The 56401-nt window shown below is 64.4% G+C and carries 52 protein-coding genes and 2 pseudogenes (1 of these 54 cut by a window edge); 22 read left to right on the top strand and 32 right to left on the bottom strand.

The features are described from left to right. Window positions 1–132 (bottom strand): annotated as a pseudogene (locus OB916_RS13250) (IS5/IS1182 family transposase); the annotation flags it as partial. Window positions 133–263: 131 nt separating this feature from the next. Between OB916_RS13250 and OB916_RS13255 the strand changes: the two are divergent. Both OB916_RS13255 and OB916_RS13260 read left to right on the top strand, forming a co-directional pair. Continuing rightward, window positions 264–1016 (top strand): DUF5518 domain-containing protein, encoded by a 753-nt coding sequence (locus OB916_RS13255; RefSeq protein WP_315909772.1) that lies wholly within the window; start codon window positions 264–266, stop codon window positions 1014–1016. 335 nt (window positions 1017–1351) lie between these two features. Further along, window positions 1352–2212: a DUF6920 family protein gene (locus tag OB916_RS13260; RefSeq protein ID WP_315909773.1), complete on the top strand. Its 861-nt coding sequence runs from the start codon at window positions 1352–1354 to the stop codon at window positions 2210–2212. Between the two features lie 83 nt (window positions 2213–2295). Here the strand turns inward: OB916_RS13260 and OB916_RS13265 are convergent, their stop codons facing one another. Continuing rightward, window positions 2296–2553 carry a hypothetical protein gene (locus tag OB916_RS13265; protein WP_315909774.1) on the bottom strand — a complete coding sequence of 86 codons (258 nt, stop codon included), beginning with the start codon at window positions 2551–2553 and terminating at the stop codon, window positions 2296–2298. A gap of 151 nt (window positions 2554–2704) precedes the next feature. Here OB916_RS13265 and OB916_RS13270 point away from each other — a divergent pair, with 151 nt between their 5' ends. Further along, window positions 2705–3403 carry a hypothetical protein gene (locus OB916_RS13270; protein ID WP_315909775.1) on the top strand — a complete coding sequence of 233 codons (699 nt, stop codon included), beginning with the start codon at window positions 2705–2707 and terminating at the stop codon, window positions 3401–3403. Window positions 3404–3443: 40 nt separating this feature from the next. Here the strand turns inward: OB916_RS13270 and OB916_RS13275 are convergent, their stop codons facing one another. The 3 genes from OB916_RS13275 to OB916_RS13285 form a co-directional block, all read right to left on the bottom strand. Then, window positions 3444–5114: a hypothetical protein gene (locus tag OB916_RS13275; RefSeq protein ID WP_315909776.1), complete on the bottom strand. Its 1671-nt coding sequence runs from the start codon at window positions 5112–5114 to the stop codon at window positions 3444–3446. Between the two features lie 2 nt (window positions 5115–5116). Then, window positions 5117–5908 (bottom strand): ABC transporter ATP-binding protein, encoded by a 792-nt coding sequence (locus OB916_RS13280; protein ID WP_390884088.1) that lies wholly within the window; start codon window positions 5906–5908, stop codon window positions 5117–5119. Between the two features lie 126 nt (window positions 5909–6034). Then, window positions 6035–7954, bottom strand: a complete 1920-nt coding sequence (locus tag OB916_RS13285) for a beta-CASP ribonuclease aCPSF1 (RefSeq protein ID WP_315909778.1) — start codon at window positions 7952–7954, stop codon at window positions 6035–6037. A gap of 296 nt (window positions 7955–8250) precedes the next feature. Here OB916_RS13285 and OB916_RS13290 point away from each other — a divergent pair, with 296 nt between their 5' ends. Next, window positions 8251–8736 (top strand): hypothetical protein, encoded by a 486-nt coding sequence (locus tag OB916_RS13290; RefSeq protein ID WP_315909779.1) that lies wholly within the window; start codon window positions 8251–8253, stop codon window positions 8734–8736. 96 nt (window positions 8737–8832) lie between these two features. Then, complete coding sequence (locus tag OB916_RS13295) at window positions 8833–10854, top strand: helicase HerA domain-containing protein (protein ID WP_315909780.1); 2022 nt, start codon at window positions 8833–8835, stop codon at window positions 10852–10854. A 14-nt stretch (window positions 10855–10868) separates the two neighbouring features. Here the strand turns inward: OB916_RS13295 and OB916_RS13300 are convergent, their stop codons facing one another. After that, complete coding sequence (locus OB916_RS13300; protein ID WP_315909781.1) at window positions 10869–11432, bottom strand: DUF2391 family protein; 564 nt, start codon at window positions 11430–11432, stop codon at window positions 10869–10871. A 278-nt stretch (window positions 11433–11710) separates the two neighbouring features. Between OB916_RS13300 and OB916_RS13305 the strand changes: the two genes are divergently transcribed. Next, window positions 11711–12670 carry a transcription initiation factor IIB gene (locus tag OB916_RS13305; RefSeq protein ID WP_315909782.1) on the top strand — a complete coding sequence of 320 codons (960 nt, stop codon included), beginning with the start codon at window positions 11711–11713 and terminating at the stop codon, window positions 12668–12670. Between the two features lie 45 nt (window positions 12671–12715). On the opposite strand, the gene OB916_RS13310 is transcribed toward OB916_RS13305, so the two are convergent. Then, window positions 12716–13996: a ribonuclease R gene (locus tag OB916_RS13310; protein WP_315909783.1), complete on the bottom strand. Its 1281-nt coding sequence runs from the start codon at window positions 13994–13996 to the stop codon at window positions 12716–12718. Window positions 13997–14129: 133 nt separating this feature from the next. Here OB916_RS13310 and OB916_RS13315 point away from each other — a divergent pair, with 133 nt between their 5' ends. The 3 genes from OB916_RS13315 (at window position 14130) to OB916_RS13325 (ending at window position 15482) form a co-directional block, all read left to right on the top strand. Beyond that, window positions 14130–14654, top strand: a complete 525-nt coding sequence (locus tag OB916_RS13315) for an RNA-binding protein (RefSeq protein WP_315909784.1) — start codon at window positions 14130–14132, stop codon at window positions 14652–14654. A 147-nt stretch (window positions 14655–14801) separates the two neighbouring features. Beyond that, window positions 14802–15047 (top strand): AbrB/MazE/SpoVT family DNA-binding domain-containing protein, encoded by a 246-nt coding sequence (locus OB916_RS13320; RefSeq protein ID WP_315909785.1) that lies wholly within the window; start codon window positions 14802–14804, stop codon window positions 15045–15047. Then, window positions 15048–15482 carry a PIN domain-containing protein gene (locus OB916_RS13325; protein WP_315909786.1) on the top strand — a complete coding sequence of 145 codons (435 nt, stop codon included), beginning with the start codon at window positions 15048–15050 and terminating at the stop codon, window positions 15480–15482. Between the two features lie 185 nt (window positions 15483–15667). Here OB916_RS13325 and gcvPB read toward each other — a convergent pair whose 3' ends face one another. The 4 genes from gcvPB to OB916_RS13345 form a co-directional block, all read right to left on the bottom strand. Then, window positions 15668–17092, bottom strand: a complete 1425-nt coding sequence (gcvPB, locus tag OB916_RS13330; RefSeq protein WP_315909787.1) for an aminomethyl-transferring glycine dehydrogenase subunit GcvPB — start codon at window positions 17090–17092, stop codon at window positions 15668–15670. 1 nt (window position 17093) lies between these two features. Then, the gene (gene gcvPA, locus OB916_RS13335) at window positions 17094–18425 is read right to left on the bottom strand and encodes an aminomethyl-transferring glycine dehydrogenase subunit GcvPA (protein ID WP_315909788.1); all 1332 of its coding nucleotides are present in this window, start codon (window positions 18423–18425) and stop codon (window positions 17094–17096) included. A 92-nt stretch (window positions 18426–18517) separates the two neighbouring features. Then, window positions 18518–19915: a small ribosomal subunit Rsm22 family protein gene (locus OB916_RS13340; RefSeq protein ID WP_315909789.1), complete on the bottom strand. Its 1398-nt coding sequence runs from the start codon at window positions 19913–19915 to the stop codon at window positions 18518–18520. Beyond that, entirely contained in the window at window positions 19912–20658 is a 747-nt protein-coding gene (locus OB916_RS13345; RefSeq protein WP_315909790.1) for a prephenate dehydrogenase/arogenate dehydrogenase family protein, read from the bottom strand. The genes OB916_RS13340 and OB916_RS13345 overlap by 4 nt, the downstream gene beginning before the upstream one ends. Before the next feature lie 121 nt (window positions 20659–20779). Between OB916_RS13345 and OB916_RS13350 the strand changes: the two genes are divergently transcribed. Beyond that, entirely contained in the window at window positions 20780–21025 is a 246-nt protein-coding gene (locus OB916_RS13350) for a hypothetical protein (protein ID WP_315909791.1), read from the top strand. Window positions 21026–21045: 20 nt separating this feature from the next. Here OB916_RS13350 and OB916_RS13355 read toward each other — a convergent pair whose 3' ends face one another. From OB916_RS13355 to OB916_RS13365, 3 genes are all read right to left on the bottom strand, one after another. After that, entirely contained in the window at window positions 21046–21888 is an 843-nt protein-coding gene (locus OB916_RS13355) for a COX15/CtaA family protein (protein ID WP_315909792.1), read from the bottom strand. Window positions 21889–22042: 154 nt separating this feature from the next. Beyond that, a complete protein-coding gene (hisB, locus tag OB916_RS13360) occupies window positions 22043–22630 on the bottom strand; it encodes an imidazoleglycerol-phosphate dehydratase HisB (protein ID WP_315909793.1) in 588 nt (195 codons plus the stop codon). A gap of 45 nt (window positions 22631–22675) precedes the next feature. Next, on the bottom strand, window positions 22676–23863 hold the full coding sequence (locus OB916_RS13365; protein WP_315909794.1) for an MFS transporter: 1188 nt from the start codon (window positions 23861–23863) through the stop codon (window positions 22676–22678). A gap of 61 nt (window positions 23864–23924) precedes the next feature. Between OB916_RS13365 and OB916_RS13370 the strand changes: the two genes are divergently transcribed. Continuing rightward, window positions 23925–24995 carry a TrmB family transcriptional regulator gene (locus tag OB916_RS13370; RefSeq protein WP_315909795.1) on the top strand — a complete coding sequence of 357 codons (1071 nt, stop codon included), beginning with the start codon at window positions 23925–23927 and terminating at the stop codon, window positions 24993–24995. A 42-nt stretch (window positions 24996–25037) separates the two neighbouring features. On the opposite strand, the gene OB916_RS13375 is transcribed toward OB916_RS13370, so the two are convergent. From OB916_RS13375 to OB916_RS13385, 3 genes are all read right to left on the bottom strand, one after another. Then, window positions 25038–26297, bottom strand: a complete 1260-nt coding sequence (locus OB916_RS13375; RefSeq protein WP_315909796.1) for an MgtC/SapB family protein — start codon at window positions 26295–26297, stop codon at window positions 25038–25040. Window positions 26298–26353: 56 nt separating this feature from the next. Then, window positions 26354–27091, bottom strand: a complete 738-nt coding sequence (gene hisA / locus OB916_RS13380) for a 1-(5-phosphoribosyl)-5-[(5-phosphoribosylamino)methylideneamino]imidazole-4-carboxamide isomerase (protein ID WP_315909797.1) — start codon at window positions 27089–27091, stop codon at window positions 26354–26356. A 77-nt stretch (window positions 27092–27168) separates the two neighbouring features. Then, complete coding sequence (locus tag OB916_RS13385) at window positions 27169–27618, bottom strand: hypothetical protein (protein WP_315909798.1); 450 nt, start codon at window positions 27616–27618, stop codon at window positions 27169–27171. Between the two features lie 130 nt (window positions 27619–27748). Between OB916_RS13385 and truA the strand changes: the two genes are divergently transcribed. Next, entirely contained in the window at window positions 27749–28573 is an 825-nt protein-coding gene (gene truA / locus OB916_RS13390) for a tRNA pseudouridine(38-40) synthase TruA (protein WP_315909799.1), read from the top strand. Here the strand turns inward: truA and OB916_RS13395 are convergent. Next, on the bottom strand, window positions 28567–29430 hold the full coding sequence (locus tag OB916_RS13395; RefSeq protein WP_315909800.1) for a 2-oxoacid:ferredoxin oxidoreductase subunit beta: 864 nt from the start codon (window positions 29428–29430) through the stop codon (window positions 28567–28569). The genes truA and OB916_RS13395 overlap by 7 nt on opposite strands. After that, window positions 29427–31181 (bottom strand): 2-oxoacid:acceptor oxidoreductase subunit alpha, encoded by a 1755-nt coding sequence (locus tag OB916_RS13400; protein WP_315909801.1) that lies wholly within the window; start codon window positions 31179–31181, stop codon window positions 29427–29429. The genes OB916_RS13395 and OB916_RS13400 overlap by 4 nt, the downstream gene beginning before the upstream one ends. 133 nt (window positions 31182–31314) lie before the next feature. Between OB916_RS13400 and OB916_RS13405 the strand changes: the two genes are divergently transcribed. The 3 genes from OB916_RS13405 to OB916_RS13415 all read left to right on the top strand — a co-directional run bounded on the left by OB916_RS13405 (window position 31315) and on the right by OB916_RS13415 (window position 33773). Then, entirely contained in the window at window positions 31315–31959 is a 645-nt protein-coding gene (locus OB916_RS13405) for an FAD-dependent oxidoreductase (RefSeq protein WP_315909802.1), read from the top strand. A gap of 398 nt (window positions 31960–32357) precedes the next feature. Then, window positions 32358–32888, top strand: coding sequence for a DUF21 domain-containing protein (locus tag OB916_RS13410; RefSeq protein ID WP_315909803.1), 531 nt, complete (start codon window positions 32358–32360; stop codon window positions 32886–32888). A gap of 57 nt (window positions 32889–32945) precedes the next feature. Further along, window positions 32946–33773, top strand: a complete 828-nt coding sequence (locus OB916_RS13415) for an MBL fold metallo-hydrolase (protein ID WP_315909804.1) — start codon at window positions 32946–32948, stop codon at window positions 33771–33773. Window positions 33774–33824: 51 nt separating this feature from the next. Here the strand turns inward: OB916_RS13415 and porB are convergent, their stop codons facing one another. The 4 genes from porB to OB916_RS13435 are packed head-to-tail and all read right to left on the bottom strand — an operon-like array spanning window position 33825 to window position 36847. Then, window positions 33825–34784, bottom strand: coding sequence for a pyruvate synthase subunit PorB (gene porB / locus OB916_RS13420; protein WP_315909805.1), 960 nt, complete (start codon window positions 34782–34784; stop codon window positions 33825–33827). Next, entirely contained in the window at window positions 34784–36016 is a 1233-nt protein-coding gene (locus OB916_RS13425; RefSeq protein WP_315909806.1) for a pyruvate ferredoxin oxidoreductase, read from the bottom strand. Before OB916_RS13425 ends, porB begins: the two co-directional genes overlap by 1 nt. A gap of 1 nt (window position 36017) precedes the next feature. After that, entirely contained in the window at window positions 36018–36311 is a 294-nt protein-coding gene (locus OB916_RS13430) for a 4Fe-4S binding protein (protein WP_315909807.1), read from the bottom strand. Further along, complete coding sequence (locus OB916_RS13435) at window positions 36308–36847, bottom strand: pyruvate ferredoxin oxidoreductase subunit gamma (RefSeq protein WP_315909808.1); 540 nt, start codon at window positions 36845–36847, stop codon at window positions 36308–36310. The genes OB916_RS13430 and OB916_RS13435 overlap by 4 nt, the downstream gene beginning before the upstream one ends. Window positions 36848–37399: 552 nt before the next feature. On the opposite strand from OB916_RS13435, the gene ppc reads away from it, so the two are divergent. Next, window positions 37400–40099 (top strand): phosphoenolpyruvate carboxylase, encoded by a 2700-nt coding sequence (gene ppc, locus OB916_RS13440; RefSeq protein ID WP_315909809.1) that lies wholly within the window; start codon window positions 37400–37402, stop codon window positions 40097–40099. Between the two features lie 179 nt (window positions 40100–40278). Further along, a complete protein-coding gene (locus OB916_RS13445; RefSeq protein ID WP_315909810.1) occupies window positions 40279–40734 on the top strand; it encodes a universal stress protein in 456 nt (151 codons plus the stop codon). 51 nt (window positions 40735–40785) lie between these two features. Here the strand turns inward: OB916_RS13445 and OB916_RS13450 are convergent, their stop codons facing one another. Genes OB916_RS13450 through glpA form a run of 3 tightly spaced genes read right to left on the bottom strand, consistent with a single transcriptional unit; the run spans window position 40786 to window position 45120 of the window. Next, window positions 40786–42111: an anaerobic glycerol-3-phosphate dehydrogenase subunit C gene (locus OB916_RS13450; protein WP_315909811.1), complete on the bottom strand. Its 1326-nt coding sequence runs from the start codon at window positions 42109–42111 to the stop codon at window positions 40786–40788. Then, window positions 42108–43382: a glycerol-3-phosphate dehydrogenase subunit GlpB gene (glpB, locus tag OB916_RS13455; RefSeq protein WP_315909812.1), complete on the bottom strand. Its 1275-nt coding sequence runs from the start codon at window positions 43380–43382 to the stop codon at window positions 42108–42110. The genes OB916_RS13450 and glpB overlap by 4 nt, the downstream gene beginning before the upstream one ends. Further along, window positions 43372–45120 (bottom strand): anaerobic glycerol-3-phosphate dehydrogenase subunit GlpA, encoded by a 1749-nt coding sequence (gene glpA, locus OB916_RS13460; protein WP_315909813.1) that lies wholly within the window; start codon window positions 45118–45120, stop codon window positions 43372–43374. The genes glpB and glpA overlap by 11 nt, the downstream gene beginning before the upstream one ends. Before the next feature lie 248 nt (window positions 45121–45368). Between glpA and glpK the strand changes: the two are divergent. After that, a pseudogene (gene glpK, locus OB916_RS13465) lies at window positions 45369–46901 on the top strand (glycerol kinase GlpK). Window positions 46902–46904: 3 nt separating this feature from the next. After that, complete coding sequence (locus tag OB916_RS13470) at window positions 46905–48044, top strand: hypothetical protein (RefSeq protein WP_315909814.1); 1140 nt, start codon at window positions 46905–46907, stop codon at window positions 48042–48044. 46 nt (window positions 48045–48090) lie between these two features. Here OB916_RS13470 and OB916_RS13475 read toward each other — a convergent pair whose 3' ends face one another. Then, complete coding sequence (locus OB916_RS13475; RefSeq protein WP_315909815.1) at window positions 48091–48525, bottom strand: hypothetical protein; 435 nt, start codon at window positions 48523–48525, stop codon at window positions 48091–48093. Window positions 48526–48720: 195 nt separating this feature from the next. Here OB916_RS13475 and OB916_RS13480 point away from each other — a divergent pair, with 195 nt between their 5' ends. Both OB916_RS13480 and OB916_RS13485 read left to right on the top strand, forming a co-directional pair. Then, window positions 48721–48921, top strand: coding sequence for a hypothetical protein (locus tag OB916_RS13480; protein WP_315909816.1), 201 nt, complete (start codon window positions 48721–48723; stop codon window positions 48919–48921). A gap of 190 nt (window positions 48922–49111) precedes the next feature. Then, window positions 49112–50290, top strand: a complete 1179-nt coding sequence (locus OB916_RS13485) for a Cdc6/Cdc18 family protein (protein ID WP_315909817.1) — start codon at window positions 49112–49114, stop codon at window positions 50288–50290. A gap of 73 nt (window positions 50291–50363) precedes the next feature. Here OB916_RS13485 and OB916_RS13490 read toward each other — a convergent pair whose 3' ends face one another. The 3 genes from OB916_RS13490 to OB916_RS13500 all read right to left on the bottom strand — a co-directional run bounded on the left by OB916_RS13490 (window position 50364) and on the right by OB916_RS13500 (window position 53919). Then, window positions 50364–51338, bottom strand: coding sequence for an ROK family protein (locus OB916_RS13490; RefSeq protein WP_315909818.1), 975 nt, complete (start codon window positions 51336–51338; stop codon window positions 50364–50366). Between the two features lie 79 nt (window positions 51339–51417). Continuing rightward, window positions 51418–52626 carry a homoserine O-acetyltransferase MetX gene (metX, locus tag OB916_RS13495; protein WP_315909819.1) on the bottom strand — a complete coding sequence of 403 codons (1209 nt, stop codon included), beginning with the start codon at window positions 52624–52626 and terminating at the stop codon, window positions 51418–51420. A gap of 3 nt (window positions 52627–52629) precedes the next feature. After that, entirely contained in the window at window positions 52630–53919 is a 1290-nt protein-coding gene (locus OB916_RS13500) for an O-acetylhomoserine aminocarboxypropyltransferase/cysteine synthase family protein (protein WP_315909820.1), read from the bottom strand. A gap of 318 nt (window positions 53920–54237) precedes the next feature. Between OB916_RS13500 and OB916_RS13505 the strand changes: the two genes are divergently transcribed. After that, window positions 54238–55791, top strand: coding sequence for an Hvo_1808 family surface protein (locus tag OB916_RS13505; protein ID WP_315909821.1), 1554 nt, complete (start codon window positions 54238–54240; stop codon window positions 55789–55791). Here OB916_RS13505 and OB916_RS13510 read toward each other — a convergent pair. Further along, window positions 55772–56059, bottom strand: a complete 288-nt coding sequence (locus tag OB916_RS13510) for a DUF7545 family protein (RefSeq protein WP_315909822.1) — start codon at window positions 56057–56059, stop codon at window positions 55772–55774. The two genes, OB916_RS13505 and OB916_RS13510, sit on opposite strands and share 20 nt — an antisense overlap. Window positions 56060–56145: 86 nt before the next feature. Continuing rightward, window positions 56146–56401 carry the 3' end of an NAD(P)/FAD-dependent oxidoreductase gene (locus OB916_RS13515; RefSeq protein WP_315909823.1) on the bottom strand. It continues 794 nt past the right edge of the window, so 256 of the gene's 1050 nt are visible here — the last part of the coding sequence; its start codon lies beyond the right edge, outside the window; it ends in the stop codon at window positions 56146–56148.

Here is a 56401-nt window from a genome sequence, read left to right on the forward strand (position 1 = left end):
ACAGTGCAGCGACACAACAGCGTAGTCGGCGAAGCCGCCTCCTCCTTCGGGGGCGGCGACTTCGCCTCGGCCACCGACAGCATTTTTAGCTAACTGAACGACTTTGCTCGTGAAGCGGGAAATTTTCGACATGGACATCGGAGGTTTCCCACTTCATTCCACTAGTTCTGACGGTCGAAGCCGACGCCATCTAGTGATTCACCAGAGCCCAAAAAATGTATTCTAGGACACAATTAAGGCCATGCACGTTGTACCATTAGCGCATGGAAATGACAGACGACACAGTCAGTGGCGAACGAGGCAGTGCAACCAGTGATGAACGAGACGACCTCGTGTTTGCTCGACCGGTGCCCGAGTACGTCGACTGGCTCGTCGGCGTGATTATCGCGCTCGGCGGGATGGCGCTGTTCGTCGGGGGTACCGTGGTGACCTTCGTGGTCGACCGGGAGTTGCTTGCGGAAGATATCGAGAGTGGACAGATCACGGTCGTCGTCCTGGAGCGGGACCTCACAGAGGCGGAGATGCTCGAGTTCTCGCTGGAGGTCGTGAACTGGACGGGGATCGGCCTCCTCGTGACGGGTATCGGACTCGTCCTGTTCGCGATTGGCTACGTCGCGTTCCGACACCGAGCTCACCAAAGCGCCGGGGATGAGACGCCCGTCGGCACGTATCGGTCGTCGGCGGTTCTCGGTGCAGTCGCGACGGCAGTACTCTCGTTCGTCCCTTTCTCGCCGATCCTCGGCGGTGGCCTGGCGGGCTACCTCGAACAGCCAGCGTCGGGACGGTCGGTGAGCGTCGGGGCACTCTCCGGGTTCCTGTCGATGGTTCCGGCGCTGGTCCTGCTCGGATTCGTCACTGTCGGCCTGTATGCGGGGTTCGCTGCGATACAGGAGGCCGGACTCGGCTTCGTCGTCGTCGCGGGGATGTTCTTCGGGTTGCTGGCGATCGGTGCCTACGGTGCCGGACTCGGTGCGCTGGGCGGCTTCGCGGGGGGTCGCCTGGCCGAAAACGGGTGAGTGCGACCGACCCGCCCGACCGAACTGACATGACATTGGGGGAGAGACAGACACGAAACGGGAACAACCCGTATTCCTCTCCGGCCGGGCCAGCCATGGGGATTCTCGTAGCCGGTCGGAGAAATAGCTGCCTCCGATCGGGCGGCGGAACTCGATTTCATCGACGAAATCGATGGATTTCTACGGCAATCCCATCAGACTCGCCTGGTCAGGGCGCTCAGAGCAGACCGTCCATGCTTTCTCCCGCCCCCGGTCGTCGCCGGCGTCATCCCCTGCGATGGGCTGTTGCGAACGCTCACCGGCGATATTTTGGGCCGTGGCGTCGAATACTCGGTATGAGCCCGTTCCCGCGTTCTCGGTCGTCGTTGCTCGGAGTCGTGGCCGGCGTCGGCGCGATCGGTGCCGCTACCCTCGCGGTCCGGCGTCGTCGAGTGTCAGAGCGTATTCGAGACTACACGACGAACGTCCAGAGAAACGCTGTGCCGGTCGATGCCGACCTCTACGAGCGGAGCGACGTCGAGGATCTGCCGGCCCCGGTTCGTCGATACTTCGAGACTGTCCTCCGGGATGGGCAACCGCACGTCACGCAGGTACGGCTGACACAGACGGGGCAGTTCCGGCTGGGTGGCGCCGACGCGGCCTGGCACCCGCTCACTGCGAGCCAGATCTACAGCGTCTCGCCGCCCGGGTACGTCTGGGACGCCGATATCGAACTCTCCCCGCTGGTCTCTGCCCGCGTTCTCGATGCCTACGTCGACGGCGAGGGACTGCTCCGGGCCAACCTTCTCGGGGCGATCCCGGTTGCGAGTGCAGGGCCAAATCGGCAGATGAGCGAGGCAGAACTCCAGCGATATCTCTCGGAGACGCCGTGGTTCCCGACGGCTCTGTTGCCGGCGGCCGGCGTCTCCTGGGAGGGGATCGACGACCGGACCGCCAGAGCGAGCATCGCCGACGGAGACGTGACTGCGACGGGAGTGTTCCACTTCGACGAGGCGGGATACCTCAGGCGACTCACCGCCGACCGATACCGGCAGGACGTCGACGCGGTCGCCCCGTGGGTTGGCCAGTACATGGGCTACGAAGGCCGCGACGGGATGGAAATTCCGACAGCGGCCGAGGTGGGATGGGAACGGGCCGACGGCACGGTGCCGTACTGGCGAGGACAGATAACCGAAATCGAATATCGGACCGGGTGACTGAACCTGTGGTTGGAGAGGTTGTTCTCCTGCCGTCGTATGGCAGAAGATATGTACATACCCAAAAATATCGAACTTTCGATTTATTCGTCGTCTTCTTCCGCTCCGAGAACCCGGGAGAGAACGACCCAGAGGCCGACGAACAACAGGACGAACACAATCGTGCCCTGGAGGAGCTTCGTGAATCGGGACTTCGATCCGCCCTCCTCGGCCGATTCGGGTTCGCCGTGCGATTCGTGGTCAATCGAATCGTCGTCGTGGTCTGTGGGCGTCTCGATCGAGGCGGGGCCGAACTGTGCGCCGTCGAAGTGTGGTTCGAAGATGGTGATCTTGGAGACCATGCATTGAATGACGACTCGAATACATATATGGGTGTCTTGTTCGCTACTCTGGTCGCACAATTCGGTCGACAACGATCGCTTGGCTGCTTGTCGAACGGCGAAAAGGTCTTATCCTCGTCGAGTCACACCTCAGAAAACAGGACGGGACATTGTGTTTGACCTCCTCACTCTCATTGCTCTCTCGCTCCAGGGAGCGATCCTCGGACTCCTCGCCGTTGCGATCAGTCGTCGGAACGTTGCGGCTGCCGTCAACGCGCTGGCAGCGCTCGCGCTTGCGTTGCTGCCAGCCATCCTCGAGATCAGTTTTCGGTTGGTACGAGCGGAACAACTTGGCCTCGACCCGTGGCTCGCCCTTTGGCTCGGTGTCGCCGGGTTCCTCCACTCGCTCGGCATGCTCGGACCGTACGACTCAATATGGTGGTGGGACCACCTCACTCACACCGTCTCGGCGGTACTCGTCGCAGCACTGCTCTATGCCGCGCTCATTGTCGCACCTTTCCTCGAAACCACCCAGTGGCCCGGGACTGTCGCCGGATTGACGGTCGCGTTCACGCTCGCGGTCGGCGTCTTCTGGGAGTTGATCGAGCTCGTCGCCCGCGACGTGGCCGACCGGCTCGACATCGAACCGGTACTTGTCCACTACGGCTGGCGTGATACGGCTCTAGACATCGTCTTCGACGTAGTGGGCGCGCTCGTCGTCGTCGTCTTCGACGTGCGGATCTTCGTTTCGATCGTCGAGCGGTTCCCGGCCACCACTGAGACGCTGCTCGTCGCGAGCGGGTGGACCGTTGTCCTCGGGTCTATCGCGATGGTACTGTTCGTTGGGATCAGCAGTTCGATACAGTCCTGAGCGAGCGGCCACGGAGACCGTCGACGAAACGAGGCCGGAGCTACGCGATCGTGTACCGGTCGAATCGATGGATCGCATGCCGGTAGGACGCTACCGTCAGCACCACGGCCGTCACGAGCAGCGCGGCCGAGAGAAGATACAGTGTATCGGCGGCGATGTCGATGCCGAACGGCAACGCCCAGGAGACGAATGCTGCAGCCAGTTCGCGGAATCCCGATTCGTAGACGACCCCGGCAGCACTCGCCGTGACGAAGAGGTACGCACTGAACAGCACGAACGCCCACCGGCTCGGCAGGACGGTCTTCATCGACCGCGTGACGTTGATCGCCTCGAAGCGCGGGAACGCCATCCCGACTCCGATCGAGAACGCGGCCGAGAGCACCATGACCACCGGCGTCGCGATCACGAGTGCGAGTACCGTATCGGTCTCGATCGGACTCAGCACGGCGATAACAGCCGTGAGAACGGTTCCGGCCGGAATCGCGACGGCCAGGCCGGCGAGTAGGTGCGCACGAACGAACGTCCGGCCGTCCACGCGGCTCAACAGCGTCGAGGACAGGGCCGCGCCCTGATCGCCCAGTGGATTCAGAGTGAAGATGACGCCGGCCGCCCAGGCGGCAAAGAGCAACGTCACGAACGGGAGATACGCCGGGACCTCCCCGCTCTGGACAACGTCTCCCAGAAGGCCAGCCATCGCGAACACCGGGAAGAAGGCATACAGCAATTTCAGCGGCGCCCGGACGGCGCGCCGCCAGGACAGTATCACCAGGGCAGCCATCTGCGGTCCGAGAATCCCTTCGACTCGTCGCTCGATTCCGGGGCTGGCGACTCCGTTCACGACTGACGCGGGTTTTTCGCCCGCGAGCGCTGGATCGGAGAACCAGTGGATCTCGGCTATGCGCGTCCCTGCGACCGTCCCGATCACTGTCAGGACGAGCGTGAGCGTCACGGCACCGCCGGCTCTCGCTGCGGACACGTCGACACCGGGCGTCCCGAGAAACAGCAGATCGGCGTACCAGGCCGTCGGCGAGGCCTGCATCGGCTCGAACAGCGCGACCACGAGTCGATCGATGGTGCCCGCCAGGAGTGCTGCGAAGTACACCAGGAACACTACGGCGATGATCACGCCCTTGTTTCGAGCGACGAAGGGGTACCGAGAGGCGACGTGGCGGATCGACAGGCCGATCGGATAGCCGACGGTCACGGCGGTGAGACCGGCTGCCAGGACCGCGACGGGGACGGCAATCAGGGCAGGAACGGTGCCCGTTCCGACGGCCAGTCCAGCACCGAGTCCAACCGCCGGTCCGAACACCCACAGGACGACGTACGTGAACTCGGCGAGGTAGACGCCAGCGAGAGCGACCCGTGTCGGGACGACCGTCAGGACACCTTCCGGCTGGGCGAGCGTTCCCCGCTGACCGACGGCCCGGACGGCAAAGATTAGCATGAAGATCAACCAGAACAGCGCGAGGATCCCGCCGACGATCGACGCCGAGAACGGACCGATCCCGAACAGCGGCTCGTCCGCTGCGAGTGATCGACCCATTCGATACCCGAGATAGCCGCCGCCGAGCGTTCCGGCGATGACCAGCAGGCCGTACATGACCAGGCCCAGGATCGACGACGACCCACTCCGCCAGTCCGTGTGGTTCCGGAGCATGCGGATCACGTCGATGCGGGCCAGCCGAACGCTGTGACCGAACGCGCTCATCGTCACGCACCGTCGGCCGCTGCTCCGCGTTCGGTGGTCGCATATTCCTCGGCGTGATCGGCCGTCACCGCGAGGAAGACGTCCTCGAGCGTCTCGCCGGCCCCCGCTTCGGCGCGCCGCTTGAGGTCCGACGGCGAACCCTCGGCGACGAGCCGGCCGTCGTGGAGGACACCGACCTCGTCGGCGAGTTCGTCAACGACTGAGAGGATGTGCGTCGACAGGAAGATCGTCGTTTCACCTTCGGAGAACTCGGCGATCAGGTCTTTGACCGTTCTGGCAGCACGCGGATCGAGCCCGCTGGTCGGCTCGTCGAGGAAGATCACCGTCGGCTCGTGGAGGATAGCTCCGACGAGTCCAGTCTTTTTGCGCATTCCGGTCGAGAAGCCATCGATCCGACGGTCGGCTGCGTCGTCGAGGTCGAACCGGTCGAGATACCCCTCGATGCGTTCGTCGGCCGCGGATCCCGGGATGTCGTGCAATGCGGCCACGTGACGGAGGTACTCACGGGCGGTCAACTCGTCGAACAGCGGCGGTTCCTCGGGAAGATAGCCGACGTGCTCGATGACGCCTGCGCGGTCCGTGACCGGGACGCCAGCGATCCACGCTTCGCCCGCTGTCGGCCGCGTCAGTGTCGTCAGCATGCGCATCGTCGTGGTCTTCCCTGAGCCGTTCGGTCCCAGGAAGCCGTAGACCGTGCCGGCTTCGATCGTCAGGTCGAGGCTCTCGACAGCGACGACGTCCCCGAAGTGCTTTCTCAGGCCGACGGCCTCGATCGCAAACGATCCGTCCCCCATGCCATCTCGAGTCATGAATGATTATTCGATCAGGCACCGTATAGTACTGGTTGTCGTTCTCCACCCGGAGCTAGCCACAGTCGAAAGATGCACGCAATTCGCCACGGGTCACACTGCCGGAAAACCCTAGATGAACCGGAACGTTTCGAGATTTTTCGGTGCGAACGTCCGCATGTTGTATTCGTGATACAGCGCCGAAGACAGGTCCTGGACTGACGATTCGTCCCCGTGGACACAGAGGACCTTCTCCGGGCGGGGGTTCATCGTCTTCACGAAGTTCTCCAGTCCCTGCCGGTCGGCGTGACCGGAGAAGCCGTCGACGGTTTCGACGTCCATCCGCATCTTCATTGTGTTGGACCGTCCGGTGCCGTTGCCGACGGGGATCTCGTCCCAGCCGTTCTGAATCCGCCGGCCCAGGGTCCCCTGTGCCTGGTAGCCGACGAACACGAGTTTCGAATCCGGATCCCCGCCGAGGTGTTCGAGCCAGGACATGATCGGGCCGCCGGTGACCATCCCCGACGTCGAGAGGATGATCGCCGGATCGTCGTCGGCGACCTCCTGGCGTTCCTCCTCGCCGCCGTCGATGTGATTAAACTGCTCGGCCAGGAAGGGGTTCTCGTCCTCGTGGAAGATCCGATCCCGGAGGTCGTCGCGCAGATACTCCGGATAGGTCGTGTGGATGGCCGTCGCCTCCCAGATCATCCCGTCGAGGTGGACTGGCATCTCGGGGATGTCACCCTTTCGCATCGCCTCTTCGAGGACGAGCATGATCTCCTGGGAGCGGCCGACCGCGAATGCGGGGATCAGTATCTTCCCGCCCTTCTCGTAGGTGTCGTTGATGACCTCCTTGAGTTTCTCCTCGGAGTCTTCCTGGTCGGTCTGGTAGTCGTTGCGACCACCGTAGGTCGACTCGAGGACGAGCGTCTCGACGCGCGGGAATTCGTTGACCGCGCCGTTGAACAGGCGGGTGTCCTCGTAGTGAATGTCCCCGGAGAACGCGACGTTGTACAGTCCGTCACCGATGTGGAAGTGTGCGATCGAAGAGCCGAGAATGTGCCCGGCGTTGTGCAGCGTGAGCTTGATGTCCGGGGAGATGTCGGTCACGTCGCCGTATTCGATCGGGATGGTGTGCTTGATCGCCTCGCGCACCATCTCCGAATCGTACGGCGGCGTGCGCCCCTCCTTGGCAGCGACGTCGAGATAGTCCAGCGTGAGCAGTCCCATCAGATCGCGGGTCGGCTCGGTCGTGTAGATCGGGCCGTCGTAGCCGTACTTGAACAGCAGCGGAATGAGCGCCGAGTGATCCAGGTGGGCGTGGGTCAGCACGACGGCGTCCAGCGAACTCGCGCCGGCACCGAGCGCTTCCGGCACCTGGAGATACGGCACTTCCCCTTCGGCCCCCGGCTTGTCGCCACAGTCGACGAGCACCCGCGTCTCGGGCGTCGAGACGATAAACGCAGCCCGGCCGACTTCCCGACAGCACCCCAGCGTCGTGATCCGGACCCACTGGTCGTCGGACATCTCCTCGCGGTGGATCTGTCGGCCGATCCGCTCGAGGATGTCGCGGCGCTCCTCGCGCTCCTGCTTGAGGAAGTTCCGGACGTTCTGCACCGTCGAGGACTCGATCGGCGGCGTTCGAACGACCTCGGGCGTCCAGCCGACCTCCTGTGTAATCTCGCGCATCGTCGCGCCGTGGCGACCGATGACGAGCCCCGGCTTCTCCGCCTCGATGACGACTTCACCGGTGTCGGCATGGAAATCGAGATCGGTGACGCCGGCCTCTTCGGGGATGACTGACTGGATCTGCTCGCGAGCGTCGTCCGGCCGCATGAGAACGTCCGGGTCCGGACGCACCGTAATTCGCTTTCGCAGTTTCGAGGCGAGACGCCGGACCAGGTCGCCGTCCTGGGCGAACTGCTTGGGATCGCGCGTGTAGATCACCAGTTCCGGTCCCTCGAACGTGACGTCCGAAATCGAGATCCCGGCCGGTACCTCGTTGCGAATCGTTTCCTCTATCTCCTCGAGCTTCTTGTCTACCCTGCTCATGGCTGGATAAAACGACGTGACACGCACGCACTGCGGCTGGCCGCCGCAGTACTCGTGTCGTGATCACTGGTGGTACTGTCGACTGTCCCATTTCTGAAGGATTTCGGCACCCGAAGTGCCGACAATCTCCACGAACGTACAGCCGACAGTATGAATAAGACTGTCATATCTGACGATTTGACTGCATGTCGGTGTACCACTCCGGACGACTCTCGCTGTGAGTGTCCGGAAAACCGATCTATACGTGTTCGTATTCCCCTCCGATTATAAAAGCCTTCGCAAAGAACTCCTGACAGATGAAACTAACCAGCGACACGATCCGCGCCGAATACGACTGGGTCCACGAACGAGGGCCGACAGTCGTGCCGATCGTCAATACGGTGCGTGCCGATCTCGGCGACGCGTTCGAGACGACGGTCGATCCGATCGATGTCGGGCAGTATCACGACGCCGTCGACGCGGTTTTCTCTGATGGCGACCGGGCGGTGAACGTTGCCGCACTCGTGGGCCTGCTTCGCGACCTCGACGTTCCGGGGGACTACCCGGGGTTCGTCGTCGACGAACTGCTCGCGCGCGAGCTGGCGGCGATGATCGCCGGCGAGCAACCGTTGCGCTTGCTCGCAGAGGCGACGTTCCACTATGCGGACGTCTACATCCATGGCGATCCTGACGATCCTGCGGGGCTCGACGATCTCGACGCCGCCCTGGCTGCGGGGGTCCAGACGCGCCTCCCCGGATGGGACTGGCAAGCCGGCGACAGCCCGTTCGGTGTCGACCCCTGACACCGGCGGCTGCCCGTTCCACTGCTTGTGGCTGTCGAATCCCCGAAAGGTGTCTGACTGAGAGTTATGGGCAGGGAGAACCGTCATACGACCACTATGAGCGACGAGCGGACGATCACGGTCGCGGAGGTGAGCGACGGTCCGGGCGGAACCGGCGATCACGGTGCCGACGTCTCGCTACCAGTGGTCGAGTTGCTGACTGGTCGAGGGTTCGTTACTGGGAAATCAGGCTCCGGGAAGAGCAACACGGCGTCGGTCATCGCCGAGAACCTGCTGGACGCGGGTTTCGGCCTGCTGATCGTCGACATCGACGGTGAATACTACGGTCTGAAAGAGGAGTACGAGATCCTTCACGTCGGGGCCGACGAGGAGTGTGACATCCAGGTCACGACCGAACACGCCGAGAAAATCGCGGGGCTGGCCCTCGAGCAGAACGTGCCGATCATTCTGGACATCTCCTCGTTTCTGGACGACGAGGAGGCCGAAACGCTGCTCACGGACGTTTCGAAACACCTCTTCGCGAAGGCCAAGAAGCTCAAGCAGCCGTTCCTGCTGTTAGTCGAGGAGGTCCACGAGTGGATCCCCGAGAACGGCTCCGTCGGCGAGGTCGGGAAGATGCTGATCAAGATCGGCAAGCGCGGGCGCAAACACGGCCTCGGGATGGTCGGGATCAGCCAGCGACCCGCGGACGTCAAGAAAGACTACATCACCCAGTGTGACTGGCTCGTCTGGCATCGCCTGACCTGGAACAACGATACGAAAGTCGTCCGGCGCGTGCTCGACGGCGAATACGCCGACGCGGTCGAAGATCTCGATGACGGCGAAGCCTTCCTGATGACCGACTGGTCCGAATCGATCCGGCGGGTGCAGTTCCACCGCAAGCAGACGTTCGACGCCGGGGCGACGCCCGGACTGGACGACTTCGAGCGGCCCGAACTGAAGTCCGTCAGCGAGGATCTGGTGTCGGAACTCCAGGAGATCAGCGAACAGAAACAGCAGCGCGACGATACTATCGAAGAACTCCGAGAGGAACTCGACAAGAAGAACTCCCGGATCGCCGAACTCGAGAAGGAGCTACAGGACGCTCGCGACCTGAGCCGGATGGCAGATCAGTTCGTCGACGCAATGCTCGACCAGGTCGAGGGAGCCAGCCCCGGCCGAACCGAGACCGAGCGGATGCGCGCTCGCCGACAGCGACTCGAGAGACAATCTCCATCCGCTCAGGCCGAGCACGCGACAGTGCCCGAGGCGAACGAACGAGCGGAATCGGACGACGACAAGCCGTCATCACAGAACGAGGAGTCCGAGACGGAGGGGGTCGAAGCGAACCTCCCGAACGAAATCGCAGACGCCGCGGAGGCGTTCGCGGCCGCGATGGACGACGAGAGTGGCGACTCCTCGAAGAGCGACCGGACGAGCGGCAACCCCGAAGGGAACAGCCGGACGAACGGTACGTCATCGCAGGACGACCGGACGAACGGAGACTCTTCCGGGACCGAGACGTTCGGATTCGAGTCGTTCGAGGCGCCGCCGGATCGTGTCGACGGGGAGACCGACACGTTCGATTTCTCGGACGCCGACATGCCGGCGTTTGGGTTCGAAACCCCTGACAGCAAGGCGAACGGAGCCAGCGACGGTGACGCAGACTCGTCGACGACAGCGACTACCGCGGCGACGAGCCAGGACAGCCCCGACGCCGGCTCAGCCGATCAGGCCCAGGGGAGCGACGACGACGCGATCGCCGAGGCAGTCGGGGCCGTCGACGAGCCGGACGACTCGTCGATCGACCGCCCGATGCCGGCTGCGATTTCGTCGCTCCGCACGGAGATCCGGGACCTCGACGAGAAGGCCCGGCGGATGCTGGCGTACTACGACGAGCAGGGGCCTGCGACGCCGCTCGACGCACACTTCGTCGCTGGCGGCACCGGTGACCGGACCGACGCCTACGCGCACAACCGAACGCTCCGGACCGCAGGACTGATCGAACACGTCGGCCGCGGGAACTACGATATCTGCCTCCGGAAGCGCCTCGACGAGGCGACGAACGGCCGGCTCGAAGACGACGAACTCGACGCCTTCCGGGAGCGACTGACGTCTGCGTTCGGCCGAACCGGGTGAGCGGACACTCCCCCTCAGCTTCCCGGAAGGATGTCGCCCAGGGCCCCACCGATCGACATGGGCAGGAACGCGACGACGACGTTCGCGAGCGCGACGGCCGGCCGGGTCCAGTCGACGCGTCCCCACGCCGTCAGCATCACCACCGCTAGCAGGAACGAGATCGTGAGGACGCCAGCGAGCCGGAACGGCACAATTCCGAGCAGGCGGTACCTGACACGAACGTCCTGAATCTCGGCGACGTACAGCACGCCAGTAGTGATCGACAGGGTGAACAGGACGGTCCCCGCGAGAAGTAACGGACGTGTCGCGAGGAACGAGCCGATCTCCTGTGTCCCACCCTCGACCGCCATCGGGATCCCGAACAGGAGCGCGCCGAGCAGCGCCTCTGTCGCGTCTGCGCGATCAAACCCCCAGATAATGCGCCCGAAAACGGCCTCGGACCGGGAGGCTTCCGAGGCGAGTTCCATCGCTTCTTCGACCCGATTGCGCTCCTCCTCGGAATCGACTGTCTCGGCCAGTTCCTCGAGCTGGTCGAAGATATCCCCGATGTCGGGGCTGTCGGTATCGTCAGTACTCATACCTATCGACCCGCCGTCGGTCCGGTCGGGGAGTCACCACTGTCATACGGCGTGCCGACGGCGTGTGGCCAGTTAATATTTGGCGATCATCGTGGCCGGCGAGAGCTGTCTGCCATGCCGTGCACCGCTCAGTCTTTGTGCCCGACGACGATCGCCAGCTGCTAGTGTCCGCCGTGGCGAGAACCCAGCGTTCGCGCGCCCGACGAGCCCGACGAGAGAATTTTCAGCGATCGGCGCGAGGCAAACTTTATCACTGCTGTACATCTCTAGTTGAAGACATGGAACGTTCCAGTCGGCAGCGAGAGCGAGTGGCCACCGACGAGGACACGACGGAACAGGAAGACGAGCGCGAGCAGTGTCCGGAGTGTGATTCGACGTCGCTGATCGCGAGCGCGGACGGGGGCGAGCTGGTGTGTGACGACTGTGGGCTGGTCGTCGAGGAGGGAGCGATCGACCGGGGTCCCGAGTGGCGGGCGTTCGATCACGGCGAGCGCCAGAAGAAGTCTCGTGTGGGTGCGCCGACGACCCAGACGATGCACGACAAGGGGCTGACGACGACGATCGACTGGAAGGACAAGGACGCCTACGGCCGCTCGATCTCTTCGAAGAAGCGCAGCCAGATGCACCGCTTGCGACGCTGGCAGGAACGGATCCGGACGAAAGACGCCGGCGAGCGCAACCTCCAGTTCGCGCTCTCTGAGATCGATCGCATGGCCTCGGCACTGGGCGTCCCGCGTTCGGTGCGGGAGGTCGCCTCGGTGATCTACCGGCGCGCGCTCGACGACGATCTGATCCGGGGACGCTCGATCGAGGGCGTCGCCACCGCCGCGCTCTACGCCGCCTGCCGACAGGAAGACATCCCACGCAGTCTCGAAGAGGTCTCGGACGTCTCGCGGGTCGAACAGAAGGAGATCGGCCGGACCTATCGCTACATCTCTCAGGAACTCGGACTGAAGATGGAACCTGTCGATCCAAAGAAGTACGTCCCCCGGTTCTGCTCGTCGCTGGAACTGTCCGAGGAGGTCCAGTCCAAGGCCAACGAGATCATCGACGTGACCTCAGAGAAGGGCCTGCTCTCGGGCAAATCGCCGACCGGCTACGCTGCCGCCGCGATCTACGCCGCCTCCCTGCTCTGCAACGAGAAGAAGACCCAGCGCGAGGTCGCCGATGTCGCGCAGGTCACCGAAGTCACCATCCGCAACCGCTACCAGGAACAGATCGAGGCGATGGGTCTGTGATCGACACGCCGCGAAGTCGTTCCTGATGACTTCGATCCCCCTGGACTATTCCTCGATGACTTCGAGCCCGCGGTTGTTCACGGCGGCGGGGTTGAGGCCGACCTCTTCGAGGAACTGTTTGTACTCGCGTTCGCACTTCTCGGCTTTCTGCTGGCGCTCGGAGGCGCGATCGCACAGCGCGACCAGGTCCTCGGGCACGTCGTTGGTGTAGACGATCCAGTGGTTGATGAGGTCCGAGAGGCGGCGGATCGGCGAGGTGAAGTGGCCGTAGATTTCGAAGTTCAGCGCGTGGTGGCCGCCGAAGGGGTCGTTCATGTACTTGGCGCGGGGCATCACCTTCATGACGGCCCACTGGATCTTGTCCAGCTGGCGCGGCGGTGCCTGTTCCAGCGTGGCGTTGACGGCCTTCCGGGGGTCGTCCCACGCACTGCCGGGGATCGAGACGCCGTCGAGTTCCTGGATCTCCTGGAGCGCCTCGTCCCACTCTTCGGGAGCCGGCTGGGGGTGGACCCGGTACATCGCCTCCACGCCGCGGTCCCACATGAGTTCGTGCGTGACGGCCTTGTTGGCCTTGAGCATGCACTCCTCGATGATCGTGTGGGCGCGGTCGCGCTTCGGATTCAACACGAGCGAGCCGTCTTCCTTGCGCTGTTCGTGCATGCTGTCGGCCAGTTCCCACACCGCCGAGAGTTCGTCGTGGAGCGGTGCGTCGGGGTCGTCCAGACGGTTCTCGGCCTGGGTGTAGGTCAGTCGCTCGTCGCTCCGGATAACCGACTTGTAGATCTCTATGTTCTCGTACCCGAGGTTCTCGGGATCGAGGTGCATCTCGACGGTGTGGGCCAGCCGGTCCTCCTCGGGCACCAGCGAGCAGACGGTCTCGGCGAGGATCGGCGGCAGCATGTGGATCGTGTAGGCGGGGAGATAGACCGTGTTCCCGCGCTCGACGGCCTCGCTCCACATCGCCGTCTCGGGATTGACGTAGTGGGTTACGTCGGCGATGTGCACCCACAGAACGATCTCGTCGTCGCGCACGTCGATCGAGATGGCGTCGTCGAAGTCCTGTGCGTCGATCGGGTCGACAGTGAAGGCGATCTTCTCGCGCAGATCGCGGCGCTCGTCGACTTCGCTCTGGATCTCTTCCTGGACGTCGGTCGTTCGTTGTTCGGCCTCTTCGAGGACCTCGGGCGGGAACGCGTCGCGGATGTCGAACTTCTCGAACAGCTCCTCGCGCTTGTTCTCCAGATGGCGGGCGAGTTCCTCGTCGATCTCCACGGGGCCCTGACCCTCCGCGGTTCCGGCTTCGGCCTGGGCGGACTCGTCGGTCATGCCTTTCGATAGGCCCACCCCGTAGGTAGGCGTTTCGACAGGCTGGCCCGTTCGCGTGGCCGTCGAACGGAACGGCGGTCAGTCACACGCGGACAAACGGGCGATTTATCCTCGTCGGCGGCAACCGCCACGTATGAACGTCAAGTCCCGACATCACCTCCGGGCGGACGCTATCGACGAGATCGTCGAGGCCGTCTCGCAGACGCTGGGCGTCGCGATCGACGCGGACACCTTCGAGAAGGTCGAGTTCGAGGACAGCGACTGGGAGGTCGTCCTCGTAGACGGGGAACCGGCCGTCCTGTATCTGGACGGCGAGGCGCAGAGCGATTCAGAGCGAAGCGGCGAAGGCGCAGAGCCGGAACCGTTCCTCACCGTCAAGGGAGCCAACGAGTACCCGCCGGAGACGAACGTCGTCACCGTCGACGCCGGTGCGATCTCGTTCGTCTCCGACGGCGCCGACGTGATGCGCCCCGGGATCGTCGAGGCCGACGACTCCATCGAGGCGGGTGATCTGGTCGCGATCGCCGAGGAGACGCACGGAAAAGTGCTGGCGATCGGCCGCGCCCGGGTCGACGGCGACGAGATGCTCGGCGACGAGGGCAAAGTCGTCGACTCGCTTCATCACGTGGGCGACGAGCTGTACGAGTTTTCGGTGTGAGGACCGGTCAACCACAGTGAGGGCGGCTTTTTCGTCCGGCCTTTTCGGGGAGTGGTGGCGAGCGGAGCGAGCGACCCGACGGTGAAAAGATTGCCAGTAGTGTGAGAGCACACTACGTTTTTAGGCGATGACCTCTTGGTTTCGTATATGAGCAGTGAGGGCGTCGATTCAGAGAGCAAGGTCTCGGGGAATCAGGCGAACATTCCTGCCCGTATCCGCCGAGAGTTAAATATCGACGATGGGGACAAACTCCGCTGGCGCGTTGAGGAAGACAGGACGCTTCGCGTTGAGGTCGTCCAGCAACGTACTGGAACGTTCAGCGACTTCGACGGCTACGATGGCGATCAGGAAACGGACGTCACTGCAGAACACGACAACTGGGGAGTCGAATAGGTGCCACGCGCACTCCTCGATACGTCGGTTCTCTTCGCGGCCGGCTATCGCCGCGACGGAGCACATGACGACGCCCTCCCGATTCTCACGGGGGTCGACACGGCGCATCTTCCTGAAGCGGTAATTCTCGACTACGTACTTGCGGAGACGTTGAACGGCCTGGCGACGCACGCTGGCCACTCCGCTGCCGTCGATTTCCTCGGCCGACTCGAAGAGAACGCGCGCTTCCATATTGACTCGATCACTACAGACGAATTCGCCGCGGCAAAAGGGCTCTTCAGACAGTACGAGCAGTTCTCGTTTGTCGATTCGGCGATCGTCGCGTATATGCAAGCAGAAGGGCTCGGGTATCTCTACGCGTTCGACGACGACTTCGATGTCGCCGAGGACGTCTACCGCCTTGAAACCGCAACTGATCCGTATCGACCGGATTGATAACGGCCACAGCCGACCGGCAGTGATAGGGATTAGCGTAGAAATCCATAGATTTCGCCCGGGAACGATGATCCGGTCACCCGATCGGAGTGAGAGTTTCTCCGATCGGCTACGCTAATCCCTATGAGTACTCGCACGGGCCGAAGGCAGTCGGTTCGAGTACTCCGTCGACGGTGGACGTCGCACTAGTCCTCGTCTTCGTCGAGCGCCTGCCAGGTGAGCCGCGTCGACCGCGCGGCCTCGACCTGGTCGATCCGGCGGGCGGTCGTCCGACGCGGAGCCGATTCGAGTGCGTCCGCGTCAGCCTCGCCCGCGGCGTCGAACGCGGCCGCCAGCAGGTCGAGCGTCTCCTTCGATTCGGCCTCGGTCGGCTCGACCATCAGCGCCTCCTCGACGAGTTCCGGCCACTTCGTCGTCGGCGGATGCACGCCGTGGTCGAGCATGTGCTTGGCGACGTTGGCGGCGTCCCGGTCGCCCGCACTGGCGACGAACTCGTGGTGGAACGGGCCGTACGGCACCTCGAAGTCGATCCGCTCGGCCAGGTAGTTGGCGTTGAGGACTGCTTTCGCGCTGGTATCCGCTAGGCCCTCGTCGCCGAGTCGCCGGACGTACGCGTAGGCTTTCAGCAGGACGAGCCAGTTCCCCTCGAACCCGTGGACCTTTCCGATCGAGTGTTCGGGTTCGTAGCGCTCGTAGGCCCCGTCCTCGGTCTCGCGGACGTGCGGCGCGGGCAGGTACGGCGCGAGTTCCTCGCGCACGCCGACCGGCCCGGCACCGGGGCCGCCACCGCCGTGTGGCGTCGCGAAGGTCTTGTGCACGTTGTAGTGCATCACGTCGAATCCCATGTCGCCCGGCCGGGCCTGCCCGAGCAGGGCGTTGAGGTTCGCCCCGTCGTAGTAGACCAGTCCGCCGGCATCGTGGACGACCTCGGCGATGGTCTCGATGTCGCGCTCGAACAGTCCCAGCGTGTTCGGGTTCGTCAGCATGAGTGCTGCGGTTTCTTCGCTCACTGCGGCTTCGAGCGCCTCAAGGTTTACCCGCCCGTCGTCGCCGCTGGGCAACTCGACGACGTCGAATCCTGCCATCGCCGCGCTGGCGAAGTTCGTCCCGTGTGCGCTGTCGGGGATCACGACCTCCGTCCGATCCTCTCCCTGTCGTTCGTGATAGGCCTTCGCGATCAGCAGGCCGGTGTACTCGCCGGCCGCGCCGGCCGGGGGCTGGAGCGTCACAGCGTCCATCCCACCGATCCGGCCGAGCCACTCCTGTAGCGTCGCCATCACCGCGAGCGTCCCCTGGACGCTCTCGTCCGGTCGATCCGGGTGCACGGCCGCGTTCTCGTCGGTTGCGACGCGTTCGAGCAGCGCCGGATTGTGCTTCATCGTGCAGCTTCCAAGCGGGAACGGACCGCTATCGACCCCGTAGGTCTCCTGAGAGAGACGCGTGTAGTGGCGCGCCAGCTCCGGTTCCGCGGGGGCCGCCATCGTGATTTCGTCCCGAGTAAGCTCCGCAGGTAGCGGCGCGTCGTCGATCTCGACCGTCTCGGATCGCTTCTCGATCAACAGCGGCTCGTACCGATCCTCGTCGGCCCAGCGTGCCTGATCGTAGTGCATTTCAGGCCACCTCCGAGAGCGCCGCGACGAGGCCGTCTGTCGCGTGCGCGTTCGCGTCGGTCACACAGAGTTGCAGGCGGTGCTCGTCTACCGCGTGCACGGCGTATCCACGGTCGAGCAAGCCGTCCCGGATCGCCGGGGCGGGCCGGTCAGTGTGGACGAGAAACTCCCTGAAGTGGTGGCGGTCGTGGACCGGCGCGCGAACGCCGTCGATGTCGTCGACTCGCTCCGCGAGGGTCCGTGCGTCACGGACTGCCGTCTCGGCCAGTTCGAGCAACCCGTCGGGCCCGAGCCAGGCGACGTGGATGGCCGTCCGCAGCGCGACCCACGCCTGGTTGGTGCAGATGTTCGAGGTCGCCCGCTCGCGGCGGATGTGCTGTTCCCGGGTCTGCAGCGTCAGCGTGTACGCTCGTCGTCCACTCTTGTCGCGCCCGGCACCGACCAGTCGTCCGGGCACCTGCCGGAGGAACTCTTCGCGGGTGACGAACAGGCCGTGCCCCATCCCGTAGGCGTGGCCGAGTCCGAGCGCCCCGGCGTCACCGACGACGACGTCCGCGCCGACGCTCGCCGGTGTCTCCAGCAACGACAGCGCCACCGGATCGGTCCCGAGACAGAACAGCGCCTCGCTGTCCTCGGCGAGGTCGCCGATGGCCGAGAGCCCTTCTTCGATCGTCCCCCGCACGGTGGGGTTCTCCGCGTAGATCAGGAGCACGTCCGAATCGACGATCGAGGCGAGCCCGTCCAGGTCCGCGTTTCCGTCGTCGCTCGGATACGACTCGACGGTGAGACCGGCTCCGCTGGCGTAGTTTTCGAGCACGGATCGCCGCTCCGACGGGAGCAGTTCGGGGACGAGCACGCGCGAGCCGCTGGCTCCCCGCACGCGGGCAGCCAGAGTCGCGGCCTCACCCAGTGCAGTCGCGTGGTCGTACATCGAGGCGTTCGCGATCGGCAGGCCGGTCAACTCGACCAGCATCGACTGGTACTCGAACAGCGCCTGCAGGAATCCCTGGGCGATCTCGGGCTGGTACTGCGTGTAAGAGGTCAGAAACTCCGAGCGCGAGGACAGCCGATCGACCACGGCCGGGACGTGATGGGCGTAGTGGCCGCGGCCCAGAAACGAGATCACGTCGTCGTTGTCCGAAAGCGTGTCTGCGAGTTCCCGGGTCGTCTCTCGTTCGCTCCGTGCGTCGATCCCGAAGGCGCCATCGAAACGAACCGCTGCTGGCACGTCGAACAGTGCGTCCACGTCGTCGACGCCGATCGCGTCGAGCATCGCCTGGGTTTCGGTGTCCGTGTGGGGTGCGTACGGACTCCCGTCGCGTACGCCCCTCATCGTGTTGCCACCACCTGAACAGTCATGTCACGGCCGGGCGTACCGACCGGGGGAATAAGTGTCTGCCGGGACCGGCCCTGTCGATACGTCCCTCAGCGTGCCGCGTCGACGACCACCTCGTCGTCGACGACGAGATTATACGCCTCTTCGTCGTCGTTCCACAGCACCAGCACGTTCTCGAAGTCCAGTAACGCCCCATAGGGGGCCTCCGCGAGCGGCCGCGTCAGCGACGAATCGTCGATCAATACGGCGAAGACGTCTTCGTTCTCGCTGCCGTCGCCGATCAGAAAGAGCGGATTGCCGCCCTCCGAGAGGTCGTGGCTGAGCTTGATCGCGACCAGGTCGATCCGGTCGGTCACCAGCGACTCGGCTTCCGCGAGCGGCGCGACTCGCGAGCGGTCGGGCGTGTACTCGATCCGTTTCGCCCCGTCGGTTCGCAGGATCGAGAAGGCGTACTGCACGTCGACGTTTTCGAACGCCCCGGCGTCGAACCGGTCGCCGGCAGCCGACTCCAGGCGTCGCTGGAACGGCGGCACCGCGAGATCCGGCTTGCGATCGAACGACCAGCAGTCGCTGTCGGGGGTCATCCCGGGCCAGAGGCGACAGGTCGGCGCGTAGATCGTGTACTCGTCCTCGACGGCCCGTTCGATCCGGCGCAGCCCCGTGGCCGTGTTCCTGTCTGCGGGTTCGATCGCGACGAGCGATCCGTCCGAGGCCAGCGCGGACCGGTATCGACGGAGCACCGACGCCGGATCGTCGAGTTCGTTCAGGACGTTCGCGAACACCAGTAGATCGAACTCCCCGTCGGGATCGAACGTTTCGGCACGCTCGCGGTGGACGGTCGCGTGGACGTTCCGGCCGGTCTCTTCCAGCATGCGTTCGAGCACGTCGGCGTTGTCGCTCGGTTCGACCGCGTGATAGTCGAGGAGGGCGTCCTCCGGGAGCAGATCGGCGAGTCCGAGCGCCGGTCCGCCGGTCCCGGCGCCGATCTCGAGCACCCGGAGCCGCGAGGGGAGTCGTCCCTCGCGAGCCAGATCCGCCAGCACGTACTGTGTGGCAGCGTAGGTGTCGGGAAGGTGGTAAATCGCGTACGCGAGCGCGGTCAGCTCGTCGTACGCCACCTCACGCTGGCCGAAGTAGGCGTCTTTCAGCGAGACCAGCCGCTCGCGGAGTCGGTCGCCGCTGGTGGCCTCCGGCCAGCCGGGACCGAACGTCTCGACGAGCAGGTCCTCCAGAGCCCGCGCGTATCGCTCGGGAAACGCCTCGACACCGTCGAAATCCACGGAGACGGGTCCCTCAGGCGCGGGGACGAACGTGCCGTCTTCCCGCTCGATCAGGTCGAGTTCGGGGGCCAGTTCCCGCAGCGTCGTCCGGACGACGCCGGGATGGGGCTGTCCCTCGACGTACTCGTAGATCTCTTCGGGGTCGATCGGACGGACGTTTCGCAAGTACTGGGCGTTCTCGCGGATCGCCTGTCTCTGATCGCTCATCGGTCGCTCGCCTCCCTGTAGAGGTCCTCGAAGGCGTCCCTGTCCGCGTCGGCGATATCCCTGGCGGCGTCTGCGACCGCTTCGGCCCCCTCGAAGGTCTTCTGGATGTCGGCGTAGACCCGCGGATCGTTGCCGGTCACCTGCTCGACGAGATCGAACAGGCCGGCCGAGATCGGCGTGTGGAACGCGTCGGGCACCTCCCGGGCGGCCAGCGCGAACGCGAGAACGGCCGTGTGCGCGCCCGCCTGAACCGTTTCCATCGCCTCGTCGTGGGTCGCGGCGTCCGTCTCGACCCACTGGTTGCCCTGCGCGGTGAGGGCGTCGCGCACCGCGGCAGCGATCTCACTGCCGTCTTCGACGACCGCCGCGACGTTCCCCGGTGCGTTATCGGCAGCGAAAAGCGGGTGGAGGCTGATCCGCTCGCGCCCGGACGCGTGCTCGTTCATCGCCGCGAGTGGGCCAGCCATGTGTCCAGCCAGATCCGCGACGGCCGCCGTCGCGTTGTCGGCGAACTGGGCGATCACGTCAGGCGTGGCCGGAATGGGGACGGCGACGCAGACGAGGTCGAACTGCTCGTCGGTGTCAAGCGAGACGGTGCGGGCCTCGAGCGCGTCGGCGGCCGCCTCGGCGACGGTCGGATCCGCGTCGGCGACGGCGAGGTCGACGGGTTCCTCGAGGCCGTCTCTCACGGCCGTCGCGAACCATCGTCCCATCTCACCGGCACCGACGACGAGGACGTTCATCGCAGGAGGATTTCCGTTCGGCAGTCAAAAGCAGTTCGGTCGTCGGACACGACGATCACTGTGTTTTATGCCTGTTCAGCGTCGATCCGAACGTACGTCGGGGATTCCGGCGGTGGACACAGTGAGTTCGAAACTAGGATACGTGGAGATCGCGCTCGGAACCGCGATCACGTTCGGGGGAACGGTACAGATCTTGATCTCGATGGAGGAGACGACGCAGGTGCTTCTGTGGGGCGCTGCCGTACTGATCGGATTGTTCGTCCTCGCGTACGGGGTCGTCTCAGTGATGAATGCCGGCGGCTCGGAGGAGGCGGCCGACCCGAACAAGGCCATCAGCAAGACGGATTCGCGATTCGGTCGCGGCTAGCGCTCACGGTTCGGGAATGGCTAGCCGCCCAGCGAGCCGAGCAGCGGAATCTCGGCGTCGGCGGCGCGGTAGGCGAACCAGGCGGCCCCGAGCAGGGCGACGAACACCAGGCCGGCGACGCCGTCGGCGACGAGCAGGCCCTGGGGATCGAGTCCGTGACGGCCGAGCAGCATCTGGATCGCAAGCAGGACGGCGGCCAGGAGACTCAACGATCCCTGCCGGACCGCGTCTCGATCGCCAGTTGCCCGCGTCCAGGTCCCGACCGCGATCAACAGGGCGAACAGCACCAGCGCGAGCCCGTAGTAGACGATCTGGACTTCGGGCGTGTAGGGGAAGACCGTCCCGAAACTGAACAGATGGCCCAGCGGGACCAGCGCGAGCGCCAGAAGTGCGGCGTCTCGAAGCCGCGATCGCTCGACGGGTCCGTAACTGAGCGCCGTCGCGTAGACGACGAGCGTGAAGATCGACAGCGCGGCAAGGTAGTGTGCCGCCTGGACGGGCGGGGAGTACCCCCAGGGAAAGAGCCCGCCAACGGTGACCGTGAGCGCGCCCAGTCCGATCTGGACCGGGAGCAGCGCGACGGCGGCGACGAGGCTGTAGCGGACGCGCCGGCTCGCGCCGCGCACCCAGGCCAGCCCGGCGATCCCGAGCAGGGCGAACCCGGTCACCATCGCGACGAGGCGGTGGAACCACTCGACGAAGCTCATCCAGTTCGCGGGGAACAGTCCGAAGACGGCGCCGTCACAGAACGGCCACCGGGCACCACATGTGAGGCCGGCACCGGCCCCGGCCGTGTACACGCCCAGCAACATGAGGACGAACGTCAGCCCACTCGCGCCCGCGAGCAGTCGCCGGAGTTGCATAGACGACCGTCAGTGCCGCGAGTACTTATGAGCACTTGTACCGTCAATCGGACCGAGACAGAGCTCCGTGCCTCACTGATTCGCAGGCAGGACGTCCGAGTGGCTCGACGACGCCCCGATACGACGAAAAAGCCGCTGCCAGCGGACCGGTACCCTAGAGCGTGCCCTTCGTGCTCGCGACGTCGGCTCGCCGGTCGTCGATCCGCGTGGCGTCGTCGAGCGCGCGAGCGAGACACTTGAACAGCGCCTCGATCTCGTGGTGGGCGTTCTCGCCGGTGACCTCGGCGTGCAGTGTCAGGCCGGCGTTCATCGCAAGCGAGCGCAGGAAGTGCCGGGCCATGTGGCTGGTCAGCTCGCCGACCGACGCCTGGGAAAACTCGCCGTCGAACTCGAAGTAGGGGCGCCCGGAGATGTCGAGGACGACCCCCGCGATGGCCTCGTCGAGGGGAACTCGTCGGTCGGCGAACCGCTCGATTCCGCGCTTGTCGCCCAGCGCCTGCTCGAGTGCCTCGCCGATCGTGATCGCGACGTCCTCGACGGTGTGGTGGTCGTCGATCTCCAGATCGCCGTCACAGGAGACGGTCAGGTCGAACAGTCCGTGGGTCGCGAACGATTCGAGCATGTGATCGAAAAACCCGATCCCGGTGTCGATCGTCGCGTCGCCGTCGCCGTCGACATCGAGCGTCACTTCGATCTCGGTCTCGGCCGTCTCGCGCGTGACGGCTGCAGTCCGGTCGGTCATATGACCGCCCACGTGGGCCGGCCTCAAGAGTGTATCTGGTCGCCGTCAGATGTTCGGGTCGATCCGCCTGGCGACGAGGACGGTCGGCGCGACGAGAACGGTCAGCGCGAGCGGGATCCACATCGCCGTTCGGATGCTGGTGACGTCCGCCAGCGCGCCCATCGCGACCGGGACCAGCGCGATGCTGATTGACGCTGTCGAAGTTGAGATCGCGTTGATCGGCGCGCTGTACTCCGGCGCGGCCTGCGTCCCGAACGCCAGCAGCGTCGGGAAGATCCCCGAGACCAGTACGCCGAGAACCGCGACACCTGCGAAGACGATCGTGCCCTCCGCGACGAAGAACGTCCAGAGGAACACGGGGACGATCAGGATTTCGAGCGCGACGACCAGCGGACCGTAGGGAACGCGTTCGGCAATCAGCGTGTAGACGAATCGCCCGGGGATATATGAGACGATGAACGCGCTCAACAGGAGACTCGCCCGCGTCGAACTGAGCCCGGCGATCTCCTCGCCGAAGGTCGGCAACCAGAGAAACATCGCCCCTTCGAGACCGGTGTGAAAGACGAGCGCGATCACCGTCGCCGCGATAGCCGGCGTCCGAAGCAGCCCGACCGCAGCGCCGACGTCGAGCTCCGCTTCCGCGTCGTTGACGGGCGTTTCGAGCCGCCAGACGAGCCCTGCGACGAGGCCGAACGCGACGGCTAACGCCCCGTACGCGTACCGCCAGTCACCGGCACCGACCGCGAGACTCAACACTGCCGGTCCCGCCGCCGCGCCGATCGCCCACGCCATGTCGTAGAGATTGAACACCCGGCCGCGGGCGTTCGGGTAGAGGTGTCCCAGTAGTGGACGATCCAGTCCGCGTGAGACGCCGGTCCCGAGCCCGCGAAGCAACAGGAAGCCGAGATACGCGACGAAAAATGGAGCCAGCCCCATACCGATAATACCGACTGTCGTCACCAGGATCCCTCCCAGGAAGTACCGCCGGGTGTTGATCCGACCGGCGATCGCCCCGGCGATCAGGATCGTCACCGCGAATCCGAGCGTCCCCGCCGGACCGACCAGCCCCTGCATCCCCTTGCTGATTCCCCACTGGTCTCCGAGGATCGGCAACAGCGGGCCACGCATCTGCATTCCGAGCCCCTCGAGGGCCACGAACAGCACGATAGCGACCGTCCACAGCCGCCGGGACGTGATCGCACTCCGGGCGTCCGCCTCGCTCGCCTGTGCCATACCTCAACCTCCCAGCGAAAGTGAGAAAAGTATTTTGGAATAGTCGATGAATATGTTTTCAATGAGTGGGGATCCACTCCGGGAGCACCTGATGACATTCGGACTATCATCGACCGAGATCGACGTGTATCGGGCGATCCTCCGGGCGGGAGCGGCGACGACGGGTGAACTGGCGGAAGCCGCGGGCGTCTCGCAGGGGTACGTCTACGAGGTCGTGGAGACGCTCGCCGAGCGGGACTTCGTGGCGATCGACGAGAGCAGTTCGCCGACGACGATCCGGGCTCGCGAACCAGAGGCGGCGATCGAGGGATTGACCAGCCGGATCGACGAGCTGGAGTCCGCGATCGAATCCGAGTACGCTGGCGGCGCAGGGCAGGCAGAGTTCGAGATCGTCCACTCGCGGGCGACGGTCCGCCGGCGCGCTCGCAGCGCCATCGAAGCGGCAGCCCGCGAAGCGTTCGTCGTTGTCCCCGCGTCGGAGTTCGAGCACCTCGCGGGCGTGCTGGCCAGCGCGGTCGATCGAGGGGTGTTCGTCTACTGTCTGTTGCTCGGACCCGACGCCGTCGACGTCGCCGACGAACTCGAAGAACCGGGCAGGTACGCGCACGTCCTCCGCGTCTGGGCGGCGACCCCGCCGGTGTTCGTTCTCGTGGACGAGCAGACGGGCGTGATGGGTAGCTACGAGGTGCTCAGCGGCCGCCACGGGGCAGAATACGCGCTCGCGTTCTCCCAGCCCGAGGTCGCCAGCGGCTTCTACGGCAACCTGATCAGCAACGTCTGGCCGATGGGCGAGACAGTCTTCCGTTCGGAGCCGGACCCGCTACCAGCGAGGTACGACCACCTCCGAACGGCCGTGACGAACGCCGTCTTCCACCGCGAGGCCGGCCGCGATCTGGCGGCCGATCTGGTCGTCGAACGGACCGATTCCGGCGATCGAGAGACCTTCGAGGCTGTCCCGATCGTCGACATCCGGCAGAGTCTCGTCGGCGAATCGACCGCGGAGTTCCCCATGGAGAACAGTCTCGTCTTCGAGGTGGATGGAACGCGCTATTCTGTCGGCAACGGTGGCGGCGGGATCGATCCGTTCCTGGAACCGTACGCTGCCCGCGAGGTCTGGCTGCGAGAACGGTGATCGACGACCACTGCGACTGCCCGAGGCGAGTCGAGAACTCCCCTAGACCACAACAGCCAGCAGCGCCACGCCGCTCACGGCGACGATCCCCAGCACGATCGCGACGAGTTGCCCCAGCTTTCGCGTCCCGAGCGCCCACGCCAGCGCGGCCTTGACGAACGTGTTGGCGATGGCCGCGATGACGATCCCCGTCGTCGCGACCTCCGCGGAGACGGTTCCGTTCGCGGCGAGTCGACTCAACGTGAGCGTCATGGCGTCGACGTCGGCCAGCCCCGAGAAGAAGGCCGTCGCGTAGATCCCGGACGCGCCGAGCAACTCGTTGGCGTACTCGGAGACGAGCAGGACGACAGCGAAGATCACGCCGAACAGTAGTGCCGGCCGAAGCCGAAACGGATTCTCTAGCTCTTCTGCCTCGACTGTCTCCCCGGCGGTCGTCCGCCAGTACAGCGCGACGGCGGCGACCGTCCCCACGAGCGTCATCGCTCCCAGCGGCACAGCCACGCTCGACAGCAACGCGGGGTTGACGACCGCGACCTCGATCAGCGCTCGCGGGAACATGACGATCGAAGCGGTCACGACCGCGAAGGCACAGACGTGATACAGCGCCGCGTTCTGGACGGTCTTTTCCGCCATCGAGACCGTCGTCGCCGTCGAGGAGACGAACCCGCCGACGACGCCCGTAATCGCGATCCCGCGTTCCGTTCCCAGCACCCGCCCGAGCACGTACGCGACGAATCCGAGCCCGGTGACGAACACGACCATCAGCCAGACGAACCGCGGATTGAGGCCGTACAGCGCCTCGACCTCGCGGTCGGGAAGCGCGGGCAGGACGACGAGCACCACGAGCACGAACTTCGCCGAGGCGCGCCGTTCACTTCGCTCGATCCGATCGGCGAACTCGTGGATCGGGTCCTTGATCGTAAGCAACACGGTGACGGCCCCGCCGACGACGACCGCGAGCGTGGCCCCCTGCTGGGAGTGCATCGTCATCGCGCCGAGCAGCACCGTCAGCAGCGCGGCCGCGACCGTCGTGAGTCCGATGTCCCCCTCGTAGATGACCCGGGCGACGTACGCGACCGTCAGCGGGACCGCGAGCACGGCGAGTGCGATCGGTAGCGCGTCCGGAAAGAACCCCCAGACGAGCGCGCCGTACAGCGCAAAGAGCGGAAAGGTCCGACTGCCGGCGATCGCACCCGCGGACTCGCTCTGCTCGCGCTCGATCCCGATGAGCGCCCCGAGCCCGAACGCGACCAGCAGGTGGAGGACGACTTCCGCCAGCGGGTCCGCGACTGGATCGACCATCGTCTAGACGTTTCGGCTCGGGTATTGTCAAACGACCGGCCGGCTTCGTGCGGATCTCAGGAATCGCGTACCTGCTCGACGGCGTCCATCGCCGCTTCGAGCGTGAACGCTCCCTCGTAGAGCGCGCTGCCGACGACGACCGCGGCCGCGCCCGCCTCTTGCAACGCCTGCACGTCCTCGATTGTCGCGACACCGCCGCTCGCGATCACCGGGATCTCGACGGCCTCGACGACCCGACGGACTGGCTCCGTCCGGACGCCTTCGAGCTGTCCCTCCACGTCGACGTCAGTGAAGAGGATCCCGCCGGCCCCGAGGTCCTCGTATCGCCCGGCAGCCTCGGCCGGGTCCAGACCGGTCCCTTCGGTCCAGCCCGAGACGACGACCTCGCCGTCCTTGGCGTCGAGACTCACGAGCACGCTTTCGGGGTGTTCGTCGCTGATCTCGGCGACGATCTCGGGGTTCTCGACCGCCGCCGTACCGAGGATGACCCGATCGACGCCCGCCGCGAGGAGCCCGGCCGCGTCCTCGACGGTCCGGATCCCGCCGCCGAGCTGAATGTCGACGTCGACGGCCTCGCGGATCGCCTCGATCGCGGCGGCGTTCTCGCGCTCGCCCTCGAACGCGCCGTCGAGATCGACGAGGTGCAGCGTCCGTGCGCCCGCATCGACCCACCGCCGGGCGGCCTCGACCGGATCGCCGTATGTCTTTCCGGTCCTGCGTTCCCCGCCGACCAGCTGGACGACCTGGCCGTCCTGCATGTCGACGGCAGGGACGACTTCGAACTGTTCGAACATGTCTCTCTCTGGGAGCAGCCGGGGCAAAACGAGTTCGGTTCTGTCTGCCAGCGCCGATCCGGACGCCCGGCCCGTCGCTATCTCCGTTGGAAGTATCGCGCGGCGATCAACGGAGCGACGAGCAGCGTCACCGGTACGAGCACCCAGATCCGGCCGGCCAGCACGTTGTAGTCGGCCAGCAGGACGCTCCAGGATTTCCCCATGACGTAATGGCCGAACCCGAACTCGAACCCGAGCGTCAGAACCATCCAGAGGCCGCCGACGGCGAGCAGCGTCCGCCGATCGGCGTCGCGGGCGAATCGGCTGACGTACAGCGCTGCGATGACCGCGACTGCGGCCGTGAGCAGGAGCGTGCTGAGAACGTGTGCCCCCGAGTCACCGAGTGACGGGACCAGCACCCCCTCGCGGAAAGCCCCGTTGAGCACCGCGACGACGGCCAACCCGGCCCAGACGGCCAGTGCCGGTCCGAGAAGTCCACGCCACGAGGGGCGGATCTGTGAGTGCGGTGGTGACGTAGTCGTTTCCATGCGGTGACAGACGCGGCCGGTCGATATGAACTCGTATTGACCCGTGTCAGCAGGCATCTCCCGGTACCGGGACGTGTCCGGGGCCGGCTGGGACCGAACGTGTCTTTTCGATCCCCGGTGAACAGTCGGTATGCGCGCGTTTCGGATCGCCTACGACGGCAGCCCCTTCCACGGGTTCCAGCGCCAGCCCGACGTGTCGACAGTGGCCGACGCGCTGCTTTCCGCCCTTCGCGAACTGGACGTACCGTTCGAAGGCGACACACCGCCGGGATACGCCGCTGCGGGCCGAACTGACGCCGGCGTCTCGGCGCTCGCCCAGACGGTCGCGTTCGAGGCCCCCGAATGGCTCTCGCCGGCGGCGTTCAACAGCGCACTTCCAGCGGACATCCGCGCGTGGGCACATGCCGACACCCCGAACGACTTTCACGCCACCCACGACGCCGTCGAGCGGGGCTACACGTACTCCCTCTATGCCCCGGCTGTCGACCGAGCGCGAGCCGAAGAGGGTGCTGACCTGCTCGCCGGTAAACACGACTTCCACAACCTCACGCCCGACGAGACCGGAACTGTTCGGGATCTCTCGATTACCGTCGACCGCGACGGGCCGTTCCTGGAACTCACGTTCCGGGCCGGCGGATTCGCCCGCCAGCTCGTCAGGCGGCTGGTGACGCTACTCGCGTCGTTCGCTCGCGGGAACAGCGACCGCGACCGGATCGAACGCGTGCTCGGTCCCGGGTCGCTTCCGGGCCCCGAGGGCGTCGCCCCGGCACCGCCGGAGCCGCTCGTGCTGACCGACGTCGTCTATCCCGACCTGTCGTTCCGAATCGACGGAGACGCGATCGAAAGCGCGCGAGACGTGTTCGGACAGCGCCACGAGCAGCTGCGCTCGCGGGCACGGGTTGCCCGTTCGATCCGGGACGGAATAGCAGAGACAGAATACCGTCCCGATCAGTAGAACTCCCGGACGAGATCGGTCGCGCCGTCGGGCGCACCGTCCGGAATGTCGGCCATGCTTCCCTCGATTCCCTCGCGCTCGCTGTAGGGGACGCTGTCGTCGTCCTGGTAGAGGACGCCGATGTACTCCTTGTCGCTGTCGAGGATCCGATCTTTCGCCTGATCGAAGCTACCCGAGTCGTGGTCGGTGTCTTCCAGATCGACGATCGAACCACGGAAGTAGTCGTAGGTGTCGACGTCGTTGAACGTCACACAGGGGCTGTAGACGTTGACGAACCCGAACCCGTCGTGTTCGATGGCCTGCCTGACGAGTTCGGTGTGTCGCTGTGAGTCCGAGGAAAAGGACTGGGCGATGAACGTCGCACCCGCTGACAGCGCCAGCGCTTTGGGATTGACTGGCGGAACGTTCGTCCCCTCGGGCGAGGTCGAGGTCTCGAAGTCCTCCCGAGAGGTGGGCGAGGCCTGGCCCTTCGTCAGTCCGTAGATGCGGTTGTCCATGACGACGTAGGTCATGTCGACGTTCCGGCGGACGGCGTGGATGAAATGCCCAACGCCGATCGAGTAGCCGTCGCCGTCGCCACCGGCGACCATCACTTCGAGGTCGGGATTGGCGATCTTGACCCCTGTACCGACCGGTAACGCACGACCGTGGACGCCGTGCAGCGCGTAGCTGTGCATGTAGGTCCCGATCTTGCCCGAGCAGCCGATCCCCGCGACGAGGAACGTCTCGTCGGGGTGGTTGCCGGTTTCGGAGAGGGCTTTCATCATGCCGTTCATCGTCCCGAAATCGCCACAGCCGGGACACCAGGTCGGTTGCTTGTCGGATTTGAAGTCTGTGAAGTGAACGTCGGAACTCATTGTGTCACCTCCGTCTTCGCGACAGCGTCACGGATCTCCGCAGCCAGTTCGTCGGCCTTGAAGCGGACGCCGGTGTACTTGTTGATGCGCTGAACGCGTTCCAGCGTGTCCTGTTCGATCAGGTCCGCGAACTGCCCGGTCGCGTTCGCCTCGACGACGAGCACGTCCTCGGCGGCCTCGACTGCTTCCGTGAGGTCCGGCCGCGGGTGGATGTACGGTACCGAGAGCAGCCGGACCGACACCTCATCGAGCTGTGCCATCGCCTCGCGGATCGCCCCCTCGTTGGAGCCCCACGTGAGCACGAGCGTGTCGGCGTTCGGATCGCCGAACTCCCTGGGCTCGAAGTCCTCTCGTTCGCGCGCTGTCTCGACTTTTCGCTGGCGCTTCTGGACCTGCTCGACGCGCACGTCCTCGTCTTCAGTCCGGCGGCCGAGTTCGTCGTGTTCGAGCCCGGTCGTCATGTGCGCGCCGTCAGTCGTCCCCGGGAACGCACGCGGGCTGACCCCGTCCTCGGTCGCCGCGTGGGCACGGAACCGGCCCTGGTCGTCGAGCCACTCCTCGACGTCTCCCCCGTCGACGACCTTCCCGCGCTCGATCTCGACGGCGTCCATGTCGAACTCCTCGGGTTCGTACGTCCGTTCTGTCACGGCCATCGAGAGGTCCGCCGTGAGATAGACCGGTACCTGGTACTTCTCGGCGAGGTTGAACGCCTCGATCGTCTTGTGGAAACACTCCGCGATCGTCGTCGGCGCGAGGACGAACCGCGGGATCTCGCCGTGCCCGCCGTAGAGCATCATGTTCAGGTCCTCCTGGCCCTGTTTGGTCGGCATCCCCGTCGAGGGGCCCGAGCGCATCACGTTCGCGATCACCAGCGGCGTCTCCGTCGTTGCCACGAGTCCGAACGTCTCGCTCATCAGGTCGATCCCCGGACCCGACGTGCCCGTCATCGACCGCGCGCCGGCCCGGGCAGCCCCCAGCGCCAGGTTGATCGCCGCGAGTTCGTCCTCGGCCTGGACGACCGCACCGCCGAACTGTTCGATCCGGCCCGTGAGATATTCCATGATGTCCGTCGCCGGCGTGATCGGATAGCCGGCGTAGAACCGACAGCCGGCGGCGATCGCGCCCATGCCGATCGCCTCGTCGCCGTTCAGCAGGACGTAGTCGTTGTCGGTCGTCTCCAGGCCGTACCCGAAGTCGTGGTCGTAGTTCTCGCGGACGTACTCCTGGCCGAGTCGAGCCGCTTCTCTGTTGTTCTCGACGATCGCCCTGCCCTTGTCGCCGAAGCGTTTCTCCAGCGCCTCGTCGAGGTTCTCGATCGGGAACGCCGCCACTTCGCAGGCCGCCCCGAGCGCGACGACGTTTCGCATGATCGCCCCGCCAGCGTCCTCGGCGAGACGCTGCAGCGGGACGTCGAGTCCGATCATCTCCTCGGGGACGTCGACGCCTTGCATCGTCGCCTGCTCGCCGTCGTAGATGATGACACTCCCCTCGTGGAGTTCCGCGAGGTTCTCGTCGATCGTCCGCTCGGTCAGCGCGATCAACACGTCCAGCCGATCGACGACGCTCTCGACCGGCTCGACTGCCGTGCGGATCTTGTAGGCCGTATAGCCGCCCCGGATGCGCGAGGCGAAGTCCTTGGAAGTGTAGACGTGGCGTCCGGCGCGAGACAGCGCACGAGCGAAGATTTTGCCCGTCGAGTCGATCCCGTCGCCGGCTTCGCCACCGATGGCCCAGTTGAGATCCTCATGCATGATGGGGAAGATTTCAAACCGGCCGGCGAAAAGCCTTCTGGAACCCCGAACCGTTACCGCCGGGCTGACGTTTTCATGTTCCGGAATCGTCCCTTCCGAAAGGACCATTCGGCGGCCGTCCGAAGGAGACGGCATGGATCGAACGTCACTCACTGTCGCGTCGGTCGAGTCCGTCGGCCCGGACTCGATCGCGGTCGCCTTCGAGACGCCACCCGCCTTTTCCGCTCGCCCCGGACAGTTCGTCAAGCTCACCCTCGACACTGATGACGGCGAACAGTCGCGCTTCTACACGATCTCTTCGCCCGACGTCGAGGAAACGTTTGAGATCACGGTCGGCATCGACCCCGACGGTGCAGTCGCGCCGCTGCTCGCCGAGCTGGTGCCCGGAGACGCGGTGCCCGTCGCCGGCCCGTTCGGCGACGCCTACTACGAGGGCGAGACGGCCGCCCTCGTGCTGGCCGGCGGCCCCGGCGTCGGTCCCGCGGTCGGCATCGGCGAACGCGCCGTAGCCAGCGGCCACGGGGCGGCGATCGTCTATCGGGACGACGCCCCGATCCACCGCGCTCGGCTGGACGAGTTGTCCGAGGCGGGTGCCTTCGTCCGGATCGTCGAGGACGACGCCGACCTGACCGAGTACGTCGCGGCCGCGCTCGATGCCGTCGACGGGGACGTACAGGTGTTCGTCTACGGGTTCGCTGACTTCCTGGACGTCGCGATGGATGCGCTCGAAGCGGCCGGTGGCGACACGGACGACGCAAAGATCGAAAACTTCGGCTGAAAGCCCTCGCGGCGGTCTGGCGACCGCTGCTCGCCCTTTTCATGTCCACCAGGCCCGCCTTGCGGTGCCGCGCCGATCGGCGCGGCATCCGCCCGGGTTACGCCGACGCTTTTCGCAGTCGCGGCCGCCGTGGCCGCGACGAACCGCACCGCTAACCGCGGCCGCACCGCCCTGCAACACTACGCTACCGCGCCCCGTTCCTCCCCGGACGCGCGGACGAGACCGCGCGTCGGCATCCTGACCGCTCTGCACTACTGCTCGGCTGACAGCCTCTTTGGCACATACTGATCGTCCACATTCGTTCCCAGACGGTGGCATAGAACCATCTGCACGATGTACATTCTCCGTCGACACAGGACAGTCAGTGGGCTCTTGCAGTGACAGTCCGTATGAGCTGTATGAGCAGTCTACTAATAGTGATAGCCGGAGGGATGGCAATCGTTCTACTTCTGTCGATGAGCGCGTTCTTTTCGAGTTCGGAGACGGCGGTTTTCTCGTTACCTCGGGAGTGGATCGAACAGCAGGCGACAACGGACGATCGACGGGCGCACGTTTTAAAAGACCTGCACGACAATCCACATCGTCTTCTCGTGACGCTGCTGGTCGGAAATAATATCGTGAATATTGCGATTTCAAGCATCACGACCGTTCTCGTAGCTAGCTATCTCTCACCTGGCCCGGCAATCATCGTTGCGACAGTGCTCACCAGTTTTCTCATCCTGGTATTCGGCGAAATCGTTCCGAAAGCGTTCGGACTCGGGAACGCTAAACACTGGGCATTGACCATTGCGTCACCCATTCGACTCGTCGAGCGTGTGCTCTCTCCGCTCATCACGCTGTTCGACGGGATCACTCGCCGTATGAGCGCCCTCATTACTGTCGAGGAGCACATCGAAAAGCCGTACACGGATCGATCGAGCCGCAGATAGTTCGCTTCGTTCTGTCGGTTCGAAACGCTTAGCCGTTCCCGCGCCGGATCGACTGGTATGGTACACAGCGACTGGGGAGACTGGCTCCCACGCGCAATCGAGGATGCCGACCCAGACGGTGTCGCGATCTGGTATCTCGGCTGCAACGGGTTCGTCCTCAAGGCCGACGACGGGACGACGGTGTTCGTCGATCCATACGTCGGCACCGGCGACCCACCTCGCACTGTCCGGATGATCCCGGTGCCGTTCGACCCCGAGGACGTCGGCTCTGCCGACGCAGTGCTGGCGACACACGAGCACACCGATCACGTCCACGGCGAGTCGGCCGGACCGATCCTGTCTGACTCGGACGCCCCGTTCTACGCCCCCGACGACAGTCTCGCGGCCGCACGCGAGGCCGACTGGGGCGAACGGTGGGACCTCGACGACGACCAGTTCGTCGAGGTGAGCGAGGGTGACACCTTCGAACTCGGGTCGCTGACGATCAGCGTCGAACCCGCGAACGACCCCGACGCGACCCACCCCGTCGCGTACGTCTTCGAGCACGACGCCGGGACCTTCGTTCACGGCGGCGACGCCAGACCCGGCGCGTTCGAACCCGTCGGCGAGCAATACGACGTCGACGTGGCCGCGCTGGCGTTCGGGAGTGCGGGTATGATCCGCGACAAACAGACCCGTGAGCCGAAGTACACGAAGTGGTACAGCGACGAAAACGAGATCATCGAAGCTGCCAACGAACTCCAGCTCGAGACGCTCGTGCCGACACACTGGGACATGTGGAAGGGACTGAACGCTGATCCCGCCGTGCTGCACCACCACGCCCGGAGCTTCGGGTATCCCAGGCAAGTCAAGGTCGTCGAGATCGGCGACCGGATCGATCTGTGAATTGAGGCAGTCTTCTCCCGCGAACGACCGGCGGGAACAGAAAATGTGGTCCTAGGCGTCTAGCCCGAGGTCTTCAGCGCGATTGTCGATCCATTCCTGCAGTTCTTCGATCCCGACCTCGCCTTGCTCTTCGTCCTTGAAGAGGTGCTTGAACCGGCCCTGGTGTTCGAGCCACTCCTCGATCGGCTCGCGGTCGCGGATCTTGTTGACGCTCGTGATCTCGCCGTCTTCCATCTCGAAGACGGGGAACAGACCGGTTTTGACGGCCTTTTCGGCGAGGTCGATGGTCTTCGCGGAGTCGAAGCCCCAGCCGACCGGACAGGGCGCGTAGACGTGGATGAACTTCGGCCCGTCGATCTCCAGGGCCTTCTCGACTTTCTGCTTGAAGTCGTGGGGGCTGGAGATCGACGCCGTCGCGACGTACGGGGCACCGTGGTCGGCGACGATCGAGGCCATGTCTTTCTTGTTCGTGTCGTTCCCGATGCTCTCTTTGCCCGCGGGCGAGGTGGTCGTCGACGCGCCGAAGGGCGTCTGACTGGAGCGCTGGACGCCAGTGTTCATGTACGCCTCATTGTCGTACATGATGTAGAGGACGTCGTGGCCACGCTCCAGCATCCCGGACAGGGCGCGGAAGCCGATGTCGGCGGTCGCACCGTCGCCACCGATGGCGATGATGTTGAGGTCGTCGCTGTCCTGAACGTCCAGGTGCTCGGGATCGCGGCGGTCGAAGGATTTATACGCGGCTTCGACCCCCGCCGCGACGCTCGCGGCGTTCTCGAAGATGTTGTGGATGTAGCTGGTCCCCCAGGAGCTCTCGGGGTACGGCGTGGAGACGACCTCCATGCAGCCGGTGGCGTTCGTGACGATCGTGTTCTCGCCCGCTGCTTCGGTGATGTATTTCATCGCCAGCGCGGGGCCACAGCCGGCACACGCGCGGTGGCCGGCGTTCCACAGTTCCTCGCCGTGTTCGAGTTCGTCGGTGTAGTCCTGGTCTTGCAGATCGGAGCTCATTATGCATCCCCTCCCTTGAGGAGTTCCGGGCGCAGTTGCGGCCACGATTCGCTCTCGTCGAAGTCCATCTTCGGGGTCGCCGTCTTGACGTCCTCGATGATGTCGGCGATGTCCTCGGGCTTGACGTCGCGGCCGGCCATGCCCAGGACGTAGCTCTTGACCGGGGGCTGGCTCTCGGCGTGATAGAGCGCACCCTTGATCTCGCCGGCGAAGGCACTCTCGTAGCCGGGCGACATCTCCTTGGTCAGGACGGCGACGCTCTCGGCGTCAGCCAGTGCGTCTCGCAGTTCCGGAGCCGGGAACGGACGGAACACGCGGGGCCGGACCATACCGACCTTCTCGCCGTCCTCGCGGTAGGCGTCGACGACGTTGCGGATGGTCCCGGCGATCGAACCCATCGCGACGATGATGTGATCGGCGTCGTCGGCGTAGTAGGTGTCGAGCATGCCGCCGTACTCGGTGTAATCCCGGCCGAAGACGTCCTTGAACTCCTCGACGGCGTCGGCCCAGACTTCCCGGGATTCCATCATCGCCCGCTGGATCTCGTAGCGGCTCTCCGTCCAGTGCTCGGGGCGAGCGTAGGCCCCCATCGTCTTCGGGTCGGACGGGTCGAGCGTGTATTCGGGTTCGCGGGGCGGGAGGAACTCGCTGACTTCCTCCTCGGTCGGAATGTTCGCGGGTTCCTGAACGTGCGTCAGAATGAACCCGTCGAAGTTCGACAGCGCCGGCAGATTGACCTGCTCGGCGACGCGGAAGCCCAGCAGGACGTGGTCGATGGCTTCCTGGACGTCCTCGGCGTGGAACTGCAACATCCCGCCGTCGCGCTCGGCGAAGGCGTCGGTGTGGTCGGCCCAGATCGACAGCGGAGCCGACAGCGACCGGTTGGCGACCGCCATCACGATGGGCAGGCGCATGCCGGCCGCAGTGAACAGCGGCTCGCTCATCAGTTTCAGGCCCTGGCTCGACGTGGCCGAGAACGCACGGGCACCCGCTGCCGACGCGCCGATACACGTCGACGCGGCGTTGAACTCGCTGTCGACCTTGATGAACTCGCTGTCGAGCTTGCCGTCGGCGACCAGCTCGGAGAGTTTCTCGACGACGCCGGTCTGGGGCGTGATCGGGTAGGCCGACACCACGTCGGGGTTGGCGGCCATGACGCCTTTCGCGACCGCCGACGTCCCTTTCATCACTTCCTGTTCGTCCGAAGGGTTCTGCTGATCTGCTTGCGCCATATTATTTCACCTCACGTACCATTTCGATGGCGTCGGTCGGACAGACCTCCGCACAGATGCCACAGCCCTTGCAGTAATCCAGGTCGAAGCCGTAGAAGTCCTCGCCTTCGACAGGCTTGGCGGCCTGATCGGGACAGTACGTGTCACACTGTCCGCAGCCGATACAGGCGTCCGTGTCGATGACCGGCTTGAACTCCCGCCAGGAGCCGGTCTTGTTCGCACGGGACGTGTTCGGTTCCGCGACGACGCCTGTCGTGATCTTCAGATTCTCGTATGGGTCTTGCGTGTCGCTCATGCGTGTACCTCCGTGTACGCGTCAGTCGTGGCTGCGACGTTCTTCTGTCCGATTTCACCCTCGAACTTGCGGGTAATGACGGCCTCGAGACTCTCCGTGCTCAACTTGTCCGTCGCACCCGCGAAGGCACCCAACAGGGCCGTGTTCATGATCGGTCGCCCGAGGTTCTCCAGCGCGATCTCCGTCGCGTCGACGGTGACGATCTCCGCGTCGGTGTCGATGTCGACGTCTTCGGGATCGGCGTCGGTGTTGACGAGCAGGATGCCGTCGTCGCTGAGCCCCTCGGTCACGTCCACGTACTCCAGCAAGCTGGTGTCCTGGACGATGACGCAGTCCGGCTCCTCGACGTGACTCCGCTCGGTGATCTTTTCGTCGCTATACCGCACGTAGGCCTCGACGGGTGCTCCGCGTCGCTCGACACCGAACGATGGTGTCGCTTGCGACCAGATGCCGTCCTCGTGGCCTGCCTGTGCGAGCAGCTGGGCAAGCGTAACTGACCCTTGCCCACCGCGTCCGTGAATTCTGATCTGGTACATCGTGTGTCCCTCCGGGAATGGAGATGGCCCCTGACAGTCACACCGACGCAGACCGTCGGTGCCTGGACCACCGTAGATTCTCTTATGCTTTCCAACCACTCACCATTTGACCCCCAAAATACGGGGTGTTTAAGAGATAGCCGAGTATGCTTCAGGAACGTTCATCATCGTAGGGAAAACCATTATAGATTCTAAAATTATCAATTATCAACTTTCCCGCGGCGCTTAACCCCGGTGGTGACAGATACGTAATTGGAGACGCCGTCACATACCAGTCAAACCGTTCCACGAGTCGACAGTCGATAGTGTGCATCTCACCCCCAATATTTGGGTATGAATGGAGGCATGATATACCATGGCCTGGCGTGGCCACACTCCGGGGATATTATAATAAAATATATTATATTAGGATATCCCAATCGTCCAGAAACCCGGGCTTGGGGCCAAACGATCCGTATCGCTCCCTGCTGAGCGCGGTTGTTAACGAACAATACTATGATACGTCCGTCCTGATCCGCCAACGTTATACCTTAGCCCCTGTCAGAGGGTGGTATGAATTTGCACGCCAGAGAGATCAACCAGGACGTCAGGGAACTGGGAGAGCTCCTGGGATCAGTTATCAAACAACAAAGCTCGGAAGAGGCGTTCGACCTCGTCGAGACGGTTCGGAATGCCGCGATCCACTACCGTCGTGGCGAGGCCGACAGCCGCGAGCCGATTCACGACACGCTCGATCGACTCTCCCCGGAAAAACAGGACGTTATCGCACGCGCCTTTACTACCTACTTCGAACTCATCAATCTCGCGGAAGAACGCCAGCGCGTCCGGGAGATCCGGGAGGGAAGTCAGGAAGGGACACTCGAAGACAGCGTCCAGGAAGTCGCCGAATACCTGTACCAGAACGACGTCGATCCGGAGACTGTCGAGTCGATCCTCGACGACGTGCTGATCCAGCCGACGTTCACGGCCCATCCGACCGAGGCTCGACGGAAGACGGTCAAGGCGAAACTCCGGGACGTTGCCGGCAACCTGGAGGAACTCGACGAGGTCCGCCTGACCGACAACGAGGATCGGCGAATCCGTCAAAACGTCCGCGCGCAGGTGACGAGCCTCTGGCAGACGCCGCAGGTCAGGGATCGTCGTCCCGAAGTCACTGACGAAGCACTGAACGTGCAGTGGTACATCGAGAACGTTCTGTTCGACGTCATCGACGAGGTCTACGAGGAGTTCGAGTGGGCACTGGATGAGGTCTACGAGTCCGAGGTCGAGGTCCCCAAGCTCTACGAGTTCCGCTCGTGGGCCGGCTCGGACCGTGACGGCAATCCGTTCGTGACGCCCGAGGTCACCGCCGAGACGCTCGAACGACAGCGTGACGTCGTCCTTCAGCTGTACCGCGACCGTCTCAAAGAACTCTCGGGCGTGCTGACTCAGGACGGACGCCAGATCGACGTCGGGGAACGCTTCCAGGAGCGACTCGACGCCCATCGGGAACGCTTGCCGGGCGTCGCCGCCGAGGCCGAAGAGCGCTACCCCGACGAACCGTACCGACAGAAGCTCAAGCTGATGCGCGAGTCGGTAATGCGGGTTTCGGACGTTCGCTCGGGCGGCTACAGCGACGAAGAGGAGTTCCTCGAGGATCTGCAGGCGATCGATGAGAGCCTCGAACGCAACGGTGCCGGCCAGATCTCCGAGACGTACGTCGAACCGCTGATTCGGAAGGTCGCGACGTTCGGGTTCAGCCTCGCCAGTCTCGACCTGCGCGACCACAGGGGGATGCACACCAATGCCATCGCCGAAGCCCTCGAACAGCAGGAGGGTATCGACTACGAGGGGATGGACGAACAGGAGCGCCAGGAGTTCCTGACCGAGGCGATCCTGCAGGATCGGCCGGTCATCGACATCGAGGACAGAGCGGGGCTCTCCGACGATGCCGAGCGTGTACTCAGACGGTTCGAGGAGACGGCCGAGTGGCAGAAAGAGTACGGCGTCGACGCGATCGACACCTACGCGATCAGCTGGTTCGAAGAGCCCAGTCACGGACTGGAGGTGCTGTTCCTCGGTGACCAGGCCGGGATCGTCGACCTGCCGGGCTACTGTGGGTTCGACATCGTCCCGCTGCTGGAGAGCGAGTACGCGCTCTCGGGCGCACGACGGATCATGGGGACGCTGTTCGAGAACGAAGCCTACGCGCAGGCGCTCGAAGCACGGAATGATACCCAGGAGATCATGCTGGGGTACTCCGACTCCAACAAGGAGAACGGTTACCTCGCTGCACAGTGGTCGCTGTACCGCAACCAGAAGCGACTGGCCGCCATTCACGACGACTACGACGTGGACCTGCGACTGTTTCACGGCCGTGGGGGGTCGATCTCTCGCGGCGGCGTCCCGATGCACGAGGCGATGCTGGCGCTGCCTAACGAGACCTGTAATGGGCAGATCAAGTTCACCGAACAGGGGGAAGCCATCGCCGAAAAGTACGCCAACGACAGCATCGCCGAGCGTAACCTCGAACAGATGGCCAGCGCGCAGGTCAAGGCGCGCCACAACGCCATGCACGACCCCGTCGAGGAGATCCCCGACGAGTGGATGTCAGCGATGGAGTCCGCGTCCGACGCCGCCCGCGAGGAGTACCGGGGACTGCTCGAGACCGACGGGTTCGTCTCGTTCTTCGAGCAGGCGACGCCGATCACTGTCATCGAAAACCTGAATCTCGGCTCGCGTCCGGCCTCACGGAGCGGAGAGCGCAGCGTCGAGGACCTGCGGGCGATCCCGTGGGTGTTTTCCTGGACGCAGGCTCGCTGTATCATTCCTGGCTGGTACTCGCTGGCCTCCGGGCTGAACGCCTACCTCGACAACGGTGGCGACATCGAGACGCTCCAGAAGATGTACGACGAGTGGCCGTTCTTCAACACGATCCTGGATCACGCGGCACTGGCACTGGCCCGCACCGACATGGAGATCGCCCAGGAATACGCCGATCTGGCCGAGGACGATCTCCGCGAGAAGGTCTTCCCGACCATCCGCGAGGAATACGAGAACGCGGTCGACCTCGTCCTCGAGATCACGCAGCGTGACAGTCTGACCCACCGCGAGTGGCTCGAAGAGAACCTCGAACGTCGCAACCCCTACGTCGATCCGCTGAACCTCCTCCAGACCCGGCTGCTGGCCCAGAGCCACCTCACGGAAACCGAAAAGCAGACGCTCCGGCTGACCGTTCACGGCATCGCTGCCGGCATGAAAAACACCGGATAGCGCTGTCTGCTGCGGCGGCCGACGCGATCTGTCGCCGTTTTCTTCGCCGACGATCCGGCCGACGGCTCGCCGCTGTCTGCCTCACTGCCGGTCGTTCGATACGCTGTAATAATTCCGCCACCCGAATAGTGCAAGGATAGAACCATTTATTTACGTCCGGGAAAACATATCCGAGAGGAATGACGCTTCACACAATCCTGCTAGCAGTCGGACCGGACGACAACGATCGCGCAGAAGAACTCGCGGAGGCAGTCGTCGAGGTCGGGAAGCCGGCCGGTGCTGAGGTAGTCATCGCGCACGTATTCACCGAAAGCGAGTTCCGGCGAGCAGCCGAGCGGCTGGATTTCGACGACGACCTGGCAGATCCCAACGAGGTCGCGAAACGCCACCAGACCGTTCGGACGATGACCGATTTGTTCGACGAGGCCGGGATCGACTACACGATCCGCGGGGAAGTCGGCGATCACGCCGAAGAGATCGTCGAGCTAGCGGAGAAAGTCGGAGCCGATCGGGTCATCGTCGGCGGCCGCAAGCGATCGCCGACCGGCAAGGCCGTGTTCGGGTCGACGGCTCAGTCCGTCATGCTCGACGCTCCCTGCCCGGTGACGTTCGTGCGCGGCCCAGACATGGAGTAACACGCGGCTGTTACGCTGCCAGCAACCAGCGCTCGAAAGAGAGAGCGCCGATCAGTCGATAAGGGCGGCTTCGATGAGTTCGAGCGGATGGCGGATGTCGTAGCCGGTGCCGTGTTCCATCTGACTCGCGCAGGTGGGACACTCGGTCATCCCGGTCGTTCCGCCGGAGTCCTCCATGTGCTCGAACATCTCCGAGCCTATCTCCATCGACTTCTCGTATTTTTCAGACTTCCAGCCGTAGGTACCCGAGATTCCCGAACAGGAGTCGCCGACGTCTTCGATCTCGACGCCGTCGAGGTTTCGGAAGAGTTCGATGGCCTGTCGTTCGAGCCCCTGGCTGCGTGCGTGACACGGCGCGTGGTAGGCGAATTCCTCGGCGAGTTCGCCCGAAACTTCCGCCTGCTCGAGCTCCTGGCGGACGTCGGTGTGGATCCGGAGGTACTCGACGGCGTCGTAGGTATGCGCGGCGAGGTCGTCGATCCCGTCGATGTCGAACAGTTCGGGGTATTCGTTGCGCAGCGCCATCGAACAGGAGGTACACGAGGCGACGATGTCCGCGCCGTCCTCGATCGCCGCGGTGAGGCTTTCGACGTTGGTCTCGGCGTGGCGACGGGCGTCGTCGAGCATCCCGTTCGCGAACATCGGCGTCCCCGAGCACTTCTGTTCCGGCACCATGACCTCGTAACCGAAGTACTCGTAGATGCGAACCAGCGCCTTCGCGACCTGTGGGGTGTTGTAGTTCGAGTAACAGCCGTGGAAGTACGCGATCCTCTTTTCGTCCGAGTGGACTTTCGCGCCGCCACGTTCGGCCCACCACTGACGGAACGTCTGGGTGGCGAACTCGGGGAACTCCCGCTCGCTCGGGACGTGCAGGACTTTCTCCATCGCCCACCTGACCGGGCCGAAGTTCATGAAGAAGTTGGCCGTCCGCGGGAGCATACTCGCGAAGTACGCGGAGGTCCGGTAGTTCGCGAGGATCCGGTTGCGGATGTACTTGACTGAGAACTTCGGGACCTGGTTCTCGACGTACTCCCCGCGAGCAGTGTTGTGCATCTGCGCCAGGTTGACGCCCGACGGACAGGACGTATCACACCGCAAGCAGTTCGAACACTCCGAGATCGACGAGTCGATCACGTAGTCGTCGTCGGTCTGCTTGAGTCGCCACTGCTCGGGCCCCTGGAACTTCGGACCCGGGAAGTCGTCGTCGACCTCCGCGACTGGGCAGTTAGTATCACAGGTAGAACACTTATAACAGGAGTCGGCACCGGGACGGAGGTCGAAGCTACCGCTTTCGGGGAAGACCTCCAGGGGCTCGTACTCCTCGCCTGTGTTCGGTACGATCGGGTCGAACTCTGTCGGATCTCTAGCGTCGCTCATTGTGCCTCCTGTGCCGCGATTCGGCCAGCGTGATATCCTGTCGCGATCGAGACCCCGCTCCCGGATTTTTCGGCCGCGAAGTCATAGCCACCGAGCACTGAGCCGGCGGCCCGAAGGTTCTGGAATTCGGGCGACCCGCCGGCGTCGAGCGGCCGAAGCTCGGGATCCGGATCGACGCCGAACCCGGCGAACGGATGCTCGCCGAACACGGCCTCGTCGAACCAGTCGTAGCGGTCCTCCGGATGGGGAACGTAACAGTCGAAGATCGGTTCGTAGACGCGCTCGCGGTCGGACTCGACGCCCTTGCCGACGAGCCCGCCAGTCGCCAGCACGTACTGATCAGCGCTGAAGGGGATTCGCGCGTCCTGTTTGTCGACGTAGACGGTCTCGACGCGGTCCTGTCCGTCGAAGGAGACGACCGGGTTGCCGCTCTCGAAGTTGCCGCCGGCTTCGTCGAGGGCCTCGAACAATCGGTCTTCGAGCCGGACGCCGGGCATCGACGGCGGCGTCGCGGGTACCTCGAAGACGTCGACGCCGAGTTCCGCTTCCAGTGCTGCCCGGACGCCGGCAGCGTCGTCGTCACCGAGGACGGCCGGCAAGCCGACACGGGGTTCGTCTTCGAGCTCCGGGTTGATCCGTTCGACCAGCGCGTCCCGGGCTCCGCGTTCGCGGCCACGAACCGTCACGGGGCCGTTGTTCTCCAGCAACTTCGCGTAGCGAGTGACTTTGGCGTCGTCCATCAGCTCACCGGGGAACTGGATCGTCACGCCGCGCACGTCGAACGGGACGCCGGCCGCCCGGAGATGCGCCGCGACGTGGGGCGCGTCGAAGTCGGGCATCGCCTCGAACCCGACCAGCAGGAGGTCCCGGTCGTCGCTGGCGAGACCCGCGGACGCACCGTCGGGATAGCGAGCTGTCGGCTTGACGGTGCCACCGTACGTCGGCAGGAGCGCGTTGGTGTCAGTGTGGCCGCCCTGATAGGTATCGACGACCTCATCGAACATCGACATCGCGTCCCGTACGGTATCGACGCCGACGATCCGGTAGGGATGGTCTTCGGGCAACGCATCGATCCCCTCGTAAGGGTCAGTGAGCGGTCCGTCTCCGTCGGGCGTATACCCGAGCACGTCGATCAGCCCCGACGCCTGCCGAAGCGTGCTCTGCTTGTACGTGACCAGGCGCACGTCCGCGCCCTCGCGCGCGGCCGAGATCGCGCTCGACAACCCTGCGAGGCCGCCGCCGATCACCAGCACGTCGGATTCAATAGCCATCGGTCTCACCCCCGTCGGCCGCGACGTCGGTGCCACTGGCGTCCCCGACGTGGTCGCCACCGGCGTCGAATGCCGCGAAGTCGACCGGCTCGCCGTCCGCAGGATCGTTGTCCCGGTTCTGCGTGGTCGCGTGCAGCGCGTAGTTCAGCATCGCCTGCGAGAGCTGTTCGCCCCAGAGTGCGTGGCGCTGCCCCTTCCAGCGTTCCTGGAGGAGTTCGTCCCAGGCTTCGCGGGCGATCGCTTCGTCGAAGGTGTCGCCGTCGACGCTGGTGTCGTGGAGTTCGCTGGCCAGTCGGTGGACGCACATGCCGCCCTGACAGTTGCCCATCGAGGCCCGGGTCCGAATACGGACGGCGTTGAGGTCTGATCCCGACTGCTTGATAGCGTCCTGCACTTCCGCGCGCGTGACGCCCTCGCACTCGCAGATGACCGGGTTCGGCTCGTTGGTCTTGAGTACCTCGTCCGCGCGCGACCCCAGTCGCTCGACGCTGCGCCGGCCGATCGGCGATCGAAGCCCGAACTCCTCCATGTAATCGCGCAGGACGGAGAAGTCCTCGCTGCCCGGGAGCGGTTCGTCGGCCGTCCGGCATTCGCGCTCGATGTCGAACTGCTCGCAGACGTGATCGCTGATCTTCTCGGCCATCAGTCGATACGTCGTGAACTTCCCGCCGACGATGCTCGTCATGCCGGGCAGATCGTCGCGCTCCTCGTGATCCAGCAGGAAGAAGTCCCGCGTGATGTCGGTCGGGTCCTCGCTGCCGACGTCCGGCGGTTCGTACAGCGGGCGTACGCCCCAGAACGAGCGGATCGTCCGGGCCTCCTCAAGCATCGGGACGAGTTCTTTGAGCGTGTCGATCATCAGGTCGACTTCCCACTGTTCTTCGGGGTAGTCCTCCGGGTCCTCGACCTCCTCGTCGGTGGTCCCGAGGATGGCCGTCGTCTCGTGAGGAACGACGATGTCGGCGTCGCCTTTCGGACGACAGCGGTTGATGACCGTGTCGACCTGCCGGATATTCATGATCGTCATCACGCCTTTCGAGGGTCGGACCTCGATGTCGACGTCAGCCATCTCGCCGATCTGGCCTGCCCAGGCCCCGCTGGCGTTGACGACGTAATCGGCGCGGATCTCTTCGGTGCCGCCTTCGGTCCCGTGGACGCGGATCCCGGGACCGGACTTGTGCTTGACCTCGACGCCGACGACCTCGCCGTCTTCGATCAGCAGGTCGGTCACCGGCGAGTGGGTCTCGATGCGTGCGCCGTGTTGCTCGGCGCTGGCAGCGTTGGCGACGACCAGCCGGAACGGATCGATCGCCCCGTCCGGGACGGCGATCGCCTTGTCGATGTCCTTCGCGAGATGTGGCTCGCGCTTGCGTGCCTCCTCGCCGGAGATAACCTCCGCAGGAATGCCACACTCCCGACACCCCTCGAGTTTCTTCTCGAAGTACTCTTCCGTGTCTTCCGGGCGCTTGACGAACATGCCGCCGGTCATCTCGACGCAGTGACTTGCGATGTCCCGGAGGACGCGATTCTCCTGGATACACTCCTTCGCGCTGGCCTGGTCGGAGACCGCATAGCGGCCGCCGCTGTGTAACAGGCCGTGCATCCGGCCGGTCGTCCCGTGCGTAAGGTTCCCCTGCTCGACGAGTGTCACGTCCAGATCGCGCATCGCGAGATCGCGCGCGATGCCGATACCGGTCGAACCCCCGCCGATCACGAGAACGTGTGGTGTGGAAGCCATCCGATAGATCGATATCCGTCCTGAACGTACTTTATAGTTACCACTGTTCCGGTATTGCCGATAAAGAATTGAGTTACGTGATCGGAGTATCGAAGTGTGAAGTAATATTTCATCGAAATAGGGCTAGAGCGGGGATTCCTCTCGAATTCACCGGCAAATTTGCGGCAGTTTTATAATCATTCACTGTGAGTTTTACTACCAACACGGCACTATCCGTAAAGTGTGCCGTGGGCACGAGACTACAAACTATGTCAGACACATACGTCGGTGCGATCGATCAGGGGACAACCGGCACTCGCTTCATGGTCTTCGACCATGACGGGACGGTTGCCGCGAGCGCTTACGAAAAACACGAACAGATTTATCCGGAGCCGGGTTGGGTCGAGCACGACGCGATGGAGATCTGGGAGAACACCAAAGATGTCGTGATCAAGGCCCTCGGGAAGGCCGGGATCGAGGCCAGTCAGCTCGAGGCGATCGGGATCACCAACCAGCGTGAGACGACGATCGTCTGGGACGCCGAGACTGGCAAGCCGGTTCACAACGCGATTGTCTGGCAGGACCGCCGGACGACAGACCGCGTCGAAGAACTCCAGGAGGAGGACAAGGTCGAATGGATCCGCGGGAAGACGGGGCTGGAAGCCGACGCGTACTTCTCGGCGACGAAAGTCGAGTGGCTACTCTCGGAAGGCGACCCGGTCAAGATGTAGCGCGCGCGACCGCAGGACCTGATGGAGCGAGCCCAGGACGGCGAGCTCATGATGGGGACTATCGACGCGTGGCTCACCTACAACCTGACCGGCAACAATATCACGGACGTCTCCAACGCGTCCCGGACCATGCTGTTCAACATCAACGACATGGAATGGGACGACGAACTCCTCGAAGAGTTCGGCGTGCCCGAGAGCATGCTGCCGGAGGTCCGCCCGTCCAGTGACGAGGACTACTACGGTTACACGGACGCCGACGGGTTCCTCGAGGCGGAAGTGCCGGTCGCCGGCGCGCTCGGTGACCAGCAGGCCGCGCTGTTCGGCCAGACCTGTTTCGACGCCGGCGACGCGAAGAACACCTACGGGACGGGATCGTTCTTCCTGATGAACACGGGCAACGAGGTCGTGGAGAGCGAACACGGCCTGCTGACGACCGTCGGCTTCCAGCGCACGGGCGAGCCCGTCCAGTACGCGCTGGAGGGGTCAATCTTCATTACTGGTGCCGCGATCGAGTGGCTCGAGGACGTTGAACTCATCGACGACCCCACGGAGACGGCCGAACTAGCACGCTCGATCGACTCTACTGACGGCGTATACATGGTGCCGGCGTTCACCGGCCTGGGTGCGCCCCACTGGGACGGCCGCGCACGCGGGACGATTGTCGGCATGACTCGTGGCACCCGCCGCGAGCACATCGTGCGAGCGACGCTGGAATCGATCGCCTACCAGACCCGCGACGTCGCCGAGGCGATGCAGGCCGACTCCGGCGTCGAGATGACCCGCCTCCGCGTCGACGGTGGCGCGGTCAAGAACAACTTCCTCGTCCAGCTGCAGTCTGACATCATCCAGACCGACATCGCGCGTCCGCAGGTCGACGAGACCACGGCGCTGGGCGCGGCCTACGCGGCCGGGCTGGCCGTCGGTTACTGGGAGACGCTGGACGAGCTACGGGACAACTGGCAGGTCGACCGCGAGTTCTCGCCGGAGATGGACCCGAACAAGGCGGATAAACTGCACAACCGCTGGGAAGACGCAGTCGAGCGCTCGCTCGACTGGGCACGGGAGGAATAACGTATGGCTGTCGAGCTTATCGATCCAGCACTCGTAGCCGATTCGGCGAACGTAGTACTGCAGTCCGGGACCGAGCACACGTGGGGAGATCTCGACGCAGTCACGAGCGTTCTCGTCGACAACCCCGAGATCTGGCTCGGTGCCGCGGCCGGTGGCGCGTTCGGTGCCGCGCTCGGCGCACTCCCGGCTTTCGTCTTCACCGGGTTCCTCGTCATCGCTGGCGTCGCCGGAGGCAACATGGTTGGTGTCGGGTTCGGCCCGGTGTTCGGCCCGCACATCTCGTTCGCCGGTGGCGCGGCAGCGGCCGCCTACGCAGCGAAGAACGGGATCATGGAGTCCGGATTCGCATACCATAACGGGAAAGACATTACTTTCGCGTTAGGAACACGACCGGACGTACTCGCCGTCGGTGCGGCGTTCGGTCTGTTTGGCATCGGGCTCGAACAGGTGTTCCGAAACCTCGCTGTGCCAACTGACCCCATCGCGTTCACCGTCGTCGCCAGTGCGTTCCTGCACCGGGCGGTCTTCGGCTACTCGATCCTCGGTGTCGTCAGCGACAAGGCGAGCGGCCGCTTCGACATGGGGCCGTTCGAGCGCGAGGAGATGGGTAACAACCACAACTTCGGCGACGGCGAGAAAGACAACTCGGACATGCTCGCCGTCGAACCGTGGCTGGGCCACCAGTACAAGTGGGGCCACGTCGCTACGATCGGTGTCTTCGCGGGGGCCGCAGCGGCCTACGCAGGTCTGCAGATCGCGCCAGCGTCTCCGGCTAACGCGGTCTTCTTCGGGTTCGGCCTGAGTGCCGCGTCGCTGCTGTTCTTGAACCTCGGCGTCGCGCAGATCCCGGTAACTCACCATATGACGCTCCCGGGTGCGACCGCGTACTTCGCGGTCACGCTCGAGGTCGGGAATGACGCGATACTTGCCGGGCAGGATCCGGTCGTCGGCATTCTCGTGGCTGCCATCTTCGGAATGATCGGCGCGCTCATCGGTGAGGCCGGCCAGCGGATCTTCTACGCGCACGGTGCGACCCACGTGGACCCTCCGGCGTTCGCTATCTTCATATCGATCTCGATCATCTGGCTGCTGGCGTTCCTGGGCGTCTTCGAGACGTCCGTGTGGGTCCCCGGCGGACTCTAAACGAAAGCAGCTGATCTGACGCTTTTTTTTTGGACGAACGAGTGAGCTACGACGGCAGTATCTGTCGAAGGAGCACGAACAGCACCGCGCCGACACTAATGCCGACGCCGAGTGCGCCGTAGACTGCGCTTGTAGTGCCGGTGGCGAGTGCTCCGTGAACCGAGGGCCCAACGACCAAGACGGCCAGTGCGGCGAACGAGGCGACGACGAGTGCGATCCCGGCGGCACCGTGGTGGTAGTTGCCGGTCAGTTCGTACGACTGACTCGAGAGACCGTCGCTGTCCTCGCCCCAGACGCTGACGTGATAGGGCACGTAGATCCGAACACCGACGGCACTGAACGCCGCGATCGCGGCGCTGATATGGAGATCCTCTGTTAGGATTGTCGCGAGTCCGAACATTCCCATCGCGAAAAACAGCGCGATGACTTTGCTCCACCGGTCAGCTTTCAACAACGCGTCCTCAACCTGCTGGTTGGACATACCTGCGACAAAGTGTGCCCACGCGCTTAATTCTTACAGCCGAACGCGGGACCGCCAGTCAATATTCGGCGTCGTCGACCGGGATAGTATGCTGTCGGTCGCCATCACGTCGATCAGCGATAAAGACTCCTCTGGACTGTCGTCAGCGAGGCGTATCGGGCAACTATTATGAACGCTCACCGAATCACGGACAGTATGATCGACGGATTACCGATCGAGGAGCGCGATCAGCGCAACTTCCTCGTTGTCGCGGCGATCATGACCGTTTTCATCGCTCTCGCGCTCGACGAACCAGCGATGGTACGCGCCGTCGTCGGATTGATCATGGGCGTTTTCAGCGCCCTCGTCTACCTCGTCGTGACGCTCGTCCTCAAGCGTCTCATCGACGCGTACTGAAAGTGGCTGTTGTAAATCAATGCCGGGTCCGCCTTCGCATAGCAGCGATCGCACCAGAAACAATTACAGCGAATACGATGACACTGACTCACCCCCGAGCTCCCGAACGAGCCACGAAGCCTGTTGTTATAGGACCGAATCCTTTTTTATTCCTGCCGGGCCAGTAGTAGTCATACAATAAAGATTAACAATGGATCTCGACCAGCGGATCAGGCGTCGGCGGCGACGAGGTGTCGACCGGCCGATTGTCCTCGATTACGAGCCGTTGAATCCAGTCGCACACGTCCAGGAGCCTGTCGGTCGCGGGCCGATCCTCGAGCGGTTGCTCGATCATCTGGATCCCGTATTCGACGGGACGGTTCCCCCGGACGTATACATATGGGGTCCGCCGGGCAGTGGCAAGTCGGCAATCGTCACGGCGCTGTTCGACAGACTGCGATCGATGACAGTCCAGCCACACGCCGTGATACACACGTCGACGCGCGCGCAGACGGTCGAGTTGCCGACGTTCGTCTACGTCGACGCGCGGACCGCCAACAGCGAATTCCAGCTCTATCACCGGGTATTACAGGCGGTGTCGAGTGACGACGTGCCCCAGCAGGGCGTGAGCACGGCCGAGCTTCGGTCTCGACTTCACGATGCGGTCGGCGGCGGTTCCGGGGTGGTCCTGGCCGTCGATCACGTCGACGAGCCCGACTCACTGACAGCCCAGTCACTTATCGACTGGTTCGAACCGTTTGGCCGGTCTGTCTCGCTCGCGCTGATCGGACGAACGCTCCAGGGCGACGTCCGCGAGGAATGGTCGGGCGAGGAGATCGAAATACCGGGGTACGGACAACAGGTACTGATCGACGTGTTGATGACCCGCGGGTCGGACGCGCTCGCCCGCGACGCGTTACAACACTCGCAGGCGCGACAGATCGCGTCCTGGGCTGGTGGGAACGCACACGACGCGCTGGCGGCGCTGTTCGGTGCGGCCGACCGGGCCGACGCTGCCGGTGTCGAGCGCATCCGCGACAGAGACGTCGAAGCCGGCATCGAGGCGGTCCCCTCGCCTTGCGTCTCGCTCGGCGTCGTCCTCTCGCTGCGGGAGAATCGTCAGCGCGTGCTGCGCGAGTTGCTCGATCTCGATTCCGAAGAGCGTGACTCCGTCACTGTGACGACGGAAGCGATCGCCGCGATCGACGACATCGATCTCTCGCCGGGGACTGTCAAACGCTTTCTCTACGAACTGGCAGAACGGGGGATCGTCGAACGCGTCTCGACGTCACGCACAGACGGACACGGTCGACCGCCAAGCAGGGTCGAACCCAGGTTTCCGACGCTGGTGTTCAGACGGCTGTACGATCTGCAGTCCCACCGGGCCTGATACGGATTATCGTAATTTACCGCTCCGACCGCCCCGCGGTTGATGCGGAATAGACGTACAATACTCCGTGTGTTCACTCCGGGACGCGGTTCCGGTCGCCCGTCCCCTGCGTGAGACCGCTGGCGAGTGCACCTTTCAACACCACGTCGTCGCCGAGATTGGTCAGCTGGATGTCGGGGATGTTGATGAAAACGTGATCTTCGAGCCGTTCGCGGATCGGGTCGATGACGAGTTCCTCGTTGTTGAGCGCGACGCTGCCGCCGACGTAGATGACCAGCGGCGCGTAGGAGTGGATGAGGTTCGCGAACCCCTGGACGTTCCAGTCGTTGACCCGCTCGATGACGTAATCGGCGAACTCGTCCTCGCCGGCGTGGGCGTAGACGTCGATCGCCGAGAAGTCCTCGTCCAGTACGTCCATCTCCGTCTCCCAGTCTTCGGCCTCGTAGAGCCGTCTGGCGTACCGGGGGATGTTCTGTCCGGACGCATAGGCTTCCCAGTGGCCGGGTTTTCCACAGCCACACTCCATCTCCCCGTCCGGGTCGAGCGTGATGTGTCCGACTTCGCCGGCGTTGCCGTCCCAGCCGCTCAGGACGTTGCCGTCGACACAGACCCCGGCACCGATGCCCGTCGAGATCGTCAGGTAGATCATGCTCGTCGGGTTGCGCTCACTATAGAACCGCTCGCCGATCACGCCGGCGACCGTGTCGTTGTGAAGGTGGACGTTGTCGGTCCCGGCGAGGTTCTGGATCGGCCCGACGAGCGGAATCCGATCGATGCTGTCGGGCAAGTTCGACGGGTTCTCGACGGCACCGTCCGTCAGATTGAGCGGCCCGATCGAGCCGATTCCCACCCCACGCAGGTCGGTCGGGTCGACGCCTGCGTCCTCGCACGCGATCCGGAGGGTTTCGAGGACCGCCTCGGTGACCGTGATCCCTGCCGGCCCCTGTGGCGTCCGCTGTTTGTGTAGTCCCAGTTCTGCGCCAGTTTCGTCGCCGACGATGGCGCGAACGTTCGTCGCACCCAGGTCGACCCCTGCGTATGTGGCCATACTATCGGCGTATCGTTCTTGCCGTACTTAACTGCACATATTTACTCGCGACAGCGTGTGATTTTGACCTGTCATGTATTCAGGCCGAAAAGAGGCTGTTGTGGACGGGCGCGAACTCGCGACTCTCCTCGATCTCGTCGTCTTCGGTGTCAGAGACCGCTGTCCCGTCGACGCCGTCGTCGAGAAAGTCCGAAAGCGGCGGGCCGACGTTGCCGGGCTCGACCAGGAAGGCGTCGTGGCCGTGGTCGGACTCGACGACGTGGTGAGCAGTCCGAACGTCCGCGTCTCTGAGTGATTCGGCCAGTTCTTCGGCCTGATCGACGGTGAAATGCCAGTCGGCGGTAAAGGACATCACCAGTGCCTCGCCGCTGAAGGCCGCGAGCGCGTCGCTGTCCGACTCGAACCCCGAAGCGAGATCGTAGTTGTCCATCGCACGGGTCAGATAGAGGTAACTGTTGGCGTCGAAGCGTCCGACGAACCGCTCGGCCTGGTAGTCCAGGTACGATTCGACGTCCCGATAGGGGAAAAACGACGCCGCTGGATCGGCTGGGAACGAGCGCACGGCGTCCCGACCTGCCGCCCGGCGACCGAACTTCTTCTCCATGCTGGCCTTCGAGAGATACATGACGTGCCCGATCTGGCGGGCGATGGCGAGCCCGTCCTCGGGATCGGGGCCGCCGTAGTAGTCGCCGCCGTTCCAGTTTCGATCGGTCGTGATTGCCCGGCGAGCGATCGCATCGAACGCGAGACACTGTGGATCGACCCGGGCAGCGGCTGCGATCGAGACGATCCGATCGACGTGGTCGGGGTGGCGCTTGGCCCACTCGAGGACGTTCATCCCGCCGACGCTGCCGCCGACGACCGCGTGCAACGCGGGCACGCCGAGTTCGTCCAGCAGCGCGCGCTGAGTTTCCGTCCAGTCGCCGATCGTCACCGGCGGGAAGTCCGTCCCGTAGGGCTCGCCCGTCGCGGGGTTCTCGCTGGCCGGCCCGGTCGTCCCGTAGCAGGAACCGGGCACGTTCGCGCAGATGACGTAGTAGTCGTTGGTGTCGATCGCCTTCCCGGGGCCGACGATGTCGTCCCACCAGGCCCGGGCCTGGCCGCTCGTCTCGGCTGTGTCGCGATGGCTGGCGACGTGCGCGCTGCCGGTCAGGGCGTGGCACACGAGCACCGCGTTGTCGCCGGTGAACTCCCCGTAGGCCTCATAGGCGACCTCAAGCTCCGGGATCGATTCCCCACACTCGAACTCGAACTCGCCCAGCGAGACCGTCCCGCGCTCGACTTCCATGGCTTACTCGATCCCTGCTTGGAGGTCCGCAATGATGTCTCTGGCGTCTTCGATCCCGACCGACAGCCGAACGAGGTCGGGCGTGACGCCGCTCTCGCGCTGCTCGCCTTCGCTCAACTGTGCGTGGGTCGTCGACGCCGGGTGGATGATCAGCGTCTTGGCGTCACCGACGTTGGCCAGGAACTGCGCGAGTTCGGTCTCTTCACAGAGCCGTTTCCCCGCCTCGTACCCGCCTTCCAGCCCGAACGCGATCATGCCGCCATACCCACCCTCCAGGTACTCGGTGGCGTTGTCGTGAGTCTCGTGGCTCTCCAGTCCGGGATACTGGACCCAGGCGACTTCCTCGTGGTCGTCGAGCCACTCGGCGACGCGAGCGGCGTTCTCACAGTGGCGCTCCATCCGCACGGCGAGCGTTTCCACGCCCTGGAGGGTCTGCCAGGCGTCGAAGGGTGCCTGCCCGTCGCCCAGGCTCCGGACTGCGCGCTGGCGAGCGGCCACGGTGAAGGCACGATCACCGAACTGTTCGGCGAAGTTCGTATCGAACGCGGGGTTTTCGCTTCCGATCTCGGGATACTTCTCCGCGTGTTCTCGCCAGGGGAACGAACCGCCGTCGACGAGGATGCCTCCTACTGTCGTCCCCGAGCCGTGGATCCACTTCGTCGTGGATTCCCAGACCAGGTCCGCGCCGCGTTCGAGCGGTTGCGTGAGCGCGGGCGTCGCGAAGGTGTTGTCGACGAGCAGCGGGACGCCGCGGTCGCCCGCGATCTCGGCGATGCGCTCGATGTCCGGCGTCACCAGCGACGGGTTGGCGATGGTCTCGACGTGGACGTAAGCCGTCCGTTCGTCGATCGCTTCGGCGTAACCGTCGTAATCAAGGGTGTCCACGAAACGGGCGTCGATACCACGACGACTCGCGGTTTTCGTGAAGTAGCTGTGCGTCCCGCCGTAGATAGAGGACGCCGAGACGATATTGTCGCCCGCCTCGGCCAGCAAGAACGTCGCCGCGTCGAGCGCAGCCATCCCCGACCCGGTCGCGACGGCGTCGACCCCTCCTTCGAGGTCGGCCAGCCGCCGTTCCAGGGCTCGAACGGTGGGATTGTCGAATCGCGAGTAGATGTTGCCCTCCGCTTGCAGCGCGTACTGGTCGGCCGCGCGGTCGGCGTCTTCGAACGCGTAGGACGTCGTCTGATAGATCGGCGGTGCGACCGCTCCGGTCTCCGGGTCCGGTCGCTGACCCGCGTGGACACAGCGCGTGCCGAAACGCTGTCCCTTCGTCGAATCCTGCTGAGTCATGTACTACGCTCATATATCTACACGTTCCTATAACTGATAGTTACGGCAATATTCGCGGAGACGAAGAGCGGCCTTTTTGGAGCGGTTGACCCCAAGAATTATACTTACTGACCGGTTAGCTAGCTCCGCTGGTAGTGAGTATCTCCAGCGGTCGTAGGACAGCAGCCATCTGGCTGCGACGTTTTCGGTCCGTCGTGGGCTGTGACAGTATCGGTCCGCGCCGGGCCGTTTTTCGACGTGCTCTTTCGGTAGCTGGCAGTGTTGCCTCCGGTCAGGCAGCCGAAACGGTTATTGAGACGATGGACTTTTCGGGGAACGATGGGAGTCTCACGGTTCGGTCTGATCCTCCTGGTGGGGCTCGTCGTGGCAGGCGCCACAGTCGGTTCAGCTACTTTCGTCGGCAGCGAGACGGGCGTATCGCTGTCGGAGCAACCCGGCAACAGCGGCGCCAATGCGACCGCAACTGTGTCCAGCGACACGCTCCTGGACCCTCCAGAGGACCGGATCGGCTGGGAGGGCGGGTACTGGTACAACGAATCCATCGAGGTCGACCAGTCCGACGGGCTCTCCGAGTCCGAACTGCAGCGATACAAGTACCGCACGATGGCCCGACTGGAGAAGATCCGCGGGCTGGAGTTCACCGACGACGTCGAGATCGAGTTCATCGGCCCCGACGAGGTCGCCGATCGCATCGACGGCAACGTCACGCAGTTTCGCGGCACCGACCAGCAGTGGGAAGCGCTGTTCGTCGTCGGCGAGGACCGCGAGGCCGATCGAGTCGTCTTCGAGACCCTCGTCGGGAGCGTCGTCGGGTGGGCCGCCGAGGAGGGCTCGGAGACGGTTGTTCTGATCACTGACGACCCCGGCGAGCCGACCGCCCCGCCGACGTTGATGGCTCACGAGCTGGCTCACGAGCTGCAGCACCAGCAGTTCGATCTTGACGCTGATCGCTACCAGCGGGCGACGCTCGACGGCGAGAACGCCAAAGACGCTCTGGTCGAGGGTGAGGCGAGTCATCTCGATAGCGTCTACGACCAGCACTGCACCAACGGGTCGTGGGACTGCGTCGACCGAGGTTCGTTCGCGACCGGCCGCTCGAACTTCGTCGAGTTCGGTCTGCTTCCGTATCTCCGGGCCCCGTACACGCTCGGAAGCGAGTACGTCGGCCGACTGATCGATCGGGGCGGGTTCGACGCTGTCGACGGCGCGCATCGGAACCCGCCGGAATACAGCGTCACCGCACTGCATGGCGAGGAGACCGAGCCCGTACGCCAGACAGGGATCGCCCCGGCGTCGCCGCTGTCCGTGCCCGATCGATCGGACGACAACTGGACGCGCCAGGCTGCTCCCGACCGCGTCGGTGCGATGGGACTGTCAGTGACGATCGGCGACGCCGCACTGGCCTGGCGCAACGGTGCACTCTACCCGTACACCAACGGCTCGGCTGACGGATACGTCTGGGAGACGCACTGGTCGAACGAGACGACGGCCGCGGCGTTCGCCGACGCGTATCGCGGCCAGCTCAGCTCCGAAGGTGGCACGCAGATCACAGATCGAGTCTGGGAGATTCAGACCGGAACGTTTGCCGATGCGTTCGCCGTCAATCAGACCGGGAACGCGGTCCGGATCGTGAACGCTCCGTCCGTCGAAGCGCTCTCGGCAGTGCACGGGGACAGCGAACCAGACACGAGAGAGTCGGAAACGCCCACCACGCCTGCGACTCGGGACGCGACTACCGACCCGGCGCGGACGACATCTTCCGGGACGACGGCCGACGGTGACGGTCCCGGGTTCGGGATTGCCGCAGCGCTGATCGCGTTGATCGCCGCGACGAGTGCAAAAAGAAAGCGGTCTAGTGGTCGTGACCGGTGAGTTCGCCGTAGCTCGAACCGAACCGCTCCTCGAACAACTCCATCGTCAGTTCTTCGGCGTCTTTGACCTCCTGTGGCGGTTCGCCCTGGCCGTGGTGGATCGCGCCGTGGATCCGCTGAGCCAGCCCGAACATGGCGATGTCGCCGATAATCTCGGCTGGCGTCTCGCCTTCTTCCTCGCGGAGCATCTCGATCATCGCGATCGGAACGGTGAGTTCGTCGGTCGTGTCGTCGTCTTCGATCGTCAGCGTGACGGTGTCGTCAGCCATACCACTGCTTTCGGCGACCGCACTCAAGGGTCTTCGGATCCAAAACAGTCCGCCAGCGACGTGCCAGCGTCGTACGACCGATCCGTTCAGTCGTCCGTCTGGGCTGTCTCGACGCTGGCCTCGCTCGTCGATTCGACCGATTCGAGATACTCGTCGGCGTCGAGCGCCGCTTTACAGCCCATGCCGGCGGCTGTCACGGCCTGCTGGTAGTGATAATCGACGACGTCGCCCGCGCCGAATATGCCATCGACGCCGGTACGGGTCTGACCCCCGCCGGTCCCGCCCTCAGTCCGGATGTAGCCGGCCTCGTCCAGTTCGACGGCCGTCTCCTCGAGATAGCTG

Source organism: Halapricum hydrolyticum, assembly GCF_025517535.1.
Classification (GTDB): domain Archaea; phylum Halobacteriota; class Halobacteria; order Halobacteriales; family Haloarculaceae; genus Halapricum; species Halapricum hydrolyticum.

Bases quoted from the DNA above. Each gene is read 5' to 3' on its own strand.
- OB916_RS13255 (WP_315909772.1), top strand. From the start codon at position 264: ATGGAAATGACAGACGACACAGTCAGTGGCGAACGAGGCAGTGCAACC.
- OB916_RS13260 (WP_315909773.1), top strand. From the start codon at position 1,352: ATGAGCCCGTTCCCGCGTTCTCGGTCGTCGTTGCTCGGAGTCGTGGCC.
- OB916_RS13265 (WP_315909774.1), bottom strand. From the start codon at position 2,553: ATGGTCTCCAAGATCACCATCTTCGAACCACACTTCGACGGCGCACAG.
- OB916_RS13275 (WP_315909776.1), bottom strand. From the start codon at position 5,114: ATGAGCGCGTTCGGTCACAGCGTTCGGCTGGCCCGCATCGACGTGATC.
- OB916_RS13280 (WP_390884088.1), bottom strand. From the start codon at position 5,908: ATGGGGGACGGATCGTTTGCGATCGAGGCCGTCGGCCTGAGAAAGCAC.
- OB916_RS13285 (WP_315909778.1), bottom strand. From the start codon at position 7,954: ATGAGCAGGGTAGACAAGAAGCTCGAGGAGATAGAGGAAACGATTCGC.
- OB916_RS13290 (WP_315909779.1), top strand. From the start codon at position 8,251: ATGAAACTAACCAGCGACACGATCCGCGCCGAATACGACTGGGTCCAC.
- OB916_RS13295 (WP_315909780.1), top strand. From the start codon at position 8,833: ATGAGCGACGAGCGGACGATCACGGTCGCGGAGGTGAGCGACGGTCCG.
- OB916_RS13300 (WP_315909781.1), bottom strand. From the start codon at position 11,432: ATGAGTACTGACGATACCGACAGCCCCGACATCGGGGATATCTTCGAC.
- OB916_RS13305 (WP_315909782.1), top strand. From the start codon at position 11,711: ATGGAACGTTCCAGTCGGCAGCGAGAGCGAGTGGCCACCGACGAGGAC.
- OB916_RS13310 (WP_315909783.1), bottom strand. From the start codon at position 13,996: ATGACCGACGAGTCCGCCCAGGCCGAAGCCGGAACCGCGGAGGGTCAG.
- OB916_RS13315 (WP_315909784.1), top strand. From the start codon at position 14,130: ATGAACGTCAAGTCCCGACATCACCTCCGGGCGGACGCTATCGACGAG.
- OB916_RS13320 (WP_315909785.1), top strand. From the start codon at position 14,802: ATGAGCAGTGAGGGCGTCGATTCAGAGAGCAAGGTCTCGGGGAATCAG.
- gcvPB (WP_315909787.1), bottom strand. From the start codon at position 17,092: ATGCACTACGATCAGGCACGCTGGGCCGACGAGGATCGGTACGAGCCG.
- gcvPA (WP_315909788.1), bottom strand. From the start codon at position 18,425: ATGAGGGGCGTACGCGACGGGAGTCCGTACGCACCCCACACGGACACC.
- OB916_RS13340 (WP_315909789.1), bottom strand. From the start codon at position 19,915: ATGAGCGATCAGAGACAGGCGATCCGCGAGAACGCCCAGTACTTGCGA.
- OB916_RS13345 (WP_315909790.1), bottom strand. From the start codon at position 20,658: ATGAACGTCCTCGTCGTCGGTGCCGGTGAGATGGGACGATGGTTCGCG.
- OB916_RS13355 (WP_315909792.1), bottom strand. From the start codon at position 21,888: ATGCAACTCCGGCGACTGCTCGCGGGCGCGAGTGGGCTGACGTTCGTC.
- hisB (WP_315909793.1), bottom strand. From the start codon at position 22,630: ATGACCGACCGGACTGCAGCCGTCACGCGCGAGACGGCCGAGACCGAG.
- OB916_RS13365 (WP_315909794.1), bottom strand. From the start codon at position 23,863: ATGGCACAGGCGAGCGAGGCGGACGCCCGGAGTGCGATCACGTCCCGG.
- OB916_RS13370 (WP_315909795.1), top strand. From the start codon at position 23,925: ATGAGTGGGGATCCACTCCGGGAGCACCTGATGACATTCGGACTATCA.
- OB916_RS13375 (WP_315909796.1), bottom strand. From the start codon at position 26,297: ATGGTCGATCCAGTCGCGGACCCGCTGGCGGAAGTCGTCCTCCACCTG.
- hisA (WP_315909797.1), bottom strand. From the start codon at position 27,091: ATGTTCGAACAGTTCGAAGTCGTCCCTGCCGTCGACATGCAGGACGGC.
- OB916_RS13385 (WP_315909798.1), bottom strand. From the start codon at position 27,618: ATGGAAACGACTACGTCACCACCGCACTCACAGATCCGCCCCTCGTGG.
- truA (WP_315909799.1), top strand. From the start codon at position 27,749: ATGCGCGCGTTTCGGATCGCCTACGACGGCAGCCCCTTCCACGGGTTC.
- OB916_RS13395 (WP_315909800.1), bottom strand. From the start codon at position 29,430: ATGAGTTCCGACGTTCACTTCACAGACTTCAAATCCGACAAGCAACCG.
- OB916_RS13400 (WP_315909801.1), bottom strand. From the start codon at position 31,181: ATGCATGAGGATCTCAACTGGGCCATCGGTGGCGAAGCCGGCGACGGG.
- OB916_RS13405 (WP_315909802.1), top strand. From the start codon at position 31,315: ATGGATCGAACGTCACTCACTGTCGCGTCGGTCGAGTCCGTCGGCCCG.
- OB916_RS13410 (WP_315909803.1), top strand. From the start codon at position 32,358: ATGAGCAGTCTACTAATAGTGATAGCCGGAGGGATGGCAATCGTTCTA.
- OB916_RS13415 (WP_315909804.1), top strand. From the start codon at position 32,946: ATGGTACACAGCGACTGGGGAGACTGGCTCCCACGCGCAATCGAGGAT.
- porB (WP_315909805.1), bottom strand. From the start codon at position 34,784: ATGAGCTCCGATCTGCAAGACCAGGACTACACCGACGAACTCGAACAC.
- OB916_RS13425 (WP_315909806.1), bottom strand. From the start codon at position 36,016: ATGGCGCAAGCAGATCAGCAGAACCCTTCGGACGAACAGGAAGTGATG.
- OB916_RS13430 (WP_315909807.1), bottom strand. From the start codon at position 36,311: ATGAGCGACACGCAAGACCCATACGAGAATCTGAAGATCACGACAGGC.
- OB916_RS13435 (WP_315909808.1), bottom strand. From the start codon at position 36,847: ATGTACCAGATCAGAATTCACGGACGCGGTGGGCAAGGGTCAGTTACG.
- ppc (WP_315909809.1), top strand. From the start codon at position 37,400: ATGAATTTGCACGCCAGAGAGATCAACCAGGACGTCAGGGAACTGGGA.
- OB916_RS13445 (WP_315909810.1), top strand. From the start codon at position 40,279: ATGACGCTTCACACAATCCTGCTAGCAGTCGGACCGGACGACAACGAT.
- OB916_RS13450 (WP_315909811.1), bottom strand. From the start codon at position 42,111: ATGAGCGACGCTAGAGATCCGACAGAGTTCGACCCGATCGTACCGAAC.
- glpB (WP_315909812.1), bottom strand. From the start codon at position 43,382: ATGGCTATTGAATCCGACGTGCTGGTGATCGGCGGCGGCCTCGCAGGG.
- glpA (WP_315909813.1), bottom strand. From the start codon at position 45,120: ATGGCTTCCACACCACACGTTCTCGTGATCGGCGGGGGTTCGACCGGT.
- OB916_RS13470 (WP_315909814.1), top strand. From the start codon at position 46,905: ATGGCTGTCGAGCTTATCGATCCAGCACTCGTAGCCGATTCGGCGAAC.
- OB916_RS13475 (WP_315909815.1), bottom strand. From the start codon at position 48,525: ATGTCCAACCAGCAGGTTGAGGACGCGTTGTTGAAAGCTGACCGGTGG.
- OB916_RS13480 (WP_315909816.1), top strand. From the start codon at position 48,721: ATGATCGACGGATTACCGATCGAGGAGCGCGATCAGCGCAACTTCCTC.
- OB916_RS13485 (WP_315909817.1), top strand. From the start codon at position 49,112: ATGGATCTCGACCAGCGGATCAGGCGTCGGCGGCGACGAGGTGTCGAC.
- OB916_RS13490 (WP_315909818.1), bottom strand. From the start codon at position 51,338: ATGGCCACATACGCAGGGGTCGACCTGGGTGCGACGAACGTTCGCGCC.
- metX (WP_315909819.1), bottom strand. From the start codon at position 52,626: ATGGAAGTCGAGCGCGGGACGGTCTCGCTGGGCGAGTTCGAGTTCGAG.
- OB916_RS13500 (WP_315909820.1), bottom strand. From the start codon at position 53,919: ATGACTCAGCAGGATTCGACGAAGGGACAGCGTTTCGGCACGCGCTGT.
- OB916_RS13505 (WP_315909821.1), top strand. From the start codon at position 54,238: ATGGGAGTCTCACGGTTCGGTCTGATCCTCCTGGTGGGGCTCGTCGTG.
- OB916_RS13510 (WP_315909822.1), bottom strand. From the start codon at position 56,059: ATGGCTGACGACACCGTCACGCTGACGATCGAAGACGACGACACGACC.